General features: G+C 33.6%; 53 protein-coding genes and 2 pseudogenes (1 of these 55 only partly in view). 13 read left to right on the top strand and 42 right to left on the bottom strand.

Annotated elements, in window-relative coordinates; genetic code table 11:
• Positions 1-13 precede the first annotated feature (13 nt).
• Entirely contained in the window at positions 14-580 is a 567-nt protein-coding gene (locus tag C1H87_RS14670; protein ID WP_102756533.1) for a DNA-3-methyladenine glycosylase I, read from the top strand.
• 11 nt (positions 581-591) lie between these two features.
• On the opposite strand, the gene C1H87_RS14665 is transcribed toward C1H87_RS14670, so the two are convergent.
• From C1H87_RS14665 to C1H87_RS14605, 13 genes are all read right to left on the bottom strand, one after another.
• Positions 592-1,140, bottom strand: coding sequence for a hypothetical protein (locus C1H87_RS14665; protein ID WP_102756532.1), 549 nt, complete (start codon positions 1,138-1,140; stop codon positions 592-594).
• Positions 1,141-1,144: 4 nt separating this feature from the next.
• Entirely contained in the window at positions 1,145-1,618 is a 474-nt protein-coding gene (locus C1H87_RS14660; protein ID WP_102756531.1) for an RNA polymerase sigma factor, read from the bottom strand.
• A 182-nt stretch (positions 1,619-1,800) separates the two neighbouring features.
• The gene (locus tag C1H87_RS14655; protein WP_102756530.1) at positions 1,801-4,491 is read right to left on the bottom strand and encodes an SIR2 family protein; all 2,691 of its coding nucleotides are present in this window, start codon (positions 4,489-4,491) and stop codon (positions 1,801-1,803) included.
• Between the two features lie 306 nt (positions 4,492-4,797).
• Positions 4,798-5,547, bottom strand: coding sequence for a hypothetical protein (locus tag C1H87_RS14650; RefSeq protein ID WP_158655234.1), 750 nt, complete (start codon positions 5,545-5,547; stop codon positions 4,798-4,800).
• 6 nt (positions 5,548-5,553) lie between these two features.
• Positions 5,554-5,979 carry an SRPBCC family protein gene (locus C1H87_RS14645; protein WP_102756528.1) on the bottom strand — a complete coding sequence of 142 codons (426 nt, stop codon included), beginning with the start codon at positions 5,977-5,979 and terminating at the stop codon, positions 5,554-5,556.
• Positions 5,980-6,041: 62 nt separating this feature from the next.
• Positions 6,042-6,899 (bottom strand): helix-turn-helix domain-containing protein, encoded by an 858-nt coding sequence (locus C1H87_RS14640; protein ID WP_102756527.1) that lies wholly within the window; start codon positions 6,897-6,899, stop codon positions 6,042-6,044.
• 139 nt (positions 6,900-7,038) lie between these two features.
• Positions 7,039-7,956, bottom strand: a complete 918-nt coding sequence (locus tag C1H87_RS14635) for a DUF6268 family outer membrane beta-barrel protein (protein ID WP_102756526.1) — start codon at positions 7,954-7,956, stop codon at positions 7,039-7,041.
• Between the two features lie 10 nt (positions 7,957-7,966).
• On the bottom strand, positions 7,967-9,085 hold the full coding sequence (locus tag C1H87_RS14630) for a fumarylacetoacetate hydrolase family protein (RefSeq protein WP_158655233.1): 1,119 nt from the start codon (positions 9,083-9,085) through the stop codon (positions 7,967-7,969).
• Between the two features lie 85 nt (positions 9,086-9,170).
• Positions 9,171-9,758 (bottom strand): Crp/Fnr family transcriptional regulator, encoded by a 588-nt coding sequence (locus C1H87_RS14625; RefSeq protein ID WP_158655232.1) that lies wholly within the window; start codon positions 9,756-9,758, stop codon positions 9,171-9,173.
• A 93-nt stretch (positions 9,759-9,851) separates the two neighbouring features.
• Positions 9,852-10,478 (bottom strand): leucyl/phenylalanyl-tRNA--protein transferase, encoded by a 627-nt coding sequence (gene aat, locus C1H87_RS14620; protein WP_102756523.1) that lies wholly within the window; start codon positions 10,476-10,478, stop codon positions 9,852-9,854.
• The gene (locus C1H87_RS14615; protein ID WP_102756522.1) at positions 10,478-11,854 is read right to left on the bottom strand and encodes a short-chain fatty acid transporter; all 1,377 of its coding nucleotides are present in this window, start codon (positions 11,852-11,854) and stop codon (positions 10,478-10,480) included. The genes aat and C1H87_RS14615 overlap by 1 nt, the downstream gene beginning before the upstream one ends.
• 194 nt (positions 11,855-12,048) lie before the next feature.
• Positions 12,049-12,426 carry a DUF3127 domain-containing protein gene (locus tag C1H87_RS14610; RefSeq protein WP_102756521.1) on the bottom strand — a complete coding sequence of 126 codons (378 nt, stop codon included), beginning with the start codon at positions 12,424-12,426 and terminating at the stop codon, positions 12,049-12,051.
• Positions 12,427-12,458: 32 nt separating this feature from the next.
• Positions 12,459-13,328 (bottom strand): flavin reductase family protein, encoded by an 870-nt coding sequence (locus C1H87_RS14605; protein WP_102756520.1) that lies wholly within the window; start codon positions 13,326-13,328, stop codon positions 12,459-12,461.
• Positions 13,329-13,449: 121 nt separating this feature from the next.
• Here C1H87_RS14605 and C1H87_RS14600 point away from each other — a divergent pair, with 121 nt between their 5' ends.
• Positions 13,450-14,610: a sensor histidine kinase gene (locus C1H87_RS14600; protein ID WP_102756519.1), complete on the top strand. Its 1,161-nt coding sequence runs from the start codon at positions 13,450-13,452 to the stop codon at positions 14,608-14,610.
• Positions 14,603-14,956 carry a hypothetical protein gene (locus tag C1H87_RS14595; protein ID WP_102756518.1) on the top strand — a complete coding sequence of 118 codons (354 nt, stop codon included), beginning with the start codon at positions 14,603-14,605 and terminating at the stop codon, positions 14,954-14,956. Before C1H87_RS14600 ends, C1H87_RS14595 begins: the two co-directional genes overlap by 8 nt.
• Here the strand turns inward: C1H87_RS14595 and C1H87_RS14590 are convergent.
• Both C1H87_RS14590 and greA read right to left on the bottom strand, forming a co-directional pair.
• Positions 14,951-15,340, bottom strand: coding sequence for an HIT family protein (locus C1H87_RS14590; protein ID WP_102756517.1), 390 nt, complete (start codon positions 15,338-15,340; stop codon positions 14,951-14,953). The genes C1H87_RS14595 and C1H87_RS14590 overlap by 6 nt on opposite strands.
• A 74-nt stretch (positions 15,341-15,414) precedes the next feature.
• Positions 15,415-15,888 (bottom strand): transcription elongation factor GreA, encoded by a 474-nt coding sequence (gene greA / locus C1H87_RS14585; protein WP_102756516.1) that lies wholly within the window; start codon positions 15,886-15,888, stop codon positions 15,415-15,417.
• Positions 15,889-16,064: 176 nt separating this feature from the next.
• Between greA and C1H87_RS14580 the strand changes: the two genes are divergently transcribed.
• Entirely contained in the window at positions 16,065-16,493 is a 429-nt protein-coding gene (locus C1H87_RS14580; RefSeq protein ID WP_102756515.1) for a Rieske (2Fe-2S) protein, read from the top strand.
• A 489-nt stretch (positions 16,494-16,982) separates the two neighbouring features.
• Here C1H87_RS14580 and C1H87_RS14575 read toward each other — a convergent pair whose 3' ends face one another.
• From C1H87_RS14575 to C1H87_RS14540, 8 genes are all read right to left on the bottom strand, one after another.
• On the bottom strand, positions 16,983-19,148 hold the full coding sequence (locus C1H87_RS14575) for a TonB-dependent receptor (RefSeq protein ID WP_102756514.1): 2,166 nt from the start codon (positions 19,146-19,148) through the stop codon (positions 16,983-16,985).
• 298 nt (positions 19,149-19,446) lie between these two features.
• Positions 19,447-19,854, bottom strand: coding sequence for an alternative ribosome rescue aminoacyl-tRNA hydrolase ArfB (arfB, locus tag C1H87_RS14570; RefSeq protein ID WP_102756513.1), 408 nt, complete (start codon positions 19,852-19,854; stop codon positions 19,447-19,449).
• The gene (locus C1H87_RS14565) at positions 19,847-21,409 is read right to left on the bottom strand and encodes a DUF4301 family protein (protein WP_102756512.1); all 1,563 of its coding nucleotides are present in this window, start codon (positions 21,407-21,409) and stop codon (positions 19,847-19,849) included. Before C1H87_RS14565 ends, arfB begins: the two co-directional genes overlap by 8 nt.
• Positions 21,409-21,975 (bottom strand): AAA family ATPase, encoded by a 567-nt coding sequence (locus C1H87_RS14560; RefSeq protein ID WP_102756511.1) that lies wholly within the window; start codon positions 21,973-21,975, stop codon positions 21,409-21,411. Before C1H87_RS14560 ends, C1H87_RS14565 begins: the two co-directional genes overlap by 1 nt.
• Complete coding sequence (pnuC, locus tag C1H87_RS14555; protein ID WP_102756510.1) at positions 21,936-22,568, bottom strand: nicotinamide riboside transporter PnuC; 633 nt, start codon at positions 22,566-22,568, stop codon at positions 21,936-21,938. Before pnuC ends, C1H87_RS14560 begins: the two co-directional genes overlap by 40 nt.
• On the bottom strand, positions 22,552-22,812 hold the full coding sequence (locus C1H87_RS14550) for a thiamine-binding protein (protein ID WP_102756509.1): 261 nt from the start codon (positions 22,810-22,812) through the stop codon (positions 22,552-22,554). Before C1H87_RS14550 ends, pnuC begins: the two co-directional genes overlap by 17 nt.
• Positions 22,813-22,902: 90 nt before the next feature.
• On the bottom strand, positions 22,903-23,628 hold the full coding sequence (locus C1H87_RS14545; protein WP_102756508.1) for a geranylgeranylglyceryl/heptaprenylglyceryl phosphate synthase: 726 nt from the start codon (positions 23,626-23,628) through the stop codon (positions 22,903-22,905).
• A 3-nt stretch (positions 23,629-23,631) separates the two neighbouring features.
• Positions 23,632-24,258 (bottom strand): 4'-phosphopantetheinyl transferase family protein, encoded by a 627-nt coding sequence (locus tag C1H87_RS14540; RefSeq protein ID WP_102756507.1) that lies wholly within the window; start codon positions 24,256-24,258, stop codon positions 23,632-23,634.
• Between the two features lie 132 nt (positions 24,259-24,390).
• On the opposite strand from C1H87_RS14540, the gene ahcY reads away from it, so the two are divergent.
• Entirely contained in the window at positions 24,391-25,707 is a 1,317-nt protein-coding gene (ahcY, locus tag C1H87_RS14535) for an adenosylhomocysteinase (protein ID WP_102756506.1), read from the top strand.
• Between the two features lie 131 nt (positions 25,708-25,838).
• Here the strand turns inward: ahcY and C1H87_RS14530 are convergent, their stop codons facing one another.
• Both C1H87_RS14530 and C1H87_RS14525 read right to left on the bottom strand, forming a co-directional pair.
• Positions 25,839-26,594, bottom strand: coding sequence for a LytR/AlgR family response regulator transcription factor (locus C1H87_RS14530; protein WP_102756505.1), 756 nt, complete (start codon positions 26,592-26,594; stop codon positions 25,839-25,841).
• Position 26,595: 1 nt separating this feature from the next.
• Complete coding sequence (locus C1H87_RS14525; protein ID WP_102756504.1) at positions 26,596-27,678, bottom strand: sensor histidine kinase; 1,083 nt, start codon at positions 27,676-27,678, stop codon at positions 26,596-26,598.
• 260 nt (positions 27,679-27,938) lie between these two features.
• Here C1H87_RS14525 and C1H87_RS14520 point away from each other — a divergent pair, with 260 nt between their 5' ends.
• Both C1H87_RS14520 and C1H87_RS14515 read left to right on the top strand, forming a co-directional pair.
• Positions 27,939-30,317, top strand: a complete 2,379-nt coding sequence (locus C1H87_RS14520) for a TonB-dependent receptor (RefSeq protein WP_102756503.1) — start codon at positions 27,939-27,941, stop codon at positions 30,315-30,317.
• A gap of 39 nt (positions 30,318-30,356) precedes the next feature.
• The gene (locus tag C1H87_RS14515) at positions 30,357-30,872 is read left to right on the top strand and encodes a very short patch repair endonuclease (RefSeq protein WP_102756502.1); all 516 of its coding nucleotides are present in this window, start codon (positions 30,357-30,359) and stop codon (positions 30,870-30,872) included.
• Positions 30,873-31,388: 516 nt separating this feature from the next.
• Here the strand turns inward: C1H87_RS14515 and C1H87_RS14510 are convergent.
• On the bottom strand, positions 31,389-31,724 hold the full coding sequence (locus tag C1H87_RS14510) for a hypothetical protein (RefSeq protein ID WP_102756501.1): 336 nt from the start codon (positions 31,722-31,724) through the stop codon (positions 31,389-31,391).
• A gap of 475 nt (positions 31,725-32,199) precedes the next feature.
• Between C1H87_RS14510 and C1H87_RS14505 the strand changes: the two genes are divergently transcribed.
• Positions 32,200-32,631, top strand: coding sequence for a helix-turn-helix domain-containing protein (locus C1H87_RS14505; RefSeq protein WP_102756500.1), 432 nt, complete (start codon positions 32,200-32,202; stop codon positions 32,629-32,631).
• 250 nt (positions 32,632-32,881) lie between these two features.
• Here C1H87_RS14505 and C1H87_RS14500 read toward each other — a convergent pair.
• Both C1H87_RS14500 and C1H87_RS14495 read right to left on the bottom strand, forming a co-directional pair.
• Positions 32,882-34,968, bottom strand: a pseudogene (locus tag C1H87_RS14500) (S46 family peptidase).
• 47 nt (positions 34,969-35,015) lie between these two features.
• Positions 35,016-35,795 carry a hypothetical protein gene (locus C1H87_RS14495; protein WP_158655231.1) on the bottom strand — a complete coding sequence of 260 codons (780 nt, stop codon included), beginning with the start codon at positions 35,793-35,795 and terminating at the stop codon, positions 35,016-35,018.
• Positions 35,796-36,241: 446 nt separating this feature from the next.
• Between C1H87_RS14495 and C1H87_RS14490 the strand changes: the two genes are divergently transcribed.
• On the top strand, positions 36,242-36,715 hold the full coding sequence (locus tag C1H87_RS14490) for a DUF1569 domain-containing protein (RefSeq protein ID WP_102756498.1): 474 nt from the start codon (positions 36,242-36,244) through the stop codon (positions 36,713-36,715).
• Positions 36,716-36,776: 61 nt separating this feature from the next.
• Here the strand turns inward: C1H87_RS14490 and C1H87_RS14485 are convergent, their stop codons facing one another.
• The 6 genes from C1H87_RS14485 to C1H87_RS14460 form a co-directional block, all read right to left on the bottom strand.
• Positions 36,777-37,796: a phytase gene (locus tag C1H87_RS14485; protein ID WP_102756497.1), complete on the bottom strand. Its 1,020-nt coding sequence runs from the start codon at positions 37,794-37,796 to the stop codon at positions 36,777-36,779.
• A gap of 2 nt (positions 37,797-37,798) precedes the next feature.
• The gene (locus tag C1H87_RS14480) at positions 37,799-40,642 is read right to left on the bottom strand and encodes a TonB-dependent receptor (RefSeq protein ID WP_102756496.1); all 2,844 of its coding nucleotides are present in this window, start codon (positions 40,640-40,642) and stop codon (positions 37,799-37,801) included.
• A 219-nt stretch (positions 40,643-40,861) separates the two neighbouring features.
• Positions 40,862-41,122 carry a 50S ribosomal protein L27 gene (gene rpmA / locus C1H87_RS14475; RefSeq protein ID WP_102756495.1) on the bottom strand — a complete coding sequence of 87 codons (261 nt, stop codon included), beginning with the start codon at positions 41,120-41,122 and terminating at the stop codon, positions 40,862-40,864.
• A 26-nt stretch (positions 41,123-41,148) separates the two neighbouring features.
• Positions 41,149-41,715 (bottom strand): 50S ribosomal protein L21, encoded by a 567-nt coding sequence (rplU, locus tag C1H87_RS14470; RefSeq protein WP_102756494.1) that lies wholly within the window; start codon positions 41,713-41,715, stop codon positions 41,149-41,151.
• 344 nt (positions 41,716-42,059) lie between these two features.
• Positions 42,060-42,509 (bottom strand): DUF4199 domain-containing protein, encoded by a 450-nt coding sequence (locus C1H87_RS14465; protein WP_102756493.1) that lies wholly within the window; start codon positions 42,507-42,509, stop codon positions 42,060-42,062.
• 99 nt (positions 42,510-42,608) lie between these two features.
• Complete coding sequence (locus tag C1H87_RS14460; RefSeq protein WP_102756492.1) at positions 42,609-43,496, bottom strand: DMT family transporter; 888 nt, start codon at positions 43,494-43,496, stop codon at positions 42,609-42,611.
• A gap of 93 nt (positions 43,497-43,589) precedes the next feature.
• On the opposite strand from C1H87_RS14460, the gene C1H87_RS14455 reads away from it, so the two are divergent.
• Positions 43,590-44,087, top strand: a complete 498-nt coding sequence (locus tag C1H87_RS14455; RefSeq protein ID WP_102756491.1) for a heavy-metal-associated domain-containing protein — start codon at positions 43,590-43,592, stop codon at positions 44,085-44,087.
• Positions 44,088-44,913: 826 nt separating this feature from the next.
• Here C1H87_RS14455 and C1H87_RS23795 read toward each other — a convergent pair.
• From C1H87_RS23795 to mutY, 6 genes and pseudogenes are all read right to left on the bottom strand, one after another.
• Positions 44,914-44,994, bottom strand: a pseudogene (locus C1H87_RS23795) (gliding motility lipoprotein GldD); the annotation flags it as partial.
• 212 nt (positions 44,995-45,206) lie between these two features.
• Positions 45,207-47,345: a sialate O-acetylesterase gene (locus tag C1H87_RS14440; RefSeq protein WP_102756489.1), complete on the bottom strand. Its 2,139-nt coding sequence runs from the start codon at positions 47,343-47,345 to the stop codon at positions 45,207-45,209.
• A gap of 317 nt (positions 47,346-47,662) precedes the next feature.
• Positions 47,663-48,268, bottom strand: a complete 606-nt coding sequence (gldD, locus tag C1H87_RS14435) for a gliding motility lipoprotein GldD (protein ID WP_102758283.1) — start codon at positions 48,266-48,268, stop codon at positions 47,663-47,665.
• Between the two features lie 45 nt (positions 48,269-48,313).
• The gene (locus C1H87_RS14430; RefSeq protein ID WP_102756488.1) at positions 48,314-49,618 is read right to left on the bottom strand and encodes a gliding motility-associated protein GldE; all 1,305 of its coding nucleotides are present in this window, start codon (positions 49,616-49,618) and stop codon (positions 48,314-48,316) included.
• Between the two features lie 26 nt (positions 49,619-49,644).
• Entirely contained in the window at positions 49,645-50,100 is a 456-nt protein-coding gene (locus C1H87_RS14425) for a single-stranded DNA-binding protein (protein ID WP_102756487.1), read from the bottom strand.
• 265 nt (positions 50,101-50,365) lie between these two features.
• Entirely contained in the window at positions 50,366-51,406 is a 1,041-nt protein-coding gene (gene mutY / locus C1H87_RS14420; RefSeq protein ID WP_102756486.1) for an A/G-specific adenine glycosylase, read from the bottom strand.
• Between the two features lie 143 nt (positions 51,407-51,549).
• Between mutY and C1H87_RS14415 the strand changes: the two genes are divergently transcribed.
• The 3 genes from C1H87_RS14415 (at position 51,550) to C1H87_RS14405 (ending at position 56,277) form a co-directional block, all read left to right on the top strand.
• Positions 51,550-51,840, top strand: coding sequence for an HU family DNA-binding protein (locus C1H87_RS14415; RefSeq protein ID WP_019386001.1), 291 nt, complete (start codon positions 51,550-51,552; stop codon positions 51,838-51,840).
• Positions 51,841-52,296: 456 nt separating this feature from the next.
• The gene (locus C1H87_RS14410; RefSeq protein ID WP_102756485.1) at positions 52,297-53,841 is read left to right on the top strand and encodes an Rne/Rng family ribonuclease; all 1,545 of its coding nucleotides are present in this window, start codon (positions 52,297-52,299) and stop codon (positions 53,839-53,841) included.
• Between the two features lie 189 nt (positions 53,842-54,030).
• Positions 54,031-56,277, top strand: a complete 2,247-nt coding sequence (locus tag C1H87_RS14405) for an ATP-binding protein (RefSeq protein WP_102756484.1) — start codon at positions 54,031-54,033, stop codon at positions 56,275-56,277.
• Here the strand turns inward: C1H87_RS14405 and C1H87_RS14400 are convergent.
• Complete coding sequence (locus C1H87_RS14400) at positions 56,274-57,311, bottom strand: NADP(H)-dependent aldo-keto reductase (protein ID WP_102756483.1); 1,038 nt, start codon at positions 57,309-57,311, stop codon at positions 56,274-56,276. The genes C1H87_RS14405 and C1H87_RS14400 overlap by 4 nt on opposite strands.
• Before the next feature lie 215 nt (positions 57,312-57,526).
• On the bottom strand, positions 57,527-57,671 hold the 3' end of the coding sequence (locus C1H87_RS14395) for an OmpA/MotB family protein (protein WP_102756482.1). Its footprint extends 815 nt past the window's final position; 145 of the gene's 960 nt are visible here — the last part of the coding sequence; the start codon falls outside the window, past its right edge; its stop codon occupies positions 57,527-57,529.

The raw sequence follows: 57,671 nt of genomic DNA, 5'->3' as shown, positions 1-57,671 counted from the left end.
ACAACTCAAATTTATGAACAAAAAAAACAGATGCCAGTGGTGTGTTGGAGATGACTTATATGAAGCTTATCACGATGAAGAATGGGGTACCCCAGTTTATGATGACGACACGCTTTTCGAGTTTTTAATTTTAGAAACATTTCAAGCCGGATTAAGCTGGATTACCGTTTTAAGAAAACGCGAAAACTTCAGAAAGGCTTTTGATAATTTCGATTACAAAAAGATTGCTAATTACAACCAGAATAAGATGGATTCGCTCTTGCAAGATACCGGCATTATTAGAAACAAACTTAAAGTAAATGCTACAGTTACCAATGCACAGGCTTTTATGAAAATACAAGAAGAGTTTGGGAGTTTTAGCAAATATATTTGGGGCTTTGTGGATGGTAAGCCTATAAAAAACACTTTTAAAACCTTAAAAGATATTCCGGCAAATACACCTTTAAGTGATACTATTAGTAAAGATTTAAAAAAGCGCGGTTTTAAATTTGTTGGCACCACAGTCGTTTATGCCCATATGCAGGCTACGGGCATGGTAAACGATCATGTTGTGGATTGCTTTAGGTATGATAAAGTATAAATGTTGTATTACTATCCTAAAATTTCCATTTGGTTTTCAATTTTTTTAATGCGTTTATTCCACACTTTATTTAAAAAATAAACTTGTGTGATAATCATGGTTATAAAAATGACCAAACTCACCCAGTGCTTGTGAGTATTCCAAACTACGTTAGATGTTAAGAATCCCATAAAAATGGTAACCGCAAGCACTCTGGAAACTATAGAAGCTATGGAATAACGTTTTATTTTACTTAAATATTTTTTTAACGATTTTTTGATACTTGTATCATTAATTGGTGTTTTTACAACGATAAACCCCAGAACATTGTGCAATAACACCAGTACAATTGAAAGTATTAAGAGAACATTCCAATAAAAAACTCTAAGATGTCCGTCGAAAAAATCATAAAACACTATTAATATTAAAGTCCATAAAACGCTTTCAAAAATTAATTGTTTTTTTATTCCCTTTAAAACAGGATGACTTCCAGAGCATCGCATTTTACTTAACTCATTAGCCGATTTTGAGTCATTACTATCCGTATTTTGGTATTCTGATTTTAAGTTGTCTAATTCCATAGTCTTATTTTATTAATGTTTTTATTTTATTTTTAATTCTGTTTAAGCGTACGCCTACGTTGTTTTTAGTAATCCCTATTACATCTGCAATTTCCGAGTAATCCATACCTTCCAGGTATAGTGAAACTAGAGCTTTTTCGGCATCATCTAATTGCCTGATTGCAGAAAACAAACGCTCCTTATTCATGCTTTCTTCACCTTCCTCGAGTGGTACTTCTGGAATTGCTTTGTCTTTAGAGATTATAACCTTGCTTTTCCTAAAACTCGCCATGGCTGTATTTAATGCAATTCTGTACATCCATGTGGTTATTTTTGAACGCCCTTCAAACTTCGGATAGGCTCTAAACAGTTGATACGTGATTTCCTGAAACAAGTCTTCTTTATCCTCTATGGTATCGCGGTAGATATTGCAAACCTTATGAATTAGAGCTTGGTTTTGATGAATGACTTTTAAAAAAATTTCGTTTTGTGTTGACACCTTCTAATCTTTTGTAATACAATATGGTATTATTTCCCCATACGTTGCAGAAATGGATAAATTATTACAGGAAAAGGTGTTTATTTGGTTTTAGGTTGAAAAACATAGAGTGTTGTTTAATGGTTTAACCCCATAAAAAGCATAACTTTTATTACGTCTATAATTAAGGTATGTTTTAAGAATCATTGTGGCACTTTTGTACTATACTTCTTATATCTTTTTAATAACTTTATAAACTCTTCATCTCCAAGATATTCTTTCCAGTCTTCATCTTTTTCAACAAAATCAACATTTATTTCGCCTTTCAATAAACTAATATTCAAATATTTTAATGCATTTTCTTTTTCTTTTTTTAAAGCATAAATACATGAAAGATTATAAGAGCTTGCTCCATATTCGATAGCCTTTTCGAATTTACCAAAGGCCTCTCTGTACAGTTCCTCTGCTTCAGAACCTTCCTTGGCTTTGGCTAAGTTTCCTAAATCAATTCCCCAGTTGTATAGGGCTTCGTGCATGTCGGGTTTTATCTCAACAGCCTTTTCGAATTTGCCAAAGGCCTCTCTGTACAGTCCCTCTGCTTCTGAGCCTTCCTTGACTTTGGCTAAGTTTCCTAAATCAATTCCCCAGTTGTTAAAGGCCTCGTGCTTGTCAGGTTTTATCTCGACGGCCTTTTCGAATTTGCCAAAGGCCTCTCTGTACAGTTCCTCTGCTTCTGAGCCTTCTTTGGCTTTGGCTAAGTTTCCTAAATAAGTTCCCCAGTTGTTAAAGGCCTCGTGCTTGTCGGGTTTTATCTCGACGGCCTTTTCGAATTTACCAAAGGCCTCCCTGTACAGTTCCTCTGCTTCTGCCCCTTCTTTGGCTTTGGCTAAGTTTCCTAAATCAGTTCCCCAGTTGTATAAGGCTTCATGGAGGTCGGGTTTTATCTCGACGGCCTTTTCGAATTTACCAAAGGCCTCCCTGTACAGTTCCTCTGCTTCTGAGCCTTCTTTGGCTTTGGCTAAGTTTCCTAAATCAATTCCCCAATTGTTAAAGGCCTTGTGCTTGTCGGGTTTTATCTCGACGGCCTTTTCGAATTTGCCAAAGGCCTCTCTGTACAGTTCCTCTGCTTCTGGACCTTCTTTGCCTTTGGCTAAGTTTCCTAAATAAGTTCCCCAGTTGTACAAGGCTTCATGGAGGTCGGGTTTTATCTCGACGGCCTTTTCGAATTTGCCAAAGGCCTCCCTATACAATTCCTCTGCTTCTGCGCCTTCTTTGGTTTGGGCTAAGTTTCCTAAAGAAGTTCCCCAGTTGTATAAGGCGGCTTGCTTGTCGAATTTTATCTCAACAGCCTTTTCGAATTTACCAAAGGCTTCTCTGCACAGTTCCTCTGCTTCAGAGCCTTCCTTGGCTTTGGCTAAGTTTCCTAAATCAATTCCCCAGTTGTTAAAGGCCTCGTGCTTGTCAGGTTTTATCTCGACGGCCTTTTCGAATTTGCCAAAGGCCTCTCTGTACAGTTCCTCTGCTTCTGAGCCTTCTTTGGCTTTGGCTAAGTTTCCTAAATAAGTTCCCCAGTTGTATAAGGTGTCGTGCTTGTCGGGTTTTATCTCGACGGCCTTTTCGAATTTACCAAAGGCCTCCCTGTACAGTTCCTCTGCTTCTGCCCCTTCTTTGACTTTGGCTAAGTTTCCTAAATAAGTTCCCCAGTTGTACAAGGCTTCATGGAGGTCGGGTTTTATCTCGACGGCCTTTTCGAATTTACCAAAGGCCTCCCTGTACAGTTCCTCTGCTTCTGCCCCTTCTTTGACTTTGGCTAAGTTTCCTAAATCAGTTCCCCAGTTGTATAAGGCTTCGTGGAGGTCGGGTTTTAACTCCAAAGCATATTCATATTCCTTAGCTGCTTTTATGGGCTCACTTGAAAGACTGTGTCCAACTCCCTTAGAAAAATACTTAAGAGCTTCTCTTTCCAATAACTTATCCTTATTAGACGTGTTTTTAAGTTCTTCAATCATTTTTTCAGCTTTCTCTAGTTGCTTTTTTAAGACCGTGACTTCTTTGGATTCATCATTATTTTCAGCTTCTTTTTTTATAGAAATCAGGCTATCTATAATAGAGTCTATTTCGGAATGTTGGTCAATAGTTATGGCTGTCAAAAAATCGAGAGAACTATCTAAAGGTTTGTTGGTTATAATAAAATGCTTTTGATTATACTCCCTTTGCAAATTTTTAACTTCTTTAAAAATATTATTTATTTGAAAATCTCCCATTCCTGCACCAATAAAAAGTATGGATTTATTGATTACAATGTTTCTCAAAACCAACAAAGAGTGTTCAGCATCTTTTTGTATGTTTTCATAGAGGTTTTTGTAATTTTCAGGGAATAAGACCATAGAATCTGCATCTTCGAAACATCCGTGAAGTTTAAAAAGCAAAGCTGAATTAGAGTCTTTATGTGTAGTTAATTCATAATTCTTCCCTTTATAGGCTTTATTTTTTCTTAATTCAGGAATAGCTATTTCAAAAGCGTTATCATAATTAGTCGTAATTATTTTTTTGGACAACTGATATAACTTCTTATGCAACTCTACATTGTTGTTTTTTTCTATGTCTAAAAAATCTTTAATAAAACTATATATCACTTTTTTCGGAATATCAACATCCGTTTCAATTAAATCTAAAACTTTTATAGGCTCATATTTTTTTAACAATGGAATTAACAAGTCAACTGCATAACCTTTCTCATTCAAATTATTTAAAATATTTTCTACTAAATTGCTCCAACCTTTTAATTGTTTGCCATTAATATTTGTAAGATTATAGGATAATCCTGCGCCAACAAATATTAATAACTCATTATTATCAATTGCCTTTTTTAATTCTACCGGTATTTTATTCATTTTCACTAACTATTTGAAGATCAACGCAGTTATAAAATTCTGTTTTAATAAACCTTATAGATTATAAAGCGCAAATTAGATGAAAAATATTACAAAACCAACTATTATCACTTTCCAAACACCTAACCAAGAGACTCTTGAAATTATATCAACCCTCACCTCCCCTAATAATTTGTAACTGATAATCCATAAATCCATAACTCAAACTTTGAACGTATTTTAAAACATAAAAGCAACAGTAATTAAAACACTAACACCTTAATTCTGTTGCTTTCCATTAAATATTATAAAATTCATGAACAAAACTCACTGAATAGCCTCCCCAAGAATAAAAATCAAATTACTTAGCGACCCATCTCTTTTAGGAAAAAGCTTTTGCATGCGCTCATCACTTACCATTTGTTTCATCCCTTCTTGAGAATCGAAGTAAAAACGATGGATTTCGTTTGGTTTTTCTAATTCACCTTTCGATTCTATTGGAAGAAGAAAGCGTTCAAAGTGTGTTCCAAATTCTGGAATAATAGCACAAGCCTCATCATGATATTGTGCAAATTGCGTTTCATATTTTTCCCCTTGCTTAAAGTATATTAAGGCAATACCATAGGTTTTTGTATTATCACCTATTTCACGAACAAATTCAAAATCTGTCTTTTTAGTTACAAAACCATACATTTTTTCTACAGAAGGGGCTACTACCTCTTCCTTAAGCGCTAGAAATTCGGGATCTTTATTAAAAGACTCTAGAGCCTCTTTATTTGGATATACGGCAAAATGAATTTCGTTTGGAAGTTCTAATTCTCCTTGTGCAATCATTGTTGGTTTTATAACTCTTTCAATCCGGGCGCCGTACTTTTCAAGGAGCACATTACCTCTTGATCTTAATTTTTCAAATGTTTTTTCTTGTCCTTTTTTTAAATAGAAAAAGGCAACATTTATTATTTCCTGATTATTCATGATTCCTTTTTTAACTAATTGACCTTCGTTTGTATTTGTCTGACCTGTTGTATAACAGGTGCTGAGCATTGCGAGAATGACTCCGACGATAAATGCTTTCATGATCAATTATAAATTTTGTTGAATATAGTTTTCCATTTCCTCCAATCCCATGGTCCAAAGATTTTTAAAAGCTTCCTTGGCAATTTTACCATTCTCTTCGGTTGCTTTAAACGAACCAGACCAATCTACAGTAGCTCTTCCATTGTCTGCATCTCTAACGACCATGATTTCTACAATATCTTCAACGGGTAGCATATCTTGCTTAGGAATTGCAAAACGGAAGGTTTTGGTCTCATGATTTACTTCCAGAATATCCTCAACCAGATCGATCCCGTCTGCTGTTTGGCAAAACCGTTTTCCATTTTCTACCTTACATGATTTGATCATAGAACCAAACCATTTGTCAACGCCCCCAACGGCACTAATCACTTCCCAGACTTTGTCCGGAGAGGCGTCTAATTCTTTTGAGATTTTTTCTTTAATTGTCTTCATAATGTTTATGTTTTAATTATGAAAACAAATATCAAGACCTTATGAAATGTTGATTTGCACAGTTAGTCCAATGATTTACCAAAATGGTTCAACTTATAAGTAGTTGGCGACATACCATGCTGTTCTTTAAATATTCGCGAAAAATGTGCGACACTCGAAAAGCCACATTCGTAAGCGATTTCGGTAGCTCTTAACTCTGTTTTAGATAATAGTTCTAAAGCTTTTTCAATCTTTTTTGTTCGCAGATATGTGGCCGGTGATTCTTGATATGCTTTCTTAAATTGTCGCTTAAAAGTGGAGACACTCATACCTGCAAGACTGGCCAATCGCTCAATCGTGATAGACGAATACAAATGTGCATCAACAATATCGCGTAGGGTATATGAATTTGGTTCAAATAAATTCGAAAGAATGATCTTTATTTCGGGGGCGTTCTTCGTTTTACTGAGCAATAAAATGATTTCTTTAAGTTTTAAAATAAGAATTTCCTCATCTACCACTTGTGGATTTTCGAAGTAAAACAACAAGGAATCAATATACTTCTCAATGACTTTATCATTATGAATTTTTGCCATCCCGATTGATGGCGAGGTCTTTTTTTTGAGAAATTCCGGCAATTTATTTTCATAAATCCTCGATAAAACTTCAGGGAAAAAATGCACAGCTATCGCCTGATATTTTTCAGTATTGGGTGTTGGAATCATATCTGATAAATAGTTGCCACATTTCATCAATATGGATTCTTTTGAATTTACCTGAATCTGTTCTTTTTCAGAAGTTGAATTATATGTTCCTTCAATAATGTGTAAAAAACACGCTTCATTTTGCATGATATTATCTTTTTGAAACGGCGGCTTGAGCACCATGGTTTCAAATAGCATTTTACCAAATAAGTCTAATCTTTTGTAGTCTATGATCATAAAACGGGTACCAATCTTTAAAGCATACTTTTTTGTTTTGGCATTTCAACAAGCCAATTTATTTATGCTCTATATGTAACGAAGTTAATTGAAAATTTTAATAACATTAAGTTTCTGTACTTTAGAAAATCTTAAAAGCTCATTCATGTTCAGGTATTTTAACTATTAAACCCAAACCAAACGTTGATTCCATTTTGTTTGCTTTATACCCCATATTTTCAATGTCGTTAAAATAAGCATCTGTCAGGCCTTGCTCTGATATTAATTTTAACCCTGCACGAGCATAAATATTAATTGCATGAGTAATGTAATAATTAACTTGTGGTGTAAATGTAAGATTGGTTGTTGTTTGATACTCCGGCTTAATTTCCATATTAGTAGTTAATGCGCTATCAAATTCCACGTCAAAGGCACCTATATCATAGTTTACCATAAATCCTAGCTCAAATTTTTCAAACGGTTTATAAAAAACGTTAAGTCTTGGGTACATTAAATCTATTAACCATCTATCTGTTTTGTAATATAAGAAGGCTACTGGAAGAATTAATACTTCTCCCATAGCTTTGGAGTGCGTTATACCAAAACCAAATCTAAAATCATTCTCACCTTTGGGATGGAATCCTACAGTAACGGCATTAATGCCTTTATATGCATGAGATAGCTTAAGGTTTTTAAAATCTGATTTCAATGTTGAAAAATTGACATAGTTCAATGCCCATTTTTTATTTAGCTTATAGTTAAATATTGTGGTTAAACGAACATCGTGCAGATTATTTGAAAATAGAAGTTTTTCACTATTATATCCAGTAAAATCGTTCTGAAACCATTTGTATTCTGAATTGTATATGATTCTTAGACTTCCTAATGCTATCGGAGGCCCAGCGAGATATAGTTTAGAGATACTCATTTTACTGCTTTTAATACCACTTTCGGCTATATCATTGTTAGTTTCACTAAAAGCTGTATGACTTATGTTTAAAATATCGCTAAAGGACTGTGCTTTAACTTGTATTCCAAAAGTTAGGATGGTTATTGTGATTATTATTGTGATTCGCATATGTTACGATTTATTTTGATTGTACTTTACTATAGATATACCCTAGATTTTCTACATGAGCTCTAATCAATTCTCCTTCTTGTAAAAATTGTTTTTTCCTTAAAAGTTTCCTGATATATTGATCTACAACATATGCTTTTGGCTTCCAGTTAAAGAACTTAAATAGTAGGCCATATTTAATAGCCCTTTTAATTATAAACCCTTTTGTTGGCGGACTAAACGTGACCCCTCCCGGTGTACCAGTAATGGCAATTGTTCCTTTTTCTATATATCCTTTGGGTAAAAGTGAAATGGGTTTGTTATTGTATATCCATCGTTGTTCATCACCTAACTTTAGCGCCTCCAAGGTCACTTTAGGCACATCCCAAAACATACTACGTAACTGATCGTTCTGAGTTAGAATATGGTTTCGCCAAAGTTTAATCTTTAAATTTTTGTAATAGGATTTCCAATTTTCAGGTACTACTAATACAGGTCCTACCGGAAAATATCCCGACTTACTTTTACTATCGGTAAAACCGACAGCTAATTCTGGATGATCGGTATCGTAAACCTTTAGCATGCTAGCTCTATCTGAATAATCTACAGCTACCATAAAGCCTAGAAGTTGATCATGTAAATCTTCAATTTTATGCACGTTTTTGGAGTATACTACAGCCAATTCTACCTCATAATCCAATAGTTCCTTGTTACCGGTTAAAAAGACGTTACTCTTATATGGAGTGAGTTTCGTTACTTTAGGAAATAGAACAGGAGAAATTTTAACGTTAGTTTCTTCTTTATGCTCGGGGTAATTTGTTGCAATAGCAATGGTATTTGCCTTAGCGTCTATTGGAGGTAACACATTAGCCGACTTAAAATATTCTAACCTGGAAGTGTCTGAAAGTTTAGCAACAATCGTGTTGTAACCTACTTGTTCTATAAATTCAAAAATGTTATCTGAATAATTGTTTAGTTCCTTACTTAAATTAATCCCTTCAATCCCTCTTTCACTTAATGTTTCAACCTGTATGATATTGATTTTTCCATTATTAATCGCTCTTGCGAGCGATAGGACTTCTTGGGATATAACGTTTTGAATATTTGCTAAAAATAGCACCAATAGGAATATGCCTTGCTTTAAATTCATTTTCATTGATTTTTAATTACAAGGCTAAATTATAGCTCTAATAAGGGCTATTCGTTCACATATGTGAATTAATGTAACAGCGACATTATATGTCTTTATATTCTTTTCTTATTCTGCTAAGTGATTGTGGTTTTATACCAAGGTAAGACGCTAAATGATATTGAGGAAGTCGCTGTAACAACATGGGATGTTCTTTAACCAAATCGTAATAGCGTACGCTTGCGTCCTTAAATAAAAGGCTTTCTATACGATTATGATGTGTGATATACATTTTTTCACAAACCAAACGCCCCAGCTTTTGCCATGCTTCCGATATAGTATATAAATTCTGAACAGCTTCAAATGGTAATGTTAAAATTTCGGCATCTTCAAGAGCTTCTATTTGAAACTTTGTCGGGACCCGTTCTAAAAAGCTTTGATAGGCTACTAAGAATTGATTTTCATGATAAAACCAAAAATTAATCTCATCTCCATCTTTTAGATAATACTTTCTAAAAAAACCTCTTGTAATAAATCCTAACGTATTACTAGTTTGCCCAGAACGTAGAAAAACATCACCCTTTTTATAATGCTTTACACCTATATTCTGTTTGATTTTGTCCCAATCTTCTTCCGGGAAAGAAATGTACTGCTGAAATGCTTTTTTAAGGGCAATGGTATTTATTGTGTTCAAGAAATTGTAATTAATAGGTGAAACTACTGTAGGTTTTATACACCACCTTGAACGAGATTAGTTATTATTTATTACAAAACAACCTTGTTAAGTTTATGATAAATATTCTAAAAAGGAAGCCCTGGGAATTTCCTCTGCCCCCAAGCTTTCCAAATGATTGGTATGCACCTGGCAGTCTATAAGTTTATAATTTGTGTTTTGAATAAAGGTTATAAAACCTACTTTACTGGCATTGCTCGTTTTGGCGAACATACTTTCACCACAAAATATACCATTCCCCAAATCAACACCATACAGTCCGCCAATCAAATCATCATCTTTCCAAACCTCAACAGATGTTGCATATCCTAATTCATGAAGTTTTGTATAGGCATCTATCATACTATTTGTAATCCATGTACCAGCCTGACCTTCTCGTTTTATTATAGAACACTCTGTAATAACATCTTTAAAAGCCTTATTAATAGTAACCACATAATCCTTATTACGTAGCACTTGTTTCATGCTTTTTGATACTTTTAATTTATCTGGAAACAGGACAAAACGAGGATCTGGAGACCACCATAAAATAGGTTCTCTGGAATCAAACCAAGGAAAAACACCCGATTTGTAAGCAAGTAACAAACGGTCTACCGATAAATCGCCACCGATAGCTAATATGCCTTCTTTAGTAGCTAGGTTAACATTTGGAAACCATATATTTTCGTTTAACATAATCATTAAAATAGTATTAAACCTAAAATATATACGCTTATGCCAACTAACATAAGAATTAAAGTATAGGGCAAAATATCTTTAGCCTTTAATTTAGTAATTCCTAACAAAGGTAATGCCCAAAAGGGTTGGAACATATTTGTAATTTGATCGCCATAAGCCAGTGCCATTATTGCTTTAGGTAGTGGCACATCCAATTTTAAAGCTGACTCTATAACAATTGGTCCTTGCACTGCCCATTGTCCGCCACCACTTGGCACAAAAATATTAACCAAACCGGCACTAAAAAAGGTAAAAATTGGTAATGTAGTTGTGGTTGCAATAGACACAAAGAAGTCCGATATCATAACCACCATACCCGAATATTTCATGATGCCCATTATGCCAAAGTACAACGGAAACTGTATAAGAATTCCCGAAGTTCCTTTAATAGCTTCTTCAACTGCATTTAAAAAATTACTAAAATTTTTATGTAAAATAATGGCTAAACCTAACATGAAAAAATTTAGCATGTTTGGTGTAATCTGAAGGCTTAATAAATTCCCCCAATATTGATATACAAATGCGATTAGTAAAATAACACCAAAACCTATACCTAAAATACCTGAGAAGTCTAACTGCTCCGCACCTTCTAGATTGCTTTTTTCACCTGTTTTAAACTGGTACTCCTTTAATTTAAAGTTCGTAGGTCGTGTTGTTTTTGCCAATTGTTTTAATACCGAAGGTACCAAGACGAGCAACACCCCAAATAGCACTAAGTTCCACCAACTAAATATTGTTGTATTAAAGTTGATACTCTCTGGTATTTGATTAATTATTTCTGATGAAGTAATGCCGTGCATCAAGCTTTTTATATGACCGCTTTCTGCAACTTTAATGGGTGCCGATCCACTAATACCTCCATGCCATATCATCAAACCTACATATCCAGATGCACCTACCAAAGAGTAATTTAAGGGTATATTATTTCGTTGGGCATGTTCTCCAACTTTCCTTGCTAAAATGGCTCCAAATATAAGCCCAAGTCCCCAATTTAAAAATGCCATAAGCATTGTTGTAATACTAACTAGAACTACTGCTGTAGATGTATTTGTAACGTTTTTAGATAAGCTTACTATGAGTTTATTTACGGGTTTACTTAACACCAAAACATGTCCTAAAACCAATATCAACATCATTTGATACGCAAAGACCAGCAACCCTTCGTTCCAAATACCTTTTTCCCAAAACGATAAAATTTCGAATATGTGATAGTCCTCTCCAACAGGTTTTGTAAAACAAAGCGCCAAAACCATAGCTAGAAACGTTAATAGTATGGCAATAGTAAATGGCGATGGTAGGTATCTTTTAAATAATATCTCAATCGTCCTGGTTATATTCATAGTTGAAAATTAAGAAAATATTACAACAAAAAAGAGAGTATCTAAAAAGTCTTATAATTTGATTTATCTGGTTGAGCTTGCCGAAACTGATTTTTATTATCAGTAATTTAAATACATTTCGACAAGTTCAATATAACATCAAACTTACTTTTCAGATACTCTCCTTTAATTTTTTAAGCAGAGGTTTCTATACTTTAAAAAGGAAGATCGTCGTGGTCATCTTCTTTTAAATCTCCAGCAGGTTCAAAAGCGTCAGCAGGCGGTACTGGTGGTACATTGCCTTCTGCAGCTTCAGCTTGTAGAGCTTCTATTCTCCATCCTTGAATCGAGTTAAAATATTTTGTTTCTCCTTGAGGGTTTACCCACTCTCTACCTCTAAGGTTAATACTAATTTTAACTTGTTGCCCTACTTGATAGCTGTTTAATAGATCTGTTTTATCTTGAACAAATTCTACCATAATGTGTTGAGGGTATTGCTCTTCTGTAGTTACTACAATCTCTCTTTTTCTAAACCCATTACTTCCAAAAGTCTGAGTTTCTCCAACCATTTTTATTCTTCCTTGAACTTCCATTAATTAATTATTATATCTATTTTTATTACTATTTAACTTAACAATATTTTCCAAGCACTTTCAACATCACCAAAACTAAGGTAATTACGTGCCAACTTATGTTTTTGTCTATGTGTAGCCGTTTTTATGTTCGGATACCGCTCTCCTAAATCTTCAATAAAGCCTTTAATATTTTCATCTGTTGGCAAAGTTTCTACGTTTGCTAACATTCCTAAATCATTTCCTGTTAAAACCATGCTATTTTTAACATGATCCGGAAAATTATCAACACCTATTCCTTGAGTTGATAATGGCTTGGGTATTTCAAAGAAGCCTTTTTTAGCACGAGTGTAATAACTTCCTCCTGCTCTGGCAACCAAATCCAGTTTTTGCTGGTTTATAGTACCATTTTCATCAAGTACATCTTCATCGATATGGAGCTTAACAACTTCGCAAATCACTAAATTTCCCGCGCCTCCTTCTGTTCCTAACTTAACAATATCATTAACCTTACATTCAAACTGTACGGGTGCTTCTGCAACACGAAACGGTTTAACTATGTCGGACTTTAGCATAGTCAGTCCCGATTTTTCAAACTCGTTTACGCCTTCCGGGTATTCCGTACTGCTTAACGACATTTGATGCACCATATCATAATTCACAACATTAATAACAACTTCCTTCGTTGCTTCAACATTTTGTAACGTATGCTTTGTTGTGTTATCCCTAACACGTCTCGCAGGCGAAAATATCATGATAGGCGGATTCGCACTAAATACATTAAAAAAACTAAATGGTGACAAATTAGGGTTTCCATCAGCACCCATGGTACTTGCGAAAGCTATTGGCCTTGGCGCAACTGCACTTAATAAATAACCATGCAATTTACTGGTAGACAAGCTTTTTGGATCAAACGATGTCATTAGCATTTTAGTTTTAACAAATGTAACTATTCTGTTGTTTAACTAAAAACCAATTTACTAACATCTTAAACAATAATATTAACAGATTTGCATTATATTACAAATTGTAATTAGTTAGTGAATGATTTTTACAAAGTATGGTAACGCTTTTCGTTGGATTATTACAATAGCTTCTTTCGTTATTGTCTCTCTTATTTTATGGAAAACTTATGAATTTTTCCAACATTTTAAGGAGGAGGAACGTATCAAAATGGAAAATTGGTCGTTTGCTCAAAATGAATTTGTGAATTCTGATGTGAATTCCAACATGGAACTTATACTGCAGATCCTAACTAGCAACAAAACAACGCCAATGATTGTTATTAACGAAGATGGCAGTTTAGGCAATTATAACAACATAGATGATTTCAAAGTTTCTGATTCTTTGCATGTTAAAAAACTAATCTTAAAATTTGAGAAAGAAAACGACCCTATTCCCATAAACATAGGCGACACTATAGTCAGCACGATTTATTATGGCAATTCCCCTTTATTAAACAAACTAAAATATTATCCGCTGGCGTTAATACTTATTGTTGTATTATTTGGTGCCGTTGTTTTTTTCTTTTATAGCAGTAACAAAAATGCTACTCAAAATAAGTTATGGTCTGGCATGGCTAAGGAAACGGCCCATCAAATAGGTACGCCTTTATCATCTTTAATAGGCTGGACAGAAATTTTGAAAAGCGATAATGTAAATCCAGATTATATTACCGAAATTGAAAAAGATGTAGATCGGTTAAAGACCATTACAGAACGCTTTAGTAAAATAGGGTCTTTACCTACCTTGGAAGTTGCAGATATTGTTAAAGAAACTATTGATTCTTACGATTACTTAAAATCGCGATCTTCGAATCTTATAGACTTTAAAATTATTGCTCCAGAGGATACTATTCCTGTGAATTTAAATAAACAGCTATACAGCTGGACTATTGAAAATCTGGTAAAAAATGCCATTGATGCCATGAAGGGCAGAGGTAAACTTACAATTGAAATTTCTCAATTGGAAAGCATTGTGAAGATTAGCGTTGCCGACACCGGAAAAGGTATTCCTAAAAAGGATTTTAATAAAATTTTCACTCCTGGATATACTACAAAAAAACGCGGTTGGGGATTAGGATTATCACTTACCAGGCGCATTATAGAGGAATTTCATGATGGAAAAATAAAAGTATTGCAATCTCAAAAAGGAAAAGGAACCACTATACAAATCAGCTTAAAACGTGCCCCAAATCATGTCTGAAAAACTAGTTACCGTAAAAGAAGTTGTTTTAAAGAACAACTGCCCTGAGTGTTATAACAATGAAGGCTTACGCCTAATTTTTAAACAAAAAATAATTGACACCAGGTTTTATCGATCTTTAACATCTCAAGTTAAATACGAAATTGAGTGTAGAGTATGTAATAGTATTATTTACCCTGTAAAATGGGATGATAATATTGAACGTGTTTTTGATTACCACAAAAAATTGTTTGTACCCAAAAGGGCGTCGACCTATTTAAAGAAAACATCGTGGGTTACCATTATTTTAACAATTGTAGCAGCAATTGCTGCTATAATACTAACCGCGTACCCTTTCGATTTATAATTGGTTGTTGATAGCTTTTGCTATGTCTTCGAATTCTTTCGTTGTAAGTTTTGCTTTTGTAATAAAGCGAGCATCATCCATGGTATGTAATGGAATTAAATGTACGTGTGCGTGTGGCACTTCCAGTCCTATTACAGAAACCCCTACACGTTCGCAAGGTATTGCTTTTTCTATGGCTAGAGCAACACGTCTTGAAAAACTCATTAACCCATTATAAGTGGCTTCATCTAAGTCAAAAATCTTATCAACTTCTAGTTTAGGAATACAAAGTGTATGCCCCTTACTATTTGGGTTTACATCTAAAAACGCTAGAAAATCATCTGTTTCTGCAACTTTATAACAGGGAATTTCTCCGTTAACTATTTTTGTGAAAATTGATGGCATATTAATTATTGAGAGGTTTTAGAGAGTTTCCTACGATACACTTAGGTTACTTATACTGAGCGCGGGAATAGTATTTATCTGGAGATTTCTATAATATCAAATTTCATAACACCATTAGGGACTTGAATTTCTGCTACATCTCCAACAGATTTTCCAAGCAAACCTTTACCTATAGGAGAATTTACCGAAATTTTACCTGAAGCTAAATCTGCTTCTCCATCTGCTACCAGGGTATAGTTCATTTCCATACCATTAGTTTGATTTTTTATTTTAACTTTAGATAATACTAATACCTTTGAATTATCTAATTGAGATTCATCAATTACACGGGCACCTGCCAATGCGTCCTCTAATTTAGAAATACGCATTTCTAGCATGCCTTGAGCTTCTTTGGCGGCATCATATTCTGCATTTTCACTTAAATCTCCTTTATCTCTAGCTTCTGCAATTGCTTTTGAAGCCTTAACTCGCTCTACATCTTTTAATTGCTGTAGCTCGTCTCTTAATTTTTTTAACCCCTCAGGTGTATAGTAAGATACTTTACTCATAACTTCATCGTTTAACTTAATAAAATAAAAAGATGCTGAAAACCAATCCGATATAATCTCGTGAAGCGTTCAGCATAAAAAAAATCTCGCTAACACGAGATTGTATAACAAATATACAAAATATTTAACTCAATTTGCTTTTTGTCGTAAATTGCGTTTTTAATTCAAAAATTGCTATGAAATCCATTTTTCTTTTTGCCAGTTTTCTTATTCTAGTGTCTTGCAGCAAAAATTCTGTTAACAACCCAAATTGTAATTTTTTACTAGATATAGGTGTTAACGTTAATATTAATTTAAGTTTACCACAGTATAGTCAATTACCTTTTCCGGGCAACTCTGTATATGTACAAAACGCTGGAAATGGAGGGATTATTGTTGCCAATACTGGGGCTGATTTTTTTGCCTGGGATGCCAGTGACCCTAACCATATACCCAGTGCTTGTTCTGTTCTTGTGCCAAAAGGTTTAAACGCTACTTGTGGCTGCCAAGATAAGAACGAATACAGTTTAGTTACTGGTCAATCATTGGGAGATAAAAACCTGCCATGCGCCCTAAAAAACTATAGGGTCGAAAAAAACGGAGATAATCTTTTAATATTTAATTAACGCATTCTAGGATAAAACCAAATAATTAAGCTGCGAATTTATTAATCTCTACATAAGGTCAGATTCCCTGTCTACCGACAGCTACGGTGTACCCACATCTTTTTAATCAAGCCACGAATTACACAGATTTACACGAATAAAACCTCAATATGATGGATAGCTCTCTATACTATTCATAATCACGAATCAGACTTTCAGTCTGTTTTTACAATCCAGACCCGATTTAATTCTATTATATTTCTGTATTCTAATTTATTAATAAGTAAACTCGAATTACTTATTTGTAAATAATTTATATTTAGAACCATTTGTGATAATTCGTGAAATTAGTGTCTATCTTTATAAAATTATTATTTAATATGCAGCCATATTTGTGAGTACACCTTAGCTGCCAACCTTTAGGCAGGCTCCTCGTACCTCGTTCGGAATGGCACAACTTATTTATTTAAACATATAAATTTAGCTTTTGCTCCTCGTAATGACGTATTTTTAAAACTTCAAGGTTGCCCCTACTAAAAAGTTGGTTGTTGCCTGTGGATAATAGCCAGCAAAGTAGCCTGTTGTAGTGCCTGTTGGACTTGATGTATCGTCAAAATCAAACGATCCGAAATAGCCATTAGACACATATTCTTCGTTTAGAATATTATTAACCAAACCTGATAGTATTATAGATTTAAAAATCTTTTTAGGGCTAATTTTATAGTTAACACTAAAATCGTTAACAAAATAGCTATCTAGTTTTGACGTTTCGTTATCAATATTTCCCATATACTGCTCTCCTACATATTTACTTAATAACGAGAGTTGTAAATTATTCACAGGATAAAAGTTTAAAGCATTACCAAAAACCAATTCGGGTGAAAAAGAAATATTAGTATTTCCTAAATCAACAAGTTCGCCATTAATAGACGAAGTAAAGTCTTTATTCTTATTACTGCTTACTGCTATATTGGTAGACATATTAACGGTTTTACAGAAATTAATATTAGCATCGACCTCTAAACCTAATCGATAACTTTTACCACTAGTAGCTCTAATAGGGCTTCCTACATCGTCTAACTCTCCTGTTAAAACCAACTGATTTTGGTAAAACATATAGTATAAATTGGTATTAACACTAACCTTTTTGGCATTATAGCGCCACCCCAATTCAATATCGTTGAGGGTTTCATGCTCTGTTACACCAGCCTTAAAATCGTCGCGATTTGGTTCTCTATTGGCTCTGGCATATGATGCATAAAAACTGTTTACATCGCTATGTTTATAGGTAAAGCCTAATTTAGGATTAAAGAAATTAAAATCTGCATCGGTAACAAAGTTGTTACGATTAGAGTCTAACCCATTGGTTTTATAATTTACAAAACGCCCTTGTAAATCGATAAATCCGGTAATTTTTTCAGCTAAATTAAACGTCGTTTTCGAAAAGACACTGAAATCATTTTTAGTGGCATCGCCTTCATAGTAACGATCACGAATGTTTGCATTTTCTGCAAATCCTCTTGCCCAAATAACTTCTCCAAAATGATCGCCAGAATAGGTATTGTATGAGATTCCTGAAATGATTTCGAAAGCTCCCTTCTTATAAGCTACATTAGCATTAACCACATAAAAATCATTATCTAACCAACGTCTTCTTATAACATCTGTTATGGGCATATTATCTTCATCAACATCGGTTGCTACCACAATACCATTGTAAAGACCGATATCGCTTGTATCATCTTCATACTGCTCAAAATATCCTTTCCCCTGGGTATAGTTTAATCCGAGAGTTGCAGACCAATAATTATTAAATCGTTCGTTCCAATGTAATTGGTAATGATTTTGCCAATAATTATCTGTTTCATTGTCGTAAGTATACGGATTCTGACGACGATTCTCTTGTAATTGCGCGGCTGTTAAACCAAACCAAGATTGGTAAGTTTGTTCCTTATTACCAAATGTAAGTGCTTTTATTAGGGTATTATCATCTTTATAAACACCTTGCAAAAAGTAAGCTCGCAAATCTGTAAATGCTCTGTCTACATAGCCATCGGAATCTATCTTAGAAAACCGTCCAGAAATTTCAAAATGATCGTTCAATAAGCCTGTGCTCAATTTTACGGTGTGTTTTCTGGTGTTAAAACTTCCGAAACTGTTTGATATTTCTCCTGTAGCTTCGTTGGAAAACGCATCTGTAAGTAAATTTAAACTCGCTCCAAAAGCACCAGAACCGTTTGTAGATGTTCCCACACCACGCTGCAATTGTAGGCTTTCTGTTGAGGAAGCAAAGTCACCTAAATTTACCCAAAACGTACCTTGACTTTCTGGATCGTTATATGGAATACCGTTTATAGTTACATTTACACGTGTTGCATCGGTACCACGAACACGAATTCCTGTGTAACCTACACCAGCACCAGCATCACTAGTCGTTACTACCGATGGCAAATAATTAAGCAATATTGGTAAATCCTGACCTAAATTACGTTTTTCCAATTGCTCCTTAGTCACATTAGAATGTGTAATTGGAGACGTAGCATCTACACGAACTGCTTTTACTAAAACCTCGTCTAGTTTTTCTGTTTTTGTTGAATCCTGTTGTTTTTGATTTTCTTGTGCATTGACACAGACTGATAACACTAATAGTGTTAAAAAAAGAAATAAGTTTTTCATTGCGATTATAAGTTATAATCGAATAAAAAGAGGTAATTATTCTTTAATTGTTAATGATTTGTTTTCAGAATTAATATTGAAAAGATTGCCGTGTCGTTTTTTGAACTCCTCGCAATGACAATAAAAATTCAAATCCCTAAACAGCATTACCTGTTCCAGGTTCATTGGGTATGATCTCAGCAATTCGAAAGTTAACAATTAAAAGTTGATAATTCTTAACTAAAAAAGCACCCCTTTTTGAGAACGGCGCAAAGATACGAACAATTGCTAATTTCTCAATTCTTAATTGATGTTTATTTTACTCAATGTCAGGCTTTTTTCTGTTTGTCTTTTTTTCGGAATGACTGCGCTTATCTTTTAATCGTTTTCTTTTAACCGCTTTAGGTGTTTTTGTGGGTATACGTTTCTTTTGAACCACTAACCCTAAACGGATTAACTCTAAAAAACGTTTTATAACAAGTTCCTTGTTTTTATGTTGACTGCGACTCTCATCACATTGCAATATTAAAACGCCTTCTTTTGTTAACCTATGCTGGAGTTTACTTTGAAGACGTTCTTTTTGTTCTTCATTAAATACAACCGATTCGTTTAAATTAAAAGCCAGCTCAACTTTCGATGATACTTTATTTACATGCTGTCCACCGCTACCCGAGCTTCTAATAGCTTTATAGGTTAGTTCTTGTAGTAGGAGGTCTTCATTAAACATTAGCGTATTTTACCTGATGTGCCGGTTTAAGCAAATCGTTAACTGTTTTTACGGGGTTAAAGGTTTCTAAAGGTACTTCAACAAAAATGGAGTTCCAGTACGCCATACTACCGTTCCATAAACCAGGTAGTTCTAAGGCTTTTATATCTATTCCATTTTGAGTTTTCATGGTTATAAAAGCGGCTTCTGGGTCTACAAATTTCTTAAGATTGAACTTTTCTCCTTTATAATTTTTAACGCCACAAACCAAATCTGTTGGGTTAAAATGGGTTGCATTTTTCACAATGGCTTGCTGTGCACTATCTTCAATATTTATTTGGGCAAATTCTACAATTTGTAACGATATCTCGCCGTTTTCATCTTTTACCCAAAATGGTCCGCCTCCGGGTTCTCCTTCATTCTTAACCATACCACATACTCGAATTGGACGGTTTAGTTTTTCCTTTAGGTAATTTCTTTTTTCTTCTAATGTAAAATCTTCGAAATCTCCATCGATAGGAACATTCATTTTATTAGATAAGAGCATAGCTGCTTCAAGAAGCGTTCCTTCTAACACTGTTTCTTCGTCAAGTTTATGCAATAACTCGAAAGCTTGTTCTTGAACTTTTACAAGAATACCTGCCAGCAATTTTTTATACTCCGAAACTTCAACATTCTTATTGGCAACTACGATATTATCTACATTTTTAATAAAAATGACATCGTTGTCCAATTCATTTAAGTTTTCTAATAAAGCACCGTGTCCTGCTGGTCTGAATAGAATAGAGTCATCATCGTTTCTAAAAACCTTGCCATCTACCGTTAATGCAACGGTTTCGGTAGCTTCTTTTTGATATGAAAACGACACATTAAATGTTGTTTTGGTTTCTTGCTCTAAACCTTCTTTTAAACGGATTAACTCATTTGAGAAATATCGATGATGTTTTTCTGAAACGGTAAAATGAAGATTTGCATTATTATTCGAAGAGGCATACAATGTTGACTCGAACAAGTGCTCTTGAAAAGCTGTTATTGCTGCATCTTCATATTCATGAAAAGGAAGCAACCCCTTAGGTAAAAAACTATAGTTTAAACCGTTCTCATCTAACATTGTTTTTACGAATTGCAGATATTTTTCGCCTTCTGGTAAATTATCGAAATTTGAATTGGTTTCTTTAGCTTTTAAAATAACTTCGGCATAAAACGGAAATTGTTTCAAATTAGAAATAAACGTTTTGATAAGATTATCGTTATGTTTTCCAACATAATCTTCAATACTTTCTTTTGAGGGATCGAAATTTTTCAAAAACTGAAATAAAAACTTAAACATTCTGGTAGCTGCTCCAGATGCTGGTACAAATTTTAAGGTAGACAAATCATTTTGCTTTGACTCGTAAAGCTTTATAAAATCTTTTGTTTCGTTGTCGTTATAACTCTCGATGCCTTCCCCAATAGTCGCAGCTGCTACCAGATTAGAATGGGACATTCCATTTTTTATACGTGCTACCTGAGCATTAACTTGTTCTGCTGTAATGCCTTTATTTTGTATTTGTTCTATATCTTTTTCTGTAAACATTAATTTTCTTTTAATAGTTTATCAATATATTTAACCGCTGTTTCCAGACGTTGTTTTTTGTTACCCTTAAGCAATACATAAGGTTTATTACTTTTTATTAGTTCATTTTGAAAAGCTTCAAACATATCTTCTCTATGGTCTGGTTTGTCCCGAAGATCGTCTGCTTCCCATGGTGTATCAATATAAGTTAAAAAATATAAATTGTAGGTATTTTCTAACGCAAATTTTTCAAGTACAGGATCACAACTCCCTAAATAGTAAGCTTCTGAATATACTTTGGTTTCTAACAAATCGGTATCGCAAATTAAAACGGTATCTGTTTTCTGCGCCAATTCGTTTTCAAGTTTCATTTGCCCCTCTGCAATGGGTAACAAATCATCTGGCTCGCAGGTTTTGCGCTCATTGTTCCATTTATTCTGGAGGTATTCCCTCGCATATTCTGGTACCCAAACCGAGTTATAGTGTCTGGCCAACTGTCTTGACAAGGTTGTTTTTCCGGTAGATTCCGGACCAAACAAAACCACCTTTATGCAATTTGCCGGTTGTTGTTTATACTTTTCTTCCATGCTATGTAACCAAATATAGCTATAAATGTAAATCCTAAATATTGTAAACTGGTAAATGTAAACCCTTTATAAAAATATAACGGCACCGATATTAAATCGCCTACAATCCAAAAAAGCCAATTTTCTAATTTTCGTCTTGCCATTAACCACATGCCTACAAAAAATATGGCTGTAGTAAACGTATCAATATAAGCTACCCAACCCGTCCATTTATCAAACGTTTTATAAACCAAAAACACAAACAATAAAGTCGCCAGAAATATAAATACACTTATTAATCGCTCCTTAGGTGTTGTTATTGAAATTGGAGTCACATGTGTTTCATCTACTTTTCTCGTCCAAACATACCATCCATAAACGCTCATTACAAAGTAATATCCGTTTATCATCATATCTCCTAAAAGTTCCCACTTAAACAATAAATACACAAATATTATTGTACTTATCATACCTGTTGGAAAAACCAAAATTTTATTTTGCTTTGAATACCAAACAGAGAGAAACCCAAAAATAACCGCTATTATTTCTAATAATACGTCTATCGTTTCATAATCTGAATACTGCCCGAAAAAAAAATCAAAAATGGGGTTCATAATCGTGCCTGTCCGATTTTACGATCTTCATATACAATAAGCCTTTTTCAATAAGTTCGAAAGCTTCTTTAATCTCTACAGTGAGCAAATTCATTACCTCATCGTAATCGCCATAAACCTGAGTGCTTAAAGGGTTTTCCAGAACCTTAAGATTAGAAGCTCTTAGCTTCTTAATAAAATGAATAATGGCAGGCTCGAAATTGTCCTGTAACGGTGTTAATGTAAGCTCTACTGATATTTTCATTGAAAATTTTATTTTCATTTCCACGAGAGTGGAAATCCTATTATTATTTATTTGCTTCGTGACATGTTAAAACAAATTTACCCCGGCAATTTACTTTTTTAATTCATTAAAAAACGATTCATTCTCTTCAAAAGCCGTACCAATAACTACTAAATTAGCTCCAGCTTTATATGCGTTTTCTAATTGTTCTTTACTTCTTATACCACCGCCAACTATTAACGGAATATTTAGTGCTTCCTTAACTTTTAATATAATTTCTTTTGAAACCGGTGTTTTAGCACCACTTCCAGCTTCAAGATAAATCATTTTCATTCCTAGAAATTCGCCCGCTTTTGCTGTATCTACAATATATTGAATATTAGCTCTTGGTATTGGCTTTGTTTCTGTAACTCTTTCAACTGCTGTAGCTTTTCCGTTTTCTATTAAAACATAACCGGTAGAAATAACATCGAGGTTTGTTTCTTTTAGTTTCGAAACAGACGTTATGTGTTTACCTATTAAATACTCCGGGTTTCTTCCCGAAATTAAAGAGAGAAATAAAATGGCATCTGCATGATTGGTAATTTGAGTGACATCGCCTGGGAATAAAACCACGGGGTGTTTTGTATACTTCTTTATTTCGGCTACTAAAACGCCAGTTGTGTTTTCGTCAACAGTACTTCCTCCCACAAAAATATGAGTCGCTACTGAGGTGTTTACTTTATTAATAAAGCCCTGTACTTTATCAAGCAACATTTTATCAGGGTCTATTAAAACCGCCAAAAGTTTTTCTTGCTTAGAAACCGATGCTAATATGTCGTTATATACTTGAGTCATCGTTTAAGCAATAGCGTAAGCACAGGTAAATCCTTCAAACTCTAAAAAACGAATATTATAGCGGCACTTTTTTGTTTCGTAATCAACCCATGCTATAGTTTCGTTATCCTTAATGGAAAATGGTATTACCAAACAGTGCTTTCTAAAGCTTAATCCAGGTGTTGCAAATAATTTGAACAACGATTCTTTTACACACCAGATTGCAGTAAGTTTCCTTATATAACTTGCACCATCTTTATTTAAATAGTCTTCCTCGTAGTCAACAAATTTATGGGCTATAATGGTAATTTTTTCACGTTGCTTTTCTATATCAATACCAACAATAAGATCGCTAACAATAACTGCCGAAAAATTAAAGGAATGTGTAATAGATATTTGCTTCCCGTCTTTTAAGTGTGGTTTTCCATGCTCATCATAAAACAAGTCCGAATCTTGATACCCGAATTCGGCCAGTAAGCAACGTACACTCAAAAAGCCACGTTGATGCAATTCACTTTTCATTCTTAAAACACGTTCTAAACTTTTAGGCTTTAAGTGTGTGGATTCCATTAAATCGTCATAAGACTCATCAATCTTCCAGATTTTAACAATAGTTTTTGAATCTGGGTGTATCGTTTTATAGAGAGGCATTTACTTTTCTAAAAGTTATTAGTTATCTTTGCACCACCTAATTTGGTTTGTAATTTTTTAACAAGCGAATTTAACTATTTAAGTGTTAATCACAACCTTGTTTAGGTTTAAAAATAAAAAGAAAATACAGATATGAGCACAAAAACAATTCCTTATGTAGCTAACAAAGTGAAAGATATTTCGCTTGCAGATTGGGGTAGAAAAGAAATAGAATTAGCTGAAGCAGAAATGCCAGGGCTTATGAGTTTACGTGAAGAGTACAAAGACTCGCAACCTCTTAAAGGGGCAAGAATTGCCGGATGTTTACACATGACCATCCAAACGGCTGTTTTAATTGAGACTTTACAAGCTTTAGGAGCAGAGGTTACTTGGAGTTCTTGTAACATATTCTCTACTCAAGATCAGGCTGCTGCTGCGATTGCTGCTGCCGGAACGGCTGTTTATGCTTGGAAAGACATGACTGAAGAGGAATTCGACTGGTGTATCGAGCAAACACTTTTCTTTGGTGAAGACAGAAAACCTCTTAATATGATACTTGATGATGGTGGTGATTTAACTAATATGGTTTTAGATAAATATCCAGAATTAGCTGCTGGAATTAATGGTTTATCTGAAGAAACCACTACTGGTGTGCACAGACTTTACGAACGTGTAAAGAATGGTACTTTACCAATGCCTGCCATTAATGTTAACGACTCGGTTACAAAATCGAAATTCGATAACAAATACGGTTGTAAAGAAAGTGCTGTAGATGCTATTCGTCGTGCTACGGATATCATGTTAGCTGGAAAACGTGTTACAGTTTGTGGTTATGGCGATGTTGGTAAAGGTACTGCTGCTTCGTTTAAAGGTGCGGGAAGTATAGTTACTGTTACAGAAATCGATCCTATTTGTGCTTTACAAGCTGCTATGGACGGTTTTGAAGTTAAAAAACTAGAAACTGTTATTGGTAATACAGATATTGTAATAACGACTACTGGAAATAAAGACATTGTACAAGGACGTCACTTTGAAGCGTTAAAAGACAAAGCTATTGTTTGTAACATCGGGCATTTCGACAATGAAATCGATATGGCATGGTTAAACGAAAATCACGGTCATACAAAAACAACTATTAAGCCTCAGGTAGATAAATACAATGTTAATGGTAATGATGTTATCATTCTTGCCGAAGGGCGTTTAGTAAACTTGGGTTGTGCTACAGGTCACCCAAGTTTTGTAATGAGTAACTCGTTTACAAACCAGACTTTAGCACAGATAGAGCTTTGGAACAATGCTGATGCTTATAAAAATGAGGTATACATGTTACCAAAAACCTTAGATGAAAAAGTAGCCAAGTTACACTTAGCTAAAATAGGTGTTGAGTTAACTGAGCTTCGTGAAGAACAAGCCGAATACATTGGTGTAAGAGTTGAAGGTCCATTTAAGCCTGAGCACTATAGATACTAAATTATAAAAAGCGTGAGCTTTTAGATTTATAAAAGGTCTAAAAAGTGTTATTCAGAACGACTTGTGCTGAGCGAAGTCGAAGCACTAAAAATGACAATCCAAGAACTTTTTAGACCTTTTTCTATTACCAATTAACAATCCAACCACTTTTTAAAATTAGTGGTTCGTTCTCTGGATACTATAATTTGTTCTTCTTCACTCGGTTCTAGTTTTAATAGTAATCTACTATTAAAATAGCTGTGTATTTCATTTACAGCATTAACAGAAACCATATATTTCCGATTGATTCTAAAAAACTGAATAGGGTCCAGAATATCTTCTAATTGATCTAAAGAATACTCTATAGGATATTTTTTTCCATTAATATTTCGCAGATAAATTAAACCTTCATGAGACTTAAAATATGCTATATCCTCTACATTAAAGCTATTAAATTGATTTCCAATCTTTACCATAAAGCGCCGTTTATATGCTTTGGAAAAAAGATTTTTTAACTGTTCGTACTTCTGCTCATTCTCTTTTTCAGGGATTAATCTTGTCTTTCTAAACTTGTTTAAAGCTTTTTCTAAATCCTTTTTATCTATTGGTTTTAGTAAATAGTCCAAACCATTATACTTAAATCCCCTTATAGCATATTCGTTGTAAGCAGTGGTGAAAATTATTGGGGGATGTTCTTTTAACTCATCAATAATATCAAACCCATAGCCATCATTTAGTTGTATATCCAAAAATATTAAATCTGGTAATGTATTATTCTTAAACCAGGTTATGCCTCCCTCTACAGAGCTTACACGGTCTAAAATCTCAATATCTGGTGCCAGTTCTTTTACCAGGTTGGCCAATCGCTTTGATGCTATATTTTCATCTTCTATAATTAAAGCTTTCATATTAAGATTCTAAGGGCATATCAAATTGTTTTATGGCTTTATGCAATAACGGAATTTCAATTTTGTAAATATCATTTTTTTCCTCGATAACTATCTGTTCATTCGTATAAAAAGCATAACGCTTTTTAATATTACTAATACCTAGTTTAGTTGATGGTTCTTCTTTTCTTTTACGCAATGTGTTTTGTATAACTAGGTTTTTATCATTAGAATATATATTAACTTCCAAAGGTTTCTCCTTTGAAAAATAGTTATGCTTAAGCGCATTCTCTACCAACATTTGCAAAGACAGTGTTGGTATTGAAAAGCCTTTAGGGTTAACTAAAATATTGGTTGTTATGGATAATGATTCCTTGTGCCTCACATTCATCATAAATATAAATGAATCTAAAAAGTTTAATTCCTTTTCCAAGGTTACTAAATCTTTCTCCTTATTATCCAGGATATAACGATAACACGAAGCTAATCTCGTTACAAAATCTGATGCCAGATCGCGATCTTCGTACATTAACGAGGTTAACGTATTTAAACTATTAAATAAAAAATGTGGGCTTATTTGGTTTTTTAGCGAGTTATACTTCGAGGTTATGACCTCCTGCTTTAGTTGGTGTAAAGAACTTTCAATTTCCTTTGCCCGCTTTGTGGTGTAATAAAACAGGTTAAAAACAGTTAGGGAAAAAAGCAATAATGCGGCTCTTAAAAAGTCTACACGAAATTGTAACCAGGGATCTTCCGCATCAATTCTACATATATAGTTAAATTCAAAAATCGCTAAATAATACGATAGCGCCATAAAAGGTAACATGATTGCCAATGTTTTTACTAAAACATCTAGACTATTATAAAAACTCATGTTAGATTTCAATACATCCTTGTTCTTCCTTTTAATTAACCAATCGTTTATTTCCCAAGTAAGCAGAAAGAATATAATCGCAGACACATAATAAAAAACAGGTTCATTTATAGGGTCTTCGCCATTAAGATGTTTTTCTTTAGTATTAACGGTAAGCTTTATCAATAGAAAAATAATATTGATAACCAGAAACCTAAACCCTATTTTTTTTATTTGTGCAGTCTTAATCATTCAAATGTTATTCTAACAATCATCATGTTCAAATATACTGAGTACGCTGTTAAAAAACCCCATTTTCCATTTCAGTTGTTAAATAAGCGCTTAAACTGTTATTGTTTCCATTTAAACCGAAAAACGGTTTAAATATGCTTCATGGCATAGTTTAAAGCCCACTTAAACAACTTAAGTTAAAATTAAACACTTCAAAAAAAGCAGCTTTATTTTTTTCATTTTAACCTTCAAATTTGATTTAAATCAATTAAAAAAATAAAATGAAGTTTATATTAAAATTGTCCATGTTATGTGTTTCATTTTTACTGCAAGCACAAACTGGAACCATTAAGGGATTGGTAGTCGACAAACAATCGGAAATTCCACTTCCTGGCGCTACCATTGAATTATTAAATCAAGAAAAATCTACCGGAGTTATAACTGACGAAAACGGATATTTCACTTTAAGCAATGTGCCTTTAGGCAGGCAAACTATACGCATTAATTATGTGGGCTACGAACCTATAACCCTACCAGATCTGGGTGTTACTTCTGGTAAGGATGTTGTTGTAAATGTAAGTTTAACGGAAGCTTACGGTGAATTAGAGGCCGTAGTTTTAACTGCCGGAACGAATAAGGAAAGAGCTGTAAATAAACTCGCTGCAATCTCTGCACGTCAGTTTAGTATGGAGGAAGCTACTCGTTTTTCTGGCGGCAGAAGTGATGTTGGAAGATTAGCCGCAAACTTTGCGGGTGTTTCCTCTCCCGACGATAGCAGAAACGACATTGTAGTTCGTGGTAATTCACCATCGGGGTTATTATGGCGGTTAGAAGGTATCCCTATTCCCAGCCCTAATCATTATTCCTCATTTGGCACAACGGGAAGCCCTGTTTCGGCATTAAATACCAACATGCTTAAAAATTCCGATTTTATAACGTCTGCTTTCCCAGCAGAATATGGTAACGCTATAGGAGGAGTTTTCGATTTAGGCTTTAGAAAGGGAAATACCGACGACTACGAATTCACAGTTCAAGCAGGTGTATTTACAGGTATTGAAGCTATGGCAGAAGGTCCGTTAGGCAAAAAAAATGGTTCTTTTTTAGTGGCGGGCAGATATTCTTTAATAAGTCTTGTTAGTGGCGGTGGCACTTCTGCAACCCCAAATTATAGTGATATTTCCTATAATATTGATTTAGGAACTGGTACTCTTGGCAACATATCGCTATTTGGGGTTATTGGAAACTCAGATATCGAGTTTTTAGGAGACGAAATCGAAAAGGATGATCTGTTTGCTGCAGAAGACGAAAACTCATTCGTTAAATCTAGCTTTAATGTTTTTGGGCTTAACCACCGCATTACCATTGGCAAAAAAAGCTACTTAAAAACAGTAGCTGCTATATCTAGTTCTGGTAATAATTATACAGAAGATCGATTTATAGATAAAGACACACCTAACGAACGTATTATTAAGTACACAGAATCGGATAGCAAAAATAACCGCATTACAGCTTCAACCTTATTCAATTCTAAGTTAAACAAGCATATCACCTTAAGAACCGGGGTTATTTTTGAAAATCTTAAACTAAAATCCTTCTTAAAAGATAGAGATGAACAACCAGATTTAAACAACGATGGTGATCCCGATTTATTTACTTTTAGAGATACAGATGAAAGTCTAAACTTATTTCAACCATATATTCAAGGGCGTTTTAGACTCTCTAAAAAGCTTACTTTAAATGCAGGGGTACACGCGCAATACAGTTCTTTAAACAGCCAATTCGTAATAGAACCCAGGGGTGCATTGAATTATAAAATCGCTCCAAAGCATAACCTAAGTTTAGGTTATGGCATACATCATCAAACTATTCCCTTACCGATTCTGTTTTTAAACGAAAACGTTAATGGTGAATTGGTACAGACCAATAAGAATCTGGATTTTACACGAAGTGAACATTATGTGTTTGGTTATGATGTAAAATTGGCAAAAAGCTGGAGAGCAAAAGCAGAGATTTATTACCAAAACATTACTAAAGCTGCGGTAGAGCCTTTTCCGTCGAGCTATTCTTCTTTAACAGAAGGTGCCGATTTTGAATTTAACAATAATGTCTTTTCTCTTAAAAATGAAGGAAAAGGGTATAACCAAGGGATAGAGTTAACGGTTGAAAAGTTTTTTAGCAACGGATTCTATGGGCTACTAACCTCATCTTTTTTTGAAAGTAAATACAAAGGCAGCGATGGTATTGAAAGAAACACACCGTTCAATAATGAATATGTTACTAACCTGTTAGCTGGTAAAGAAATAACTGTGGGTAAAGCCAAAAAAAATGTTCTGTTTTTCGATACGCGTTTTTCTATTTCTGGCGGACGTTATTATACGCCTATAAATTTAGAAGCTTCACAACAAACAGGCTTCGAAGTACTTTTAGAAGATCAGGCTTTCTCAAAACAGTACGATAATTATATGCGCTGGGATTTTAAGGTTGGTTTTAAAATGAATAGCAAAAGGAAAAAACAATCGCACCAGTTTTTTGTAGATATTCAAAACTTAACCAATAAGAAAAATATATTCGAACGCCGATATAACCGTTTAACAAACGATATAAACCGGATAGATCAAATAGGACTTTTTCCAGATGTGGGTTATCGCTTCCAATTTTAATTTGGTTGATTAATAGCTCGTTTTTTTCCAGGCAAGAAAATGTTTCTTGTCTGGTTTTATTTGTATTTTAGAATAGTTATGACCTATGAATACAAAAAAATAAAAGTTCCAAGGTTCAGCGAAGCATCAGGGTTTTATACCACAAAAAAGCGCTCTAAAATGATGAGCAAAATTCGTGGTAAAAACACCAAGCCAGAAATGATTTTTCGTAAAGCACTTTGGAGCAAGGGCGTACGTTATCGGGTAGACAGCAAACAACTCCCAGGGAGACCCGATGTAAGCATAAAAAAATATAGACTTGCCATTTTTATTGATGGCGAATATTGGCATGGTTATAATTGGGATGAACGAAAAGCCAAACTAAAAACGAATCGCGATTTTTGGATTCCGAAGATTGAAAGGAACATACAACGAGACAAAGAAGTTAACCAACAATTAGAAGATATGGGATATACCGTATTCCGGTTTTGGGCTCAAGAAATAAAAACCAATTTAAAAACCTGTATCAATGATGTTATGATGTATTTAGATATTGAACGATTTAACATCAAGTAAACAATAAGATCTAATCTTAGTATTAATATTCATGATTGATTTATGTTGATTAAATGAAAAATTGATGCAAGATTCCCCTTTACCAGAAAAATTTTAGTTAGAGACCTTATTGTTTTTCCAAGTGCACCTGCATTACAATAAACGGAGAGATTAAATTTCTCTTACTTATAGAAGAAATTACAAATTCTATATAAAAAGCAAAAGGGAATGGCTTACATCCTACATAAGTTGTGCGACGTTAATGTAAAAGTGTTTTATATGTATTTTAAATTAACGTGAGTTCGACGTAATCATAATATTATTATATTGAATGCCAGTGATTTAATTTAAGTGTCGGGTTGAGCCTTTCGACTCCGCTCAAGACAGGCTAAAGTCGAAACCTATCTAAAATTATAGGTTTTAATGACCTTTCGACTGCGCTCAAGGTGACAAGTAACATTTTTAGTGTATTTATCGTTAAAATTAGACTGCTTTTAAATCGAACTCACCTTAAATTATATTTAAGTAGGCAACTATTTACTCCCGAACCATATGTATGATATCTTCTGTTATAATGCTCATTTTTAAGTTTTTCAAAACTATATCTGCAGAAATCACCCCTTGGTCGTTAAAACATGAAGGGGAAAATAATTTAAAAAATTCCTTGAATTCTTTTTCCAATAAAGCTTCGGTTCCCATACCGTAAGCTTCATCGGCATAAATAATCCCGATAACCTTTAGCCCCGTTTTACAGTGTTCTTTAACGGTTTTTGTTAAGCCCGACTTATCTATCAATAATATAAGCAAGGCTAAAGTGACATAATGGGACATTAACACCTTAAGTGATGGCGTTTTGGTTTTAATTTCTAGCATGGGTTAGTTTTTTAAGTTATTAAAAATCAGCACTGAACACGCTTATACCTAACTTCTTGAACTAAATTCAGGATAGATGTTTCAGTATCTAAAGGAATCTTAAAAAGCGATAAGTTAAACTACCAGGTACAGCTAACTTCTATTCAAAAAAAATAGGACAAATGCGTTACCAACCCTTTATTAAAATAAAAAGGGCGTAGAACTCAACTTACCTGAATTGAGGTACTGGTATACCGAACCACGATAAGAGAGCCCACGCCCGGGTACGCGAGCCAATCTGCTTATCATCTCGTGGTTGTAAAATTACCAGTTTTCAATTCAGAGATTCAAAGCGAAAGCTTCAAATATTTTCTATACGAAGAATCGCAAATTTAAATAATCTGAGGCTAATATATTAAAAATAAATTACATAGCAATAGACATGTGAATATAGTCAATCAAATCGTTTGATTTACATACTTATATATATGCAAGTATGACTATTGAAATAATAATATCCCATATAGATTTTTATGTTATTGAGAAGTTGAGAGATTTAAGGGTAAAGTCAGAGCCGTATATCGATCAGGTAGATTTGGCTCAACGCATAGGAGTATCTGAAGGGTATTTGGGGCAAATTGAAAACCCTAAACACAGATCTAAATATAATATAAGGATGCTGTCCAGAGCAGCTAAAGCTTTAGGCTTAAAATCTTATCAAGATATTTTTCCGTCTGAAATTCTTAAAGATGATTTAGTCAGAATTCGATTGAAGTTGTTAAAATCAGCTACTAAAAAACACGAAGTTGATAAAAATGGAAACGTTAAAAAGAGATTTGATATAATTTCGATTGTACCACTAACAGAAAGCGAAATTAAAAAGTGGAAGAAAGGCGAATTAAAGTATATGACGGTTATTGCAAAGTAAACTGTTTTCTCAACTGAATTAGAAAGTATCTATATCTAAACTACACCATTACATTAAAATTTTACGAGACCTGTCAGGTTTTAAAAACCTGACAGGTCTGGAACACAAAGAAATAAAGAATTTATTATTGCTTAAGTCGTAAAGGTTCTGCGAAAGAATAAATCATTACAACATAAAAAAGTGTTGTTTGTTAACGACACAACAACTACTTATCTATTGAAATTTTATCGAGTTTAGGTTAATAATAGCTTTAACCTTTAGGATGAACCAACATCATCTCCTCAATTAGATGTTTCGCACCTGCATATTTATCAATTATAAAAAGAACATAGCGTAAGTCTACCATGATATTTCTACAAATTTCAGGGTCATAATAAATATCACTCATAGTGCCTTCCCAAACACGATCGAAATTTAAGCCTACCAGATTACCTTCGGCGTCAATTGCAGGGCTTCCCGAGTTACCTCCTGTGGTATGATTGGTTCCTAAAAAACAGATAGGTAATTTTCCGTTAGTATCTGCATATTGTCCGTAATCTTTTGCATCGTATAATTCCCTTAACTTTTTGGGCACATCAAATTCGTAATCTCCGGGCACATATTTCTCAATAACGCCATCTAAATACGTCACAGGATTGTAGTAAATCGCATCTCTGGGTGAATAGCCGTTTACTTTTCCGTAAGTAATACGAAGCGTACTGTTAGCATCTGGAAAATAACGTTCTTCTGGCATAACGTCCATCAATGCTTTCATGTATTGCGTTTGAACGGCATTGATTTGTGTATTGATACGTTGAAACTCGGGTTCTATATTCAGATAAAAATCAATGATCATAGGTTTTGCATATTGATATGCAGCATCTTCATTCAGATTTTTAATTACTTTTTTAGACTTACCTTCTATCAGTTTCAAAGCATTATCTAGATTTGTAAATGCTGTTTTATCGTAGATAGAGTTGTCGATATTTTTAGAATACAATGGCATTACAGATTCGAAAACTCCTTTATCGACAATTACATTGTAATTTTTATGAACCTTTTTTAAGCCATTAATTATCGATGTTCTTGCTTTTTCAAAAGCAGCTTCACTTTGATTAGCAGCATTTTCCATTTGTATTAAACGAAACATGATTTGCATAAGCTCGTTAGTACGTACAAAGACTTCAACAAAGTTATTGCGCTTTACATTAACCGCTTCAAATTCTTTATATAAGCGTTCAAATTCTGGTAACAGATTTCCATATTTATCCTCAAGCCCTTTTTCTTTTATGGTTTTTGTAAATTCCTTTTCAAACTGGCGTTTAATGTTTACAGCTCCACTTCTTTCTATACCTTGATTTTGTCCAATCCATTTTTTCCACGCATTGGCAATTCGTGCTTGCTTAGATGCATATTGAATGCGTATTTTATCATTTGCTTTCATATGAGCATCAATCACTTTTAAAGCGGCATCCCTAATAGCTATTTTTGATGGGTTTACTTTTTGAGTAATTTGCTCGACAGCTACGGCTGGTAAGTATTCGTTGGTACGACCAGGAAACCCAAACACCATCGTGAAATCGCCTTCTTCAATACCATCTAACGATACTGGTAAAAAATGTTTTGGTTTATACGGCACATTATCCTTACTGTATTTTGCTGGACGATTATTTTTATCTGCATAAATTCTGAACATTGAGAAATCGCCTGTATGTCTTGGCCATACCCAGTTATCTGTATCGCTACCAAACTTCCCAATACTACTAGGTGGTGCCCCAACTAAACGCACATCATCAAAACGTTCGGTAACAAATAAATAATACTGATTGCCTTTGTAAAATGGCTTAACTTTTATGCCTTGCCAATCTTCCTTTTTTACTGCCTTTATAACACTGTTTCTATTAATATCTATTTTTGATTGTTTCTCTGTAGGACTTAAACCATCTGTTACACCTGCAAGCATAGCGTTTGTAACATCTTCAATTCTTACAATAAACTCTACGTAAAGCCCTTTATTTGGAATTTCCTCGCAAGAGACATTGCCCAAAAGCCATCTTTTAAATAATCATTTTCTAATGATGAATGTGATTGTATTTGACTAAAACCACAGTGATGATTTGTTAGCAACAAACCTTTAGGTGAAATCACTTCACTTGTGCAACCTCCATTAAAATGGCCAATGGCATCTTTAAGACTGGAATTATTAACATCGTAAATGTCTTTGGCTGTTAGTTTACTGCCCAAACTTGTCATTTCTGCTTCGTTCAGACCTTCTAAAAGAGAAGGAATCCACATGCCCCCTTGTTGAGCAGATACTTGAATTACAATAAAAAAGAGAATGAATTTTAAAAGTCGCATAGTATCTAAGTTTTAGTCTATGCAAAGATAAAAAAGATACGCCAGTATTAACCAGTTGGGACACTCAAATGCTCATTAAAAATCCAACTTTTAATGAGTTTTTTATTAGTTGTTATTTCTGCAAACACGTAAATATTTGAAACAAAGCAAGGCGATGTTTCTGCTAATTCTATAACTACCCCATCGTCGCAGTAACTGGAATGTAAAAAATACAGTTGCTTATCTTTAATTAGAACGTAACCCACATGATTATCTAAACCAACAAAATAGATCCCGTTTTTGTAAACTTCGTTTAATTTAGTCTTTAGGGTACTAAAAGATACGTTTGAGTATACTTTAATGTTCGATCTATCTTGTAGCATTTTTGCTTCAATAAGTCCCGCCTGTTGTGCCATTTTATAGCGGTTTAGGTTAAAACCCAAGTGTTTTAAAGTTGTAGACACAAAATATCCGCAAGCTATCTCACCTTGGTTTGGAATATTGGTATGTCCGTTAAAATCCCACGTCGTACCATACCAATGCGGGACAATATCGTTAATCAATTTAGAATATAAATAACTGGAAGCGCTATCAATTGATTTCTTAGGGTTACTTTCCAGTAAGTTCTTAAAGTAGGCCCTATCCTGAACCAGTTCTTGTTTAATTGAATTGTAATTCCCTTTTGGCTTGAAATTAATCTTCAACTTTAAACTATCTAAACCTTCTAGGGCTTCTTCAGTTAAACCTTTATCGTTTTCTACTAAACTTTCGCTAACAAGCGTCTCTTTTTTTTCTGGAAATTTACAAGCAACTATTAGCAATAAACAAAAAACAATCATTTTATTCATAGACATATAACGATAAGCATAAAGGAATAGTACATCTCTGTATACTGCTACGGTGTACCCACAAATATGGCTGCATATTAAATAATAGTTTTATAAAGATAGACACTAATTTCACGAATTATCACAAATGGTTCTAAATATAAATTATTTACAAATAAGTAACCTGTATTTACTTATTAATAAATTAAAATACAGAAATATAATAGAAATAAATCAGGCTTGGATTGTAAAAACAGACTGAAAATCTGATTCGTGATTATGAATAGCATCGAGAGTTATCCATTATATTGAGGTTTTATTCGTGTAAATCCGTGTAATTCGTGTCTTGATCAAAAAGATGTGGGTACACCGTAGCTATATACTGGTGATGATCTACTTAAAAAATCAGTGTTCCTACTCTTTTAGTGAAAAGTTCCTTAACTGATTTTTTATAATTATATTTAACGATGTCGGATAAAAAAATAGCTGCTCTAAACAATCTTTTATCTAGAATAGAAGACTATGTGCCTTATAAGGATGAAAACAATCCTGCGGTTTCTCAGGCTAGTGTAGGATGGCAACTGGATCATACGTTAAAGGTTATAAATCGAGTTTCTGAGTCTTTAGAGAAATCTAACCCGAATGACTTCAAAAAAGATTTTAATATTATCAGGAGTATTTTATTTCCGTTTTGTTTTATCCCAAGAGGACGAGCAAAATCGCCTAAAGTAGTACTTCCCAAAAATGAGATTTCAACAACAGACTTACATGATCAGTTACGAGATGCAAAGCTTCATTTAAACAACATAAGGTTTCTAAACGAAAATGCACACTTTAAGCATTTTATATTTGGTATATTACCGAAAGTAAAAACGCTTCGTTTTTTAGAAATGCATACCAAACACCACTTAAAAATAGTTTGGGATATTTTGAATAAATAGATAGAGGCTTACTAAAACTTTTATAATAAACCTCTATAACTTTTAACCAAAGCTTTCTTTCTTATTCCTCCAACAACTTTAGCTTCTTTAAATCATGAAAAAAGAAATTCTTTTCGTCGTTCATAGAAACAAATAATCCATCAGGGAACTTATCTCCCAATGCCATGGTTGTAACATCACAACCGTCTGTTTCTTTGGTTCCTAAATTAACTTCTTTAATAAACGTGTTTGTTTTTAAGTCGAAAACATTAAACGTATGTGCTTGCTGGTTCGATACGATTAAAAACCCTTTATCTTGATACTTTGCAATGGCAATACCTTCAATATCTTCTTTAAAATATTCACCCCCAAAACAGTAAATTTCCTTATCGCCTTTTAAAGGTTCTGCGTGGTATTTACGAATGCAATGCCCTTCATCGGAATAATACACTATACCTGCTTCATCATCTACAGCAATGGCTTCTATCTCTTTTTTACCACTAAACCCGCCAAACTTTCTAACTAATTTAGCATGTACGCCTAAACTATCTGATATGAGATCATACTGATATAAATATCCTTTTTCTGGCCCAGTTTTTCTACCTACAATAGCATACACCTTCTGTGTTTTAGGCGACTTGTAAAGCGCTATACCCATTGGCGAATTTGCTTCGGGTTCTTTTACATCTGTAAAGACGGGGAAACCTCCGTTATCCAATGCTTTCATATCTGGTACAGAAAACAGACGTATTTGCTGGCGCTCCCTTTCGGTAAATGCAATAACATCTACTTTAGTAGAATCGTTAAGCTGAAATCCATACTCTAGATCCACATTATTGGGCCGTTTTAAATGTCTTATCGTTTTACTTTCAATAACCTTACCTTCTAAATCGAAGGCGTAAATGGCACCTTCTGTATTTTTATCGGTACCAAAAACAATACTTTTTGAAGCATCTTTTGGGTTAACCCATATAGCTGGGTCGTCTGTATCGTGTAAAGTCGTTTCTGTAACAACATCTGCTACAATTTCTGGCAACTTCGTGGCACACGCCATTAGAGTAACAAAAGAAATAAAAATGGTATTTAACTTAAGTTTTTGCATCTTTATTTTGTTTTAAACAGATCGTATTTTACACCAAACGTAATGCGTCTTCCATAATATTCTACCTGCATGGTTCTGTTTTTAACGCCTTGAAAATAGCGCAGTGGTTGGTCTGTTATATTGTTTAAATCGAAATACACTCGTATTTTATCGTTAACGGCATAAGAGGCATTAAAATCTAATAAAAACTGCTCATCGTAGTATCTATCTTCAAAAGCACTTCCTTCTATTTCATCTATATATGAATCTGAGAAATTTGCTGATAAGCGTAGGTTCAATTTTTTTCCGCCGTAGGCCAACGATCCATTAAACATATTTGGTGCCGTACCGGGTAAATCAACATCTTCTCTTATATCTCCGCCAGACCCTCTAACACCATCTGCACTAGATGTTAAATGTGTGTAGTTTGCCATTAAACTGAAGTTTTTGGCAAAGCCTGGCAAAAAGTCTAACTGACGCTGAAAAGAAACCTCAACCCCAAAGATACTTGCATCATCACCATTAAGAGGTTGCTCTACATCGAAGCCTGTTGTACCGGCTCCAAAAGTATTATCGGTAGTTTCTGTTACAAATGTATAAATGAAGTCTTTTAGATTCTTTTGAAAAACACCTCCGGAAATAATACCGACATTACTAAAATAATGCTCTGCCATTAAATCGAAATTCATAGATGTTGTAGCACTTAATTCTGGATTTCCTAAGAATATTTCTTCATCATCTGCAATAACATCTACACTAGGTACAATATCTTCATAGTTTGGTCTTGCCAATGTATTTGTCCATGCAAAACGCAATACCGTATTTTTATTAATGTTATACTTAAGATGAACTCCTGGTAAAATATGTACGTAATTTTTGTCTTTGGTTATGGTTCCTAAAACGTTCTCCTCGTCTTCAATTTGATTTCCTGTTGCTTCTGTTTTGGTACGTTCTACTCTTACACCAACCAACACATCGAATTTATCAGATAGTTTTTGATTTGCCATAACATACCCCGCATAAACATCTTCCTTTATGTCGTAGTTAGCTCTCACGTATTCACTAGGCACGTCTGAAAGATCAAATAGCGCGGCATTATTTAAATCTAATCGCCCTAAAAAAGCAGGGTCTACAAACATCCCTGCTGCATATTTGCTTCCGGCTAAAAAGTCAGGATCTGTTTGGTCTACTAGCGGTAAGGTACTTAAATCGTCAAAATCGCTATTGGTAGGCTCAAACTCAAAAAAGTTATTGTTTCTTTCTTTTTCTTTTATTTTTAAACGACCTCCAAATTTTACGAATCCGTTTCCTGTATTAAAAAAGTCTACTGGTAATTTAAAGTTGGCAAAAAAGTTAAAATCTTTTTCTTCTGTAAATTGGTTTTCTTCTGTAATCTCTTTTAAACTAAAATTGCTCAATGCAACATCACTTGCATTGGCAGGTGTTATTAATGGGAATTTTTCATTAGCAAAATCTACATTAAAAGGAATGGGATCGCCACCAGCGGTTTCCTCTAATTCATACTCAACGTAACGCTCGTTTAATCGTTCTTCCGATGCACTTGCATAAGATGCCAACCAATCGAATTCCAATTTACCAAAAAGGTGATCGCCACCTAAACTGTAGTTTTGCATACGCTGGTCTTCCAAACGGGTATTCTTGTTTCTATTATTATCGATACCTCCTTTTGTTTGTCTTCTTATTTCTCCTTGATAACCCGTAATTGTTGCTTCTGTATCTCCTGTAAATATTGGCTCGATAGAACGATAGCGTAACCTAAAACGGTTTTCTCTATCGTCTCGCCAGTTATACATGGTTTTTAAATAAATGCTATTATTGGCATTGAAGTTATAATCCAGATTTGCAGAAAAGCTTCTTCTAATACGTTGTACCAGATAGGTTCTAATATCAGATTCTTCTACAAAAGGTGTTACTTCAATATCATCGCCCGAATTGTTTTCTGCTTCATTTACCCATTCTGCTTCAACATTATCCGATCCAAAATCGCTGTCGTTAACAGATGCCGAAAGCATCCATCCAAATTTATTGTCTTTCGTTCTGTCTCCTACTAAAAATGATCCGTTAAGAATTCTTTTATCTGTAATGAAACTAATTCCGGATCCTGCAGTTGCAGCAACTCTGAATCCGTTTGGAGAGGTTCTTGTTACTAAGTTAACCGAACCACCTAAAGCATCGGCATCCATATCTGGTGTAACTGCTTTGTTAACTTCTATAAGTTGAATCATGTCCGATGGAATTAAATCCATTTGAACGTTTCGGTTATCGCCTTCTGCAGATGGAATTCTACTACCATTTAATGTTACCGAATTTAACTGAGGTGCCAAACCTCTAACAATAACATTACGAGCTTCTCCTTGATCTACCTGCATCGTAATTCCAGGAATACGTTTTACGGCATCTCCAATGTTTGCATCCGGAAACTTTCCTATTTGGTCTGTTGAAACAACATTAGTAATGTTCTGCTTGTTTTTTTGAGTGTTAAGCGCTTTTGCCTGACCGCTATTATATCCTGTAATTAAAATATCATCCAGTTCTTCGGTTGTTGGCGATAACACAATAATCATTTCTGCTGTTACTCCTTCTTGTACTGTTACTTCCTTTTCTGTATCTGCATATCCTAAGTAAGTTACTTTTACAGTGTGACTTCCAACTGGAACATTAACGATTAAAAAACTACCATCAAAATCTGATACAGTTCCTGTATTTAAAGCTTCTATTAATACGCTTCCAAAAGGTACGGATAACCCGTTTTCATCAATAATTTTTCCTTGAATATTTCCGTTTTGAGAGAATCCGAAAAAGGAAAGTGACAATGTAATAAATAGTAATACGTAATTTTTTCTCATGACTTTTTTGTTGCTTTAATGTTGAAGCGAAATAACAAAATAGATGAGCGAAGCGTTTTAAGTACTTTTTATTTAATTGTTATCTATACAGAGAGAAAAATCTTCTTTTTACAATTAACTAACGTTAAAAAAAACTTTTAGAAATATTTAAATAAGATTCATAAAAAAACCCTTTCTGTTTCCAGAAAGGGCTTTAAATATTTTAAAAGAAACTATTTCTTAAGCCTCAAAAGGCTCTATAGAAACGTAAGATTTGTTATCTTTTTTCTTAGTAAACTTTACAATACCGTCAACTCTGGCATGTAATGTGTGATCTTTTGAAGAGTAAACATTCTCACCTGGGTGGTGCGTGTTACCTCTTTGTCTAACGATAATGTTTCCAGCTATTGCAGCTTGACCACCAAAAATCTTTACACCTAAGCGTTTCGATTCTGATTCTCTACCGTTTTTCGAACTTCCGACTCCTTTTTTATGTGCCATTTTATTTCGATTTTAGTTTTTTAAAATTAACTTAAAGCAGCTATTAAATCGGCTTTCTTCATTGAAGAAATTCCTTCTACACCTTTAGCTTTAGCCATCTCTTTTAATTCAGCAACTGTAAGTTTGCTTAAATCTTGAGGAGCTTCTGCTTTTTTAGCAGTTTCTTTTTTAGCAGCAGGCTTAGCCTTTGGTGCTGCAGTTTCTGCTTTAGCTTTTGGTTCTGCTTTTTTAGTTTCTTTTGCTGGAGCAGCTTTTTCAGCTTTAGCAGCTTTCTTAGCTCCAGAAGCAGCAATGCTTTCTATTACAATTTCTGTTAAAGATTGACGGTGACCTTTTTTAACTCGGTAACCTTTACGTCTTTTCTTCTTAAAAACTATAACTTTATCACCTTTAAGGTGCTTTAAGACTTTTGCTCCTACTTGAGCTCCGTCTATAGCTGGGGCGCCTACAGTTACTTTGTCACCATCTGCTAATAGAAGTACGTTATCGAAAGAAACTTTCTTACCTTCTTCTGTTTGTAAACGGTTAACAAAAACTTTTTGGTCTTTTTCAACTTTAAATTGATGCCCTGCTATCTCTACAATTGCGTACATAGCGTAACGTTTTTATTAATTAATTTATTCAAAAAATGAGTGCAAATATACTGCTAATTAATTAAACTGCAAACGTTTTTCATGTATTTTGAACGATATTTATATCGTGGCTTTTTTTAATTGAAATCCCTTTCAAAGTAACTTTTAACCACTTAGAAAAAGTTTACTAAAAATCGAGAGGGCATTTTTGTTGTCAATCGTTATATAAAACAAAAATAAAAAGCTATTACAATGAAAAATCTCAAAGAAAAAGTCAAAGTAAAAACAATTAAAATCAAAGAATTTATTAAAGAATTGCCAGCAGCGGCAGCTTATGTTCTAAACCATTAAACACAAATGTTTTATTAGTTTTGAACAGCATTTCCGGTACTTTTAAAAACCTGCATAATGGCAAGTGCAGCAACCACTGTTGTTGCAAAGCCCATAACAGCAACTATAAAAGTTACCATACCAATGTCTACAGTAAACCCGCCTTTAATTGTTAGAAGTAATTCTGATAAAAAGGTTGGGTTAACTTCTGTGGCATAAAACAGGAAAAAGGCAGTAAATAGTATTGTAGCTATAAAACCTGTAATAACACCTGTTTTAAAACCTTCGCCGTAACTAAAAGTTTCTGGATTTTCAATTTTTCTTAAGCGCACAGCCTCACAAATTCCAAATGCAGTTATTACTGCATTAAAAAAACTAAATGCAGGGTTAGTATGTTTATCGAACAATGATAAAACCAAAAAATAAGCAATCAGCATAGCACTTGTAACGAGGCCAAATCGAATTGGAAGTGATATCTTTTTCATCTTTTTAAGGATTTACATGTACTTAAATTTCGTAAAAATTTACGTATAAAAATAATTTCGAAGCTGTTTTTTGGCTAAATCGCGGGGTTTGAGCCGAATTTAGCTACTTTTTTTCTGCCTTTTGTGGGATAAATAAACGCCCAGTAAGATAATAATACCGGCTATTCCTTGAAGAAGACTAAATGATTCACCATCTAAAAAGCCTAATATTAAAGCAACTATTGGCATAACAAACGTTACAGAAGAAGCAAATACTGGGGTAGACATATGTACTAGCTTATTAAACAACACTAATGCCAATGCCGTACAAAACAGTGATAGAATAACGGTATAAACCATGGCTATTTTAAACTTCGGATTAACAAACGTTTCTACCGAAAAGAACCCTGTAAATAATAAAACAATGATTCCCGGAATTATTATCGATGCAAAACTACCTGTTGCAATGGTTAATGGTTTTACGTGCTGCAAATGTCTCTTAACAATGTTGATATTGGTTGCATACATAAGAGTCGATAAAATCACGAATATGGCATATAGGTAATTTTGATTAGGATTTAAATCTGCACCTTTTAAAATTAACATAACTGTTCCTATAAAACCGATGATGACTCCAAACATCTGACGTTTTGTCGAAGTTATTTTAAAAACCGCAAAACCAATTAAAATGGTATTTAAAGGGACTAACGAATTTAAAATGGAAACAACAGCACTATCTATTTCGGTTTCTGCTATTGCAAAGAAAAAAGAAGGCACAAATGACCCTATAAGACCTGAAATTGCAATCCATTTCCAATCGGATTTTTTAATGGTCTTAAGTGTACTATATCCAAAAATCAAAAGGAAAAATCCCGAAATTATAACTCTTAAAGCTCCCAACTGATAGGCTGTTAAGCCTAATAATGATTTTTTGATTAAAATAAACGAGCTTCCCCAAATTATAGAGAGTGCAAAAAGATATATCCATTTTGAATTAATACTGTTCATTTAAACCGTTTTTAAAAATCACAAAATTCCGCTTTTTAATGCAATAAACAGCTTTATTTAGTAGTTTTGTAACCAAATTAATACTTATAAATAATGAACGCATTAAGAAATATTATAGCAATTGTAATGGTGGTATTAATTACTATTAGTTGCAAAAATGAAAAAAAACCAGAAGTTAAAACTGTAGAGGTTGCCACAGAAACTACTTCTAAAGAATTAGACCCTAATGCTACTTATGCTAAAGCAGAATTTACTATTGATGGTATGACATGTGCTGTTGGATGTGCAAAAACCATTGAGAAGAAAATATCTAAAATGGAAGGTGTAAAGTCTGCTACTGTAGATTTCGACAGAAAACTAGCCATGGTTGAATACAACGAAGCAAAAGTAACACCTGTATTATTAGAAGAAACTGTTACTAAAGTTGCAGATGTTTACAAAGTTAGCGACATGAAAACAGTTGATGGTTTTTCTACTAAAAAAGCCTGTGCTGCAGATTGCGCTAAAGCATGTTGTGCAAACAAAACAGAAGCAGAGAAAAAAGCCTGCGCTGCAGATTGTACCAAAGCTTGCTGTGCTAAAAAAGCTTAAACAAGAGCTGATTTTTGCTTTGATTTTTCTATTAAATACCAGCACATGAAATAATGTGTTAGGTTAAAAAATATTATAGAAGAAAACACCAGAAAATCACTTTTCCCCATAAACAGATGATATCCTTGTAAGTACGCACTTATAAGGATTGAAACTGCTGCGAATAACAAAAACCGATTGGTTTTTGTTTTATTTTCCATATATAATATAGATGCACTAAATATAAATAGTGTAACACAGCATACATAAAGCATCGTTTCTTGCAAAAGAAAGGCTTTCTTCATCCCTTCAAAATATATAGCTGTTGGTATTCCTACAAGTATCATAATTAGGAAAGAGAATTTTAAAACCCGCTTTGTACTAACTATTTGGAAGTGCCTATATAAAATTAAAAAATATAAAAAAAAGGCTATACCATGAAAAACAATTCCCCAGCCATTGTAGGCCTTATATGGGTTATTAAAATAATAAAGTCCTAAAAAGTGAAACACTAACGAAAGTAAAAACAATTTGCTCTTTTTTTTCGCATTCAACACATGTATAATAAAAACTAAGGGAAGCGGCATAAAAAGTGTTACCTGCCTATTTAAGTAATTAGGAAAAACGGATCCGAGAGCGTCTAGGAAAATTATACCTATATAAAAAATGCTTACCAATACTTTTTGGCTAACTAAATCCCGTATTTCATTTTTAAGCACTTTCAATGCAAATAATCTCTTTTTGTAAAAATCCGATAATCTGCATTTTACATATTAATCTTGCAGGAAAGATAGTATTTTTTAATAAATGCCTAAATAATGATTTAAAATTCTAGATGAAATACCAGTTATTTCCACGCGACTGTTTCCATAAAGTGCATAATGTGTTTTTGCAAGTAATTTGCAGCAGGTAAAATGGAATCGTAATTTACGTGAGTTTGATTTAACTTAAATCATTTAAATTCATTTTAAATCATTGATTATAAGTACTATAAGACATTTTGTATTTAAAAACACTCTCCTTAATCCTCCCTCGAGGGAGGAATCTCACTCGGTAAAATTGTCCCCTTGAGGGCAATGTCGTTTAGTTAAGAGTTTTTAAGTTCTCAATGGCTGCTCTTAAGATTATTTTTTAGATAAATTACTTGATAACTACTTTCTCAATTTGGATAATTTCATCATTAGAGAACTTAACAATATAAATTCCAGCACTTAAAACAGATACATTAATCGAATTGTTTTCTATATCACCAGATTGAACTAATTGACCTGAAATATCACTAATACTATATGAAGCGCCATTTACATTAGTCAAATAGATTATTCCATTAGAAATTGGATTAGAAATTGAATTCGAATTTGCATGAATACTTTTAGAAGCAAGATTATTTGCCACTACGTCAACAATTCGCCATGTTTGTTGCCCGTTACCAGCTTGATAAGGCCATAAATGTATAGCGCCGCTGTTATTTCGATCAACCACTTTACTACAATGCAATGGTTCTAAAAAATAATCATCATCCACCTTAGTGATGTTCCATCGTTGATGATTGCTACCAGATGAAGTCCAGGTTGCTAAATTAACATTAGGGTTCTGCGGTTTGTCATTAGCATGACATGCTTCATAAGGAACTTCTAAAAACTCGTTGTTTCTTTGGTTTTTAAGCGTATAGTAACTTCCTACTTTAGTGAATTCCCACTTGGCACCATCACCTGTGTTATTTGCCTTGTCTATAGTTCTACCGCTAGGACTATTAATTTTTATAGTTCCCGCTGGGTCTTGTATATAATAGACACCATTCGGAATATTTGCTGCAGGTCTTGTAGATGGAATTTCTGTTCTAAAAGATGAAGAAGGCATGTTAGCTCCATTAAATAAAGACCCTTGAACGAAATTAGACCAACCATACCTTGCTTGGGTTGGATTTGGAACGCTACTTGCTGAAACTTCAATTTTTCCATTATTTACTATGGCATTTGCTGTTACAAAATTTCCATCAGACCCTGCGATTTCAAAATTATTGCCATTTGTTAATTTTATACCATCAGCATAATCAAATTCAAGTATTCCTTTTCCATTGCTAAAGGTTGCAGAACGAAATTTTGGCCCTGAGAAAACTATATTTTCACCATATTGTTTTGCTAAAGCCCAATATGCTAGTCGTTGTCCTACTTGTTGTTTTTTTGGAGGATGTATTTTCTCAAAATCACCCACATCTAACAAGGAAGCCATACCTGTATTAGGAATACTTTGGGCTAAGAACTGAGTTTCTCTTAATTCCTGAGATGCTTTGTCTGTATAATTCCACGGTGCTATCTGAGCAAAATAAAAAGGCATATTTGGGTTATTAAATTCTGATCTCCAAGCGGAAATTAGATGCTTTAAGACTCCCTTATATTGATTAGGATCATGCGTATTACTTTCTCCTTGATACCAATTCACACCTTTTATTGTGTAAGGTGTAACAGGATGAATCATTCCATTATATAAAGCTTCTGGGGTGATAAACCCTCCTTGAATGTTAAATATTCTATATTTTCCTTCACTTGGTGTTTGCCTTGCTACATTTAAATCGGCAATTACATTTTCAAACCCAACAACAGAAGTTAATGAATTTGCTGTTGTCCAACATTCTCCTCTTGAATTCCCTCTTGATGCTACAATGATCCCTACAGGAACGTTTAACTTTTGATGTATTTCTTTAGCAAAAAAGTAAGCCACTGCTGAAAAGTTTTTAACGCTATTAGGGTTACAAACTGCCCAATTACCACCAACTGAAGTTTCTCTATCATAAGAAGGTTTTAAAGGCACCTTAAAAAGTCTAATATTAGGAAAATTAGCATTAGCTATTTCGGTGGGTCCATTAGTTATAGGCTGGTTATCCCAACCTTTCATAGGCATGTCCATATTAGACTGACCTGAACACAACCAAACTTCACCTAATAAAATTCCTGAAAAGGTATATGTTTTTGTAGCATCACCAATGGTTAAGTCATATGGTCCACCTGCATTACCTGTTGGGATTTTAACACTCCACTTACCATTACTCGCTATTGTTGTTGTTATATTATTACCACTCCCTAGTTTAATTGTTACTGTATTACCTGGTTTACCTTCCCCCCAGATATTTGCATCTGTATTCCGCTGTAAAACAGCATTGTTTTTAACTAAATTGGTAACTGTTAACGTTTGAGCTTTAAGTGTCAAGGCAAAAGTGAAAAAAATAACTCCTGCACATAAATAGACTTTTCTTTTAAAAGATAAAAAATGTGATTTCATTTTCTTAATTAGCTTAATTTGTATTTCGCCAAAATACAAGAAACTTAGTTTGTTTTTTGAATACCCCTCATAATCACCCTCATATAGAACTATAAGACCCTAAAAAAAATTATGATGGAGAGATTTATAAGTAATACTATTAAAAACAAAGAAATACTCATAGATTCATTGAAAAACCGAAATTTAAATCCCACAAAAAAGGTTACAGTGGCATCCTGAGCTTATTTCAGAATCTCAAATATCTGATTTTAAAAATCTATTAGAAACTAATACCAATTCTGTTTAATAATAAAGAAACTTTTTAGAAAATGTCTTTTTTATTTCCACGCTACAGTTTCCATAATATGCTTAATGTCTTTTTGCAAGTAATTTGCAGCAGGTAAAATGGAATCATAATTAGGTTTAGCGTAAAAATACAAAGATCCTGTTAAAAAATGATTTACGCTATCGGTAACATAAAACTGAGCTGGTGAGGCCACATTTCCTTTAACCTCCGAAAAGACTCCATATACTTTTCGGTCTTTGTTTTCGTAAGGCGTTATTGGAATCTCATCTGCTTTAATGGTGTGTTTTTGGGTTAAGTTTTGAGCATCCCGCAAAAAATCAATTAGATTTTTTTTATCACCTTCAATAGCCTTATACGTTAAAAAAATCGTTCCTTTTAAGGCTGGGTATTCTAAATTTATACCATAGCTTTTAGTAGTAGCAGCAACATGCTTCAGATTAACTCTAGTTGCCAAAGTATTTGTTTCGAACGAAAAGGGGACATTTAATTTAGTCTCTGTATACTTTGCTCTGGGGTAGTCGAGTCTTAAATAAGCTTTAGGTTTTGGCACATAATCTTCTTTACAAGACACTAATACAAAAACACCAATAATTACGAACGTTTTTAGTAAAAATTTAAAAGACAGCTTTAAAATCATATAGTGTTTCATTTGCAGTGGCAATATACAGTCTTTAATATAAAATTAGGTAATTGTAAACTTTAAAAGCTTTATCCTTTTCCTATCTAAAGCCTCTATTGTAAAAACGTAATTTTCAAAATTTATTTTACTGTTTAGTTTTGGGAAACTTCCAGATATTTCAAGTACGAATCCTGCGATGGTCTCTGCCTCTCCCTTATTGTCTTCAAAAATGGTCGTATCTTCAACTTTAACAATTTTATAAAAATCCTTTAAAGCTGTTTTTCCTTCAAAAACAAAATTATTATCGTCCAATTTAGAATACATAAGATCTTCATCATCAAACTCATCACTAATATCGCCCACAATTTCTTCGATAATATCTTCTAACGAAATTAAACCAGAGGTACCCCCATATTCATCTACCACAACTGCTAAATGCACCTTTTTCTCTTGAAATTCTGACATTAGATCATCCAATTTCTTGTTTTCAGGAACGAAAAAAGGCTCTCGTATTAAGCTCGCCCAATCAAACTGTTTTTTATCTATATGAGGTAATAAATCCTTCACATAGAGTATACCCTTAATGGTATCTATATTGTCTTCATAAACAGGAATTCTGGAATAGCCGTTAGAAATTATTTCAGGCATAATTTCGTTGTATTTCTGCTCAATGTTTAGTGCAAAAATGTCTATTCTAGGGCGCATAACCTGTTTGGTATCTGTATTACCAAAGGACACAATTCCCTGTAAAATTTTATGTTCTTCCTTGGTTGTATCTTCTTTGCTTGTTAACTCTAAAGCTTGAGAAAGCTGATCGACACTTAAATTAGATTTCTGTTTCCCCAACCTGTTATGAATAGCTACTGTTACCCTTCGCATTGGCATGCTTACTGGTGATAAAACAACATCTAAAACCCGCAGCGGATACGCCATAAATGAAGAAAACTTCAAGTTATTTCTACTGGCATATATTTTAGGTAAAATTTCGCCAAATAATAAGATTAAAAATGTAATAACTATTACCTCAACAATAAACTTAACGTAAGTACTCGTGATGTTTTCAAACATAAAATCGCCCAAAAAGGCGAACAGAATAACTATGGCAATGTTTATAAAATTATTGGCAACTAATATGGTGGCCAGTAACTTTTTGGGATGTTCCAAAAGTTTGGATATAATCTCGATACGTTTAGATTTTTTTTCTAAACCTTCATCGATATCTTTTCTGCTAAGTGAAAACAAGGCTACCTCTGCCCCGGAGATAAGAGCGGAACAAACTAATAGTAAAAACAGTAATACAAAACCAGTAACAATTGAAAAATCAATTGAAATTAATAAAGGTTTAAAACTCGAGGGGTCAGGATCCAAATACTCTCTTTTTGGTTGAACTTAAATTAAAATGGAAGATCGTCGTTTTCTTCCCCAATAGGCTCACTAGTTGACGGTTGTTCTGGAGCTGGTTTTTGGGCTATAGACTGATTTTGGTTAGCTACAGCATTATTCTCGCTTTCTTTTTTTGTTGAAAGGAACGTAAAATCGGTACATTGAATTTCGGTAGAGTATCTTTCGTTACCACTATCATCTTGCCACTTTCGTGTTTTTAATCTACCTTCAATATAAACCTTGTCGCCTTTGCTTAAATACTTTTCGCATATTTCGGCGCCTTTATTTCTAACAACAATATTATGCCACTCTGTATTTGTAATGCGCTCGTTGGTTTGTTTGTTCGTATACGTTTCGTTTGTTGCCAAAGGAAATCTACCAACACAACCACCACCTTCAAAATAATGCATTTTTACTTCATCTCCTAAATGACCTATTAACATTACTTTATTTAAAGTTCCAGACATAAATTATTGTTTGTTTAAGAACACAAAATTACAATATTGCGCCGCATTTTTTTAAAATTAATAAAAAAATATGATTGTTGTATCTAAACCAATCAAAAATAAAGAATTACGAGAAACCTTATAGTTAACTTGAGTTAGATTTAAAGGTGGACTAACCTTAAGGATAAACTCACTATTAATATGACTTATTTCAATAAGTATTTCACAAACACTGAAATTACAATTTCAACAGAATCCCAATCGTAGTCATGTTTGAGAGTCGTTTTTAAAAATTAAAGGTTTCAATAAAATTTCCTATTAAAATTGGTACAGCATAATTATTTATGTCCTGTGTAGAAATCCCTTCGGTTATAAGCCTGTTTACATTTATAATCCAAAACCTAGTATGCAAATGTTGATGAGATAACTTATGTACAACAACGTCTTTATTATATAAGGAGAGTTCAAATGGTATTCCTTTTATTAAATTATGTTCCTTAATAAGGTTCTTAAAAGTTTCTTCATCAACATTAGCATTGGTTTCAATTAAAGGAAATTGATATAGGTTCTGCCAAATACCTTTACCCTCTCTTTTTTCTAAAACAGTCTTTCCGTCGTTAGAAATGAACACCAAAAAGTTAAAATATTTCTTTTTTGCCTTTGCCGATTTAATTTTAACAGGCAATTCGTTTATTTTATTTTTATTGAAGGCCATGCAGCTTTTATTAAAAGGACAAACATTGCAATCTGGGTTTTTAGGTGTACACTGTGTTGCTCCAAATTCCATAATAGCTTGGTTAAACTCCGCCGGATTCTTTTTATCGATCAATTCCTGAGCCAATGTCTTAAACTCTTTTGTTCCTTTTGAAGAATTAATTGGAGTATTAATATCAAAATACCTTGACAACACTCTATATACATTCCCATCTACAACAGCTGCTACCTCATTAAAACAGATAGAAGCTATGGCGCTTGCTGTATAATCACCAACCCCTTTAAGTTTCAACAAGTCTTTATAACTAACAGGAAACACGCCTTTTAGCTCATTTACAACGTGTTTGGCAGTAGTATGTAAATTTCTGGCTCGTGAATAATATCCTAGTCCCTGCCACGATTTAAGTACGTCACTTTCGTCGGCCTTGGCAAGGTCAAAAACTGTCGGAAATTTTTCCGTAAATGACATATAATACGGAAGTCCTTGCTTAACTTGTGTCTGTTGTAAAATAATTTCTGACAACCAAATACGGTAAGGATCGTTTGTTTGCCTCCAAGGAAGCTCCCTCTTATTATTTGAATACCAGTTAATTAAAATTTTTGAAAATCCCATTATCGAATATATGTTACTCGCAAAAATAAACGTTTATAATCTTAAATTTTAATGAATTAGGTTTGAAATATTGAATATTAAATTCCTATATTTGCATCCCTCTAAATTTATATATTATATAACCTAAAAAACAAAATAACAAAATGACGAAGGCTGATTTAGTAGCAAAAATTTCAGAAAAACTAGGAATTGAAAAAGGCGATGTTCAAGCAACTGTAGAAACATTTATGGAAGAAGTAAAAACTTCTCTAGAAAGTGGTGATAATGTTTACTTAAGAGGTTTTGGAAGCTTCATTATTAAAACGAGAGCTGAAAAAACTGGTAGAAACATTTCTAAAAACACAACCATAAAAATACCTGCTCACAATATCCCAGCATTTAAACCTGCAAAAGTTTTTGTTGAAGGCGTTAAAACAAATGTTGACGTTAAGTAAAACAATAAATAAATTATTAATTAAAAAAAGCACTATTTATGCCAAGTGGTAAAAAACGTAAAAGACACAAGGTAGCAACGCATAAGCGTAAAAAACGTAGACGCGCTAACCGTCATAAAAAGAAAAAATAAATCGAAAGAAGTAGTTAGATTTCAACTACTTCTTTTGGTTTTAAAAACAACACGTTCTTTGAAATGAGTTCATTAATTTCAATGAGCTCCACGGATTTAAAAAAATCCTGTGAATACCTTCATTGAAAAATTGATATGCATATCAAAATAACAATCAAGGTGTTACGTTTGATAATAGAGGACAAATCTCTATTACCAAATAAAAAATAATGTATAATCCATCTGTACAATTAAGTTGCTATTGATTGTTTTTGTTGCCGGTATTAAAACTGTAAACTAATAACTGTATACTGCAAACTAAAAAGTATGGATAAAAATTAACTACATGGATAAAGAATTGATTATTCGATCTAGTTCCGACAATGTTGATTTTGCCTTATTAAAAGATGGAAAACTTATTGAATTACAGAAGGACGAAGATAGTAACGACTTTTCAGTTGGTGATGTGTTTATAGCCAAAATAAGAAAATCCGTTCCTGGTCTAAATGCCGCATTTGTTAATGTGGGTTATGAGAAAGATGCATTTTTGCATTATCATGATTTAGGGCCTAAACTACCTTCCCTTTTAAAATTCACTAAACGTGTAAGCACAGGTAAACTAAAAGATTTCTCTTTAAAAGATTTCCCATTTGAAAAGGATATTGAGAAAGATGGCAAAATTGCCGACGTCTTAAAATCCAATCAATCGCTATTGGTACAAATAGTTAAAGAACCTATATCTACAAAAGGCCCTAGAATTAGCTCAGAGCTTTCTATTGCAGGCAGATATATTGTTTTAGTTCCTTTTTCCAGCCGTATTTCTATTTCTCAAAAAATAGAAGACAGAGAAGAAAAAGATCGACTAAAAAGATTGGTAAAGAGTATAACTCCACCAGGTTTTGGCATTATTGTGCGCACAGTAGCACAAGGCAGAAAAGTAGCTGAACTAGATAAAGATTTACAAAATTTGCTTGGTCGTTGGACCGCAATGTGTAAAAAGCTACATAAAGCACATCATCCCAGTAAAGTACTTGGAGAAATGAATAAGGCCTCGTCTATTCTACGAGACATATTTAATGACACCTTTACAAGTATTCATGTTGATGATGAAGAGCTTTGCATTCAAATTAAAGATTATGTGCAAGAAATTGCACCAAAAAAAGAATCAATAGTAAAATTGTATCAGTCTAAAGTTCCGATTTTCGAAAAATTTGGAATCGAAAGACAAATCAAAACCTCATTTGGTAAAACCGTCTCTATGGCTAAAGGTGCCTATTTGGTAATCGAACACACCGAAGCACTTCATGTTATCGACGTAAATAGTGGTAACAGATCTAACAAAGCCAGTAACCAAGAGGACACAGCATTAGAAGTCAATTTAATAGCAGCTACAGAAATGGCCCGCCAATTACGTTTGCGTGATATGGGAGGCATTATCGTTGTAGATTTTATCGACATGACTAATTCTGAAAATAGACAAAAATTATTTAATCATCTTCGCGACGAAATGAAAGATGATAGAGCAAAACACAAAATTTTGCCTCCTAGTAAATTCGGATTGATACAAATAACAAGACAACGTGTTCGCCCAGAAATGAACATAAAAACCCGTGAGGAAAATCCTAACGGTTTAAATGGTTCTGAGATTGAAGCACCCATAGGATTGGTGCAAAAAGTAAAACACGATCTTGATCAATTATTAAAAAAAGACTATAAAAAGGTGACATTAAACACACACCCTTTTATAGCAGCCTTTTTAACAAAAGGTTTTCCATCTATACGTTCAAAATGGTTTTTTGAACACAAAAAATGGGTTAAAATTTTACCAAGAGATGCTTACACATATCTAGAATATCATTTTTTTGACAAAGATGGTAATCAAATTAAATAATTAAAGAAGTCCTTGCTATTCATTTAGTAGGGACTTTTTTATTTGATACACACTTCATTGCTATTCTTCAACATATCACAACAAGTTGATTTTAAATACATTAAAAACAATTTTCATTTAACATTAAGATAACTTTAAATATATGTGCTTTATATATTTTTAGCTAAACCAACTAGTACTAGCCCCTAAATGAAGTTTAGCTTTTATAAATCTTACAGGTTTAAGATTATTGTATCTTTTTTAAGCATTATTTCCGTTACTATATTACTATTTATTGCCTATAGTTACTTCAACAAGAAAACAAAAGATTTACAAAAAGTAATTACAAATATTTACGATTTAGAGTCTAACTTTTCGAATAACGAGAAGAACTTTCAATCGTTTTTACTCTACGGATACAAAACACCTAAATTTTACAAAACAAAGGAAGAAGACAATATCGATACGTTTATCAATAATATTTCTTTACACAAAGAAAGTTTAGATTCTATTTTTAAAGAATTACAGTTAAACAAATTCTCACTACATCCAAAAACAATAAACGATTTAAGACACGAATTCTATCTTCTGGATTCACTCTCAAAAAGAATAAAAATTGAACGTTATAAACTAGGTTATCGCAATTTTGGAAGAATTGGTACTATGCGAAAAGTAGCCCATAGCATAGAAGATTTAAATCTTGTTCCCAAGGAAAAAATTCTTCAACTAAGACGTAATGAAAAAGATTTTTTACTTAGGTCGGATAGTATCTACATAAACAAATTCAATACTTTAATATCTCAGCTCACTGCAAAAAACAACCACATTGAACAAACGAAAAACGCATTAAATAAGTACAAAGTACTATTTAACGATATAGCGCAAATACAGCTTAAAATTGGGAACGACATAAGTATTAACGACTCTGGTTTATATGGACAAATACTTAAAACCAATCAATCCATTCGCGAAAAGATAAATCATATTGAAGCGATTACCCAAAAGGGTATAGAAAACAAAAACTCTAATATTGCATGGTTTGTGAAGGTTTCGTTTACCGGTATTTTAATTTTAATGACTTTGTTGATCTTCTATCTATCACAAATTTTAACTAGCGATTTAAAACGGTTACAAGCATCAATACATAAGTTTATAAAATCCGGATTTAAAGAGTACGACGCCATTAATAGCAACGAAGAATCTAAAATACTAGAAGTTAACTTTTTGTATAAAGCTTACGATATGCTTAAGAAAAACCTATTGGATAATATAGATGGCCTTAAGTTAACTATCGAAGAATTGGAGCGAACTACCGCTTACAAATCCAGCTTTTTGGCAAATATGAGCCATGAAATAAGAACACCTTTAAATGGTATTATAGGGATTCTAAACCTATTAAATCAAACCAAATTAAATGACGAACAAATAAAATTGCTCGAAATTGCAAATTACTCTTCCAGCCATCTTTTAGGGCTCATAAACTTAATACTTGATTACTCCAAGATTTCTGCAGGTAAACTAGAATTGGAACAAACCAAAATAAACCTAAATCAGGACTTAAATCAGCTTATCAATATATTTAAATATCAAGCATCTGAAAAAAATATCGAACTCATTTATAATTTTAAAAAATCACCACAAGCTTCAAGATTTATTATTGGTGATAGCATAAGAATAAATCAAATTATAATCAACTTGTTGAATAACGCCATCAAATTCACGAAAAAAGGCTGGGTAAAACTAGATATAAAACAAGATAAATTAGATGACACCTACGATATTTTCCATTTTTCTGTTGAAGATACTGGCATTGGCATGAATGAAGAAGAATCTAAAAAAATATTTCAGGCGTTCGAACAGGTAGATTTATCAACTACCCGAAAATTTGGAGGGACAGGCTTAGGTTTAGCAATATCTAATGAATTGGCAAATTTAATGGGCAGTGAATTAAAATTCACTACTTCAATAAATAAAGGAAGTCGGTTTTATTTCAGTTTAAAATTAAAAAAAGAGCATAACGACACATCAAAGTTAACCTCTAATTCCTTAATTAATAATTTACCTAAACTGGGGCATACAACTAGAGTTTTGGTAGTAGACGATAATGCCATGAACCAAAAAGTGCTGGGTTTAATGTTGAACAAATTCAATTTAACCATAGACTATGCCAACAACGGTATTGAAGCCGTGGAGCAGTTTAGCCAAAAACACTACGACATGGTATTTATGGACATACAAATGCCTATAATGGACGGTTTAGAAGCTACTAAGAGTATTAAAGCTACCGAGAAATTTAAATCTAACCCCGTACCAATCGTTGCCGTTTCTGCCAGTGCCTATACAGACGACAGAAAACAGGCTAACATAGCTGGTATTGACGATTTTATTTCTAAACCAATAGAAATAAAAAACCTACATAACCTACTTATTAAATACTCTTTGCAATTACAAAATTAAGGCGCTGGATTTGGGATGTCTGCATGTACTGCGTTAATCTCATCCAAAACAGCATCACTAAGCGTAATATCAGCACTATCAATATTTTCTTTAAGCTGTTCTAAATTAGTAGCTCCAATAATATTACTCGTTACAAAAGGCTGTTGATTTACAAAAGCTAATGACATTTGGGCTAAAGTCATATTATGATTTTCGGCTATTTGTAAATAACGTTTGGTAGCCTCTGTAGCATTCTCGCCGCTATATCTGTCAAACCTAGGAAATAATTTAAGTCTCGCATTATCTGCGGCAGTTCCTTTAATATATTTACCTGAAAGCACTCCAAATGCCATTGGAGAGTACACCAACAAGCCTAAACCTTCTCGTATGGAAACCTCTGCCAAGTCACCTTCGAAAGTTCTGTTAAGCAATGAATATGAATTTTGAATGGTGATCATTCTAGGTAAATTATGCGTTTTCGATTCTTCCAAATAGCGCATAGCTCCCCAAGCTTTTTCGTTAGACACCCCTACATGACGAATTTTACCTGCTTTTATTTGCTCATCAAGCGCATTAAGAATTTCATTAAAATTATCATTCCATGCATCTTTTGGGTTGTGCTTATAATCACGTTGTCCGAAAAAGTTGGTTTGTCGCTCCGGCCAATGTAATTGGTATAAATCTATATAATCGGTTTGCAATCTTTTTAATTCCAAATCTATAGCCTCACGAATAGCATCTGGGCTAAATCCTGTTTTACGAATATGAGCTGTATAATCTCCAGGACCTGCAATTTTAGATGCCAAAATCACTTTACTTCTATTACCTGTTTTTTGTAACCAATTACCAATAATTTCGCTAGTACGTCCACTTGTTTCCGCTGTAGCCGGTACAGGGTACAACTCTGCAGTATCTATAAAATTCACTCCTCGATCTAAAGCATAATCTAGCTGCTCATGGCCTTCGGCTTCTGTATTCTGATTTCCCCAGGTCATAGAGCCCAGGCATATTTTACTAACTTTTATATCTGTTTTTGGTAGTGTAGTGTATTTCATCTTTATGTTTTTGGTTTTCCCATAAAGGAGGGAATCTTTTTAATTGAAGCTTCCATTTTTAATCGGTTTGGTCAAAAATCTTAGCAGTAAAAAGCTTCTTAAGTTTCAGTCATTTAATTTCGTAAAGATAAAAACCTTTCAAGTTCTTTAAAAACTTGAAAGGTTTAAAATATATTAAGATTTATAAATCAAATGTCAATGACATTTGTTGATATCTAGTTTTCGTTTAACAGTTTAGATAACTCATCTAATTTTGGCGTTAAAATAACCTCAATACGTCTATTTTTTGCTTTCCCTTCTGGTGTTGCATTAGAAGCAATAGGCGCAAATTCTCCACGACCTGCTGCGATTAAATTCTCT

This window comes from Flavivirga eckloniae, assembly GCF_002886045.1.
Lineage (GTDB): Bacteria > Bacteroidota > Bacteroidia > Flavobacteriales > Flavobacteriaceae > Flavivirga > Flavivirga eckloniae.
The sequence above is the reverse complement of the archived record's forward strand: the minus strand, read 5'-3'. Positions and strand labels throughout refer to the sequence as shown.

Bases quoted from the DNA above. Each gene is read 5' to 3' on its own strand.
- C1H87_RS14440 (WP_102756489.1), bottom strand. From the start codon at position 47,345: ATGAAATCACATTTTTTATCTTTTAAAAGAAAAGTCTATTTATGTGCA.
- C1H87_RS14485 (WP_102756497.1), bottom strand. From the start codon at position 37,796: ATGCAAAAACTTAAGTTAAATACCATTTTTATTTCTTTTGTTACTCTA.
- C1H87_RS14550 (WP_102756509.1), bottom strand. From the start codon at position 22,812: ATGAAAATATCAGTAGAGCTTACATTAACACCGTTACAGGACAATTTC.
- C1H87_RS14455 (WP_102756491.1), top strand. From the start codon at position 43,590: ATGAACGCATTAAGAAATATTATAGCAATTGTAATGGTGGTATTAATT.
- C1H87_RS14640 (WP_102756527.1), bottom strand. From the start codon at position 6,899: ATGATCATAGACTACAAAAGATTAGACTTATTTGGTAAAATGCTATTT.
- C1H87_RS14405 (WP_102756484.1), top strand. From the start codon at position 54,031: ATGAAGTTTAGCTTTTATAAATCTTACAGGTTTAAGATTATTGTATCT.
- C1H87_RS14545 (WP_102756508.1), bottom strand. From the start codon at position 23,628: ATGACTCAAGTATATAACGACATATTAGCATCGGTTTCTAAGCAAGAA.
- mutY (WP_102756486.1), bottom strand. From the start codon at position 51,406: ATGGGATTTTCAAAAATTTTAATTAACTGGTATTCAAATAATAAGAGG.
- C1H87_RS14600 (WP_102756519.1), top strand. From the start codon at position 13,450: ATGATTTTTACAAAGTATGGTAACGCTTTTCGTTGGATTATTACAATA.
- C1H87_RS14590 (WP_102756517.1), bottom strand. From the start codon at position 15,340: ATGCCATCAATTTTCACAAAAATAGTTAACGGAGAAATTCCCTGTTAT.
- pnuC (WP_102756510.1), bottom strand. From the start codon at position 22,568: ATGAACCCCATTTTTGATTTTTTTTTCGGGCAGTATTCAGATTATGAA.
- C1H87_RS14510 (WP_102756501.1), bottom strand. From the start codon at position 31,724: ATGCTAGAAATTAAAACCAAAACGCCATCACTTAAGGTGTTAATGTCC.
- C1H87_RS14580 (WP_102756515.1), top strand. From the start codon at position 16,065: ATGAAATCCATTTTTCTTTTTGCCAGTTTTCTTATTCTAGTGTCTTGC.
- C1H87_RS14410 (WP_102756485.1), top strand. From the start codon at position 52,297: ATGGATAAAGAATTGATTATTCGATCTAGTTCCGACAATGTTGATTTT.
- C1H87_RS14635 (WP_102756526.1), bottom strand. From the start codon at position 7,956: ATGCGAATCACAATAATAATCACAATAACCATCCTAACTTTTGGAATA.
- C1H87_RS14575 (WP_102756514.1), bottom strand. From the start codon at position 19,148: ATGAAAAACTTATTTCTTTTTTTAACACTATTAGTGTTATCAGTCTGT.
- C1H87_RS14665 (WP_102756532.1), bottom strand. From the start codon at position 1,140: ATGGAATTAGACAACTTAAAATCAGAATACCAAAATACGGATAGTAAT.
- rpmA (WP_102756495.1), bottom strand. From the start codon at position 41,122: ATGGCACATAAAAAAGGAGTCGGAAGTTCGAAAAACGGTAGAGAATCA.
- C1H87_RS14400 (WP_102756483.1), bottom strand. From the start codon at position 57,311: ATGAAATACACTACACTACCAAAAACAGATATAAAAGTTAGTAAAATA.
- rplU (WP_102756494.1), bottom strand. From the start codon at position 41,715: ATGTACGCAATTGTAGAGATAGCAGGGCATCAATTTAAAGTTGAAAAA.
- C1H87_RS14415 (WP_019386001.1), top strand. From the start codon at position 51,550: ATGACGAAGGCTGATTTAGTAGCAAAAATTTCAGAAAAACTAGGAATT.
- C1H87_RS14650 (WP_158655234.1), bottom strand. From the start codon at position 5,547: ATGAAAGCATTTATCGTCGGAGTCATTCTCGCAATGCTCAGCACCTGT.
- C1H87_RS14655 (WP_102756530.1), bottom strand. From the start codon at position 4,491: ATGAATAAAATACCGGTAGAATTAAAAAAGGCAATTGATAATAATGAG.
- C1H87_RS14565 (WP_102756512.1), bottom strand. From the start codon at position 21,409: ATGTTTACAGAAAAAGATATAGAACAAATACAAAATAAAGGCATTACA.
- C1H87_RS14425 (WP_102756487.1), bottom strand. From the start codon at position 50,100: ATGTCTGGAACTTTAAATAAAGTAATGTTAATAGGTCATTTAGGAGAT.
- C1H87_RS14525 (WP_102756504.1), bottom strand. From the start codon at position 27,678: ATGATTAAGACTGCACAAATAAAAAAAATAGGGTTTAGGTTTCTGGTT.
- C1H87_RS14480 (WP_102756496.1), bottom strand. From the start codon at position 40,642: ATGAGAAAAAATTACGTATTACTATTTATTACATTGTCACTTTCCTTT.
- C1H87_RS14630 (WP_158655233.1), bottom strand. From the start codon at position 9,085: ATGAATTTAAAGCAAGGCATATTCCTATTGGTGCTATTTTTAGCAAAT.
- C1H87_RS14530 (WP_102756505.1), bottom strand. From the start codon at position 26,594: ATGAAAGCTTTAATTATAGAAGATGAAAATATAGCATCAAAGCGATTG.
- ahcY (WP_102756506.1), top strand. From the start codon at position 24,391: ATGAGCACAAAAACAATTCCTTATGTAGCTAACAAAGTGAAAGATATT.
- C1H87_RS14515 (WP_102756502.1), top strand. From the start codon at position 30,357: ATGTTTCTTGTCTGGTTTTATTTGTATTTTAGAATAGTTATGACCTAT.
- C1H87_RS14505 (WP_102756500.1), top strand. From the start codon at position 32,200: ATGACTATTGAAATAATAATATCCCATATAGATTTTTATGTTATTGAG.
- C1H87_RS14595 (WP_102756518.1), top strand. From the start codon at position 14,603: ATGTCTGAAAAACTAGTTACCGTAAAAGAAGTTGTTTTAAAGAACAAC.
- C1H87_RS14460 (WP_102756492.1), bottom strand. From the start codon at position 43,496: ATGAACAGTATTAATTCAAAATGGATATATCTTTTTGCACTCTCTATA.
- C1H87_RS14520 (WP_102756503.1), top strand. From the start codon at position 27,939: ATGAAGTTTATATTAAAATTGTCCATGTTATGTGTTTCATTTTTACTG.
- C1H87_RS14645 (WP_102756528.1), bottom strand. From the start codon at position 5,979: ATGAAGACAATTAAAGAAAAAATCTCAAAAGAATTAGACGCCTCTCCG.
- arfB (WP_102756513.1), bottom strand. From the start codon at position 19,854: ATGTTTAATGAAGACCTCCTACTACAAGAACTAACCTATAAAGCTATT.
- C1H87_RS14490 (WP_102756498.1), top strand. From the start codon at position 36,242: ATGTCGGATAAAAAAATAGCTGCTCTAAACAATCTTTTATCTAGAATA.
- aat (WP_102756523.1), bottom strand. From the start codon at position 10,478: ATGATTATGTTAAACGAAAATATATGGTTTCCAAATGTTAACCTAGCT.
- C1H87_RS14540 (WP_102756507.1), bottom strand. From the start codon at position 24,258: ATGCCTCTCTATAAAACGATACACCCAGATTCAAAAACTATTGTTAAA.
- C1H87_RS14560 (WP_102756511.1), bottom strand. From the start codon at position 21,975: ATGGAAGAAAAGTATAAACAACAACCGGCAAATTGCATAAAGGTGGTT.
- C1H87_RS14465 (WP_102756493.1), bottom strand. From the start codon at position 42,509: ATGAAAAAGATATCACTTCCAATTCGATTTGGCCTCGTTACAAGTGCT.
- C1H87_RS14615 (WP_102756522.1), bottom strand. From the start codon at position 11,854: ATGAATATAACCAGGACGATTGAGATATTATTTAAAAGATACCTACCA.
- C1H87_RS14605 (WP_102756520.1), bottom strand. From the start codon at position 13,328: ATGACATCGTTTGATCCAAAAAGCTTGTCTACCAGTAAATTGCATGGT.
- C1H87_RS14495 (WP_158655231.1), bottom strand. From the start codon at position 35,795: ATGAATAAAATGATTGTTTTTTGTTTATTGCTAATAGTTGCTTGTAAA.
- C1H87_RS14670 (WP_102756533.1), top strand. From the start codon at position 14: ATGAACAAAAAAAACAGATGCCAGTGGTGTGTTGGAGATGACTTATAT.
- greA (WP_102756516.1), bottom strand. From the start codon at position 15,888: ATGAGTAAAGTATCTTACTATACACCTGAGGGGTTAAAAAAATTAAGA.
- C1H87_RS14610 (WP_102756521.1), bottom strand. From the start codon at position 12,426: ATGGAAGTTCAAGGAAGAATAAAAATGGTTGGAGAAACTCAGACTTTT.
- gldD (WP_102758283.1), bottom strand. From the start codon at position 48,268: ATGATTTTAAAGCTGTCTTTTAAATTTTTACTAAAAACGTTCGTAATT.